This window comes from Pseudomonas sp. AC252 (assembly GCF_979258105.1).
This window is the reverse complement of record NZ_OZ409837.1, coordinates 4,794,651-4,852,321: the sequence shown is the minus strand read 5'-3', so window position 1 is coordinate 4,852,321 and position 57,671 is coordinate 4,794,651. Positions and strand designations below refer to the sequence as shown.

Genomic DNA, 57,671 nt, shown 5'->3' with positions numbered 1-57,671 from the left:
CTGCCGGAGCGCTCAACGGGCTGGCGCAAACCTTGCTGCGCATGACCGTGCCGGGAGTGCCGGATCTGTATCAGGGCAATGAGTACTGGGATTTCAGTCTGGTCGATCCGGACAACCGCCGGCCGGTGGATTACGCCGCCCGCGAGCAAGCGTTGCAGGCGTCCGTGCCAAGTGCCGAACTACTCAGGGACTGGCGCGACGGGCGCATCAAACAGGCGCTGATCAGCGCGGTATTGAACCTGCGCAAGGAGCACAGCGAGCTGTTCCGCCGTGGCGATTACCAGCCACTGGAAGTGCTGGGCAGTCAGGCCCACAACGTACTGGCATTCGCCCGCGAACACGAGGGTGTGCGGGCCATTGTCGTGGTGCCGGTGCGCTGTGCAACGTTGCTGGAAAACAGTGCCATCCCCCAGGTCGATGCGCTGCGCTGGGGCGATACGCGGGTGGTTTTACCGTCCGCCGCTTCGGATACAAACCTGAAGGGACTTTTTGCCAGCAGCGTAGTCACACAAAACAGGGAGCTGAATGTCAGCGAAGCGCTGGGGGATGTCCCGGTCAATCTCTTTATCCAACACTCGACACAAGCATGAGTTCAGTTCAGGAGCATTGCGATGAGCACCGACGATAAACGCATTCGCGAATTCGCCTATCAGATCTGGGAGTCGGAAGGGAAGCCTGAAGGCCACGAAGAACGTCATTGGGAGATGGCGCGCAAACTCGCCGAGGCCGAAGCGCTGGCGCCGAAGAAGCCACCGAAGGCGGCTGGCAGCAAGGTGGCTGGCAAGACTACAGCGGCGAAGAGCACCGAAACCAAAGCGCTCGATGCCAAGACACCGGCTGCTGCCAAAGCCAAACCCGCGACGAAAGCAAAACCTGCGGCCACGCCAAAAGTAGTTCCGCCGGGCGAAAAGGCAGCCGAGAAAAAGCCGCGAGCAGCGAAGAAGCCCCCGGCGAACTGACCCGATCCATATTTGAACTGAATGATTGTGTGGCGAGCGTGCTCGCCACATGGGGTTTTTGCGCCCCGAAGAAAGCCCCTCCCCAATGCGGGAGAAAAATCCAATCCCCTGTGGGAGCGAGCTTGCTCGCGAATGCGGTGGGTCAGTTCGCCAAGATGTCGGATGTGCCGACGCTTTCGCGAGCAAGCTCGCTCCCACAAGGAAATCTCATTGCCTGAACTGTCCCGTTTTTTTGCAGGAGCAATCATGACCCGTCCAAAGAAAGCCGAACCCGCTGCGCACGCCGAGCCGTCGAGAATTCGTGAAGGTCTGCCCTTCCCGCTCGGTGCTACCTGGGATGGTCTGGGGGTTAACTTTGCTCTGTTTTCCGCCAACGCCACCAAAGTCGAGCTGTGCATTTTCGACGACAGCGGCGAAGTCGAACTCGAGCGCATCGAACTGCCCGAATACACCGATGAGATCTACCACGGCTACTTGCCCGATGCGCATCCGGGCCTGATCTACGGCTACCGCGTGTACGGTCCTTACGACCCGGCCAACGGCCATCGCTTCAACCACAACAAGCTGCTGATCGACCCGTACGCCAAGCAACTGGTCGGCGAGCTGAAATGGTCGGAAGCGCTGTTCGGCTACACCATCGGCCATCCTGACGCCGACCTCAGTTTCGACGAACGCGACAGCGCGCCATTCGTGCCCAAGTGCAAGGTCATCGACCCGGCGCACACCTGGGGCAATGATCATCGCGTCAGCGTGCCGTGGGACAAGACCATCATTTACGAAACCCACGTGCGCGGCATCAGCATGCGTCACCCGTCGGTGCCGGAAAACCTGCGCGGCACGTTCGGCGGTTTGATGGTCGACGATGTGCTCGAACACATCCGCAAGCTCGGCGTGTCTTCCGTTGAATTGCTGCCGATTCATGCCTTCGTCAACGATCAGCATCTGCTGCAAAAAGGCATGACCAACTACTGGGGCTACAACAGCATTGCGTTCTTCGCCCCGGACCCGCGTTATCTGGCCAGTGGCAAGATTGCCGAATTCAAGGAAATGGTCGCGCATCTGCACGATGCCAACCTCGAAGTCATTCTCGACGTGGTCTACAACCACACCGCCGAAGGCAACGAGCAAGGCCCGACGCTGTCGATGCGCGGTATCGACAACGCCTCCTACTACCGCTTGATGCCGGACGACAAGCGCTACTACATCAACGATTCCGGCACCGGCAACACGCTGGACCTGAGTCACCCGTGCGTCCTGCAGATGGTCACCGACTCCCTGCGCTACTGGGCCAGCGAGATGCACGTCGACGGTTTCCGCTTCGACCTAGCGACCATTCTTGGCCGCTACCACGATGGTTTTGACGAGCGCCACAGCTTCCTCGTCGCCTGCCGTCAGGACCCGGTGCTGCGTCAGGTGAAAATGATCGCCGAACCCTGGGACTGCGGCCCCGGCGGTTATCAGGTCGGCAACTTTCCGCCGGGCTGGGTTGAGTGGAACGACAAATTCCGCGACACCGTGCGCGCGTTCTGGAAAGGCGACGACGCTCAGCTTGCCGATTTCGCCAGCCGCATGACTGCTTCCGGTGAGATGTTCAACCAGCGTGGGCGACGGCCGTATTCGTCGGTGAACTTCATCACCGCCCACGACGGTTTCACCCTCAACGATCTGGTCTCGTATAACGACAAGCACAACGAAGCCAACGACGAGAACAACCAGGACGGCAGCAACAACAACCTGTCGTGGAACCACGGCGTCGAAGGTCCGACCGACGATCCGGAAATCAACGCGCTGCGCCACCGGCAGATGCGCAATTTCTTTGCCACTCTGCTGCTGGCCCAAGGTACGCCGATGATCGTTGCCGGTGATGAATTCGCCCGCACCCAGGACGGCAACAACAACGCCTATTGCCAGGACAGCGAAATCGGTTGGGTCAATTGGGATCTGAGCGAGGACGGCAAGGCGCTGCTGAAATTCGTCAAGCGCCTGATCAAGCTGCGTCTGACTTATCCGATCCTGCGTCGTGGGCGCTTCCTGGTCGGCGAGTACAACGAAGACATCGGCGTCAAAGACGTAACCTGGCTGGCCCCGGACGCCACCGAAATGACCACCGAGCACTGGCACGACGCGCACAACCGCTGCCTGGGCATGCTGCTCGATGGTCGCGCGCAGGAAACCGGCATCCGTCGCAAAGGTGCCGATGCGACCCTGCTGCTGGTGGTCAATGCGCACCACGACATCGTCAACTTCACCCTGCCGGAAGTGCCGGATGGTGGCTTCTGGACCTGCATGATCGACACCAATCAGCCGGCGATTCGCGGCCAGGAACGCTTCGACTTCGGCCATGAATATTCGGTGACTGGACGTTCGTTGCTGTTGTTCGAACTGCAACGCGACGAAGAAGAATGATATGGACTTTCAACATTATCTGGCCCGCCGTCCGCCAGATTACGCCGACACCAACGCCCTCGGCCGTTGCCTGCGGGCAATGGTCGAGGCCGGACTCGACCGTTTGCCGTTGCCCGGCAGCGGTCACACGCTGGAGCGCTTTCAGCGTCTTGCGGAAGTCGGCGGGCACGATTTAGGCCTGTGCAAACTCTACGAAGGCCATACGGACGCGCTGGCGATCATTGAGCAATTGGGCGGCACGCCAACGCCGGGCAGCACGTGGGGCATGTGGGCGGCCGAACCGCCACAGGCGCGGGTGAAAGTCACGCCGTCGGGGCACATGGTGACGCTGAACGGGCGCAAGGCCTGGTGCTCTGGTGCGGCGGTGCTCAGCCACGCCTTGCTCACGGCGTGGGATGCGGACGGTCAGCAGCAACTGGTGGCAGTCGCGCTTGATCAGCCTGGCGTGACCATCACCGATCAAGGCTGGCAGGCCGTGGGCATGGCGGCGACTGGCAGCGTTGAGGTGCTGTTCGACAACGCTGAAGCGCAGGCCATCGGCAACCCCGGCGATTACCTGCACCGGCCGGGCTTCTGGCAAGGCGGGATCGGTATCGCGGCTTGCTGGTATGGCGCTTCGCGGCAGATCGCCGAAGGGCTGCGGCAGCATTGCGCGCAACGCGATGAACCGCATGCCCTCGCCCACCTCGGTGCGACTGACACCGCACTGCAAGCGGCGGCCGATGTGCTGCGCTTCAGCGCATTGCAAATCGACGCGCAGCCCGAGGCCGACGCTGAACTGCTCGCCCGACGCGCCCGCGCCGTGGTCGAACAGTCTGCCGAACAGGTCATGCGTGAAGTCGGTCGCGCACTGGGTGCCGGGCCGTTTTGTCAGGATCGGCATTTCGCGCGATTGAGTGCCGACTTGCCGGTGTTCCTGCGCCAGAGTCACGCCGAACGCGACCTTGCTGCACTGGGCCAGCAGATTGCTGGTCAGTCTTGCGAGGTCTGGGCGCTATGAAGGACAACCCGATCGTCGGCCAGGGCACTTCGCTGCAGCAGTGGCAGGCTTCGCGGCGTCTGGCCGAGCTGCCCGCCATCGATATTCTTGAACTGGTACCGCTGGGCTCGCGAGCGGTGATCGTCGCGCCGCACCCGGATGACGAAGTGCTCGGTTGTGGCGGCATCATGCAATTGCTGGCAGCGGCCGGACGGCCGTTGCAGTTGATCTCGGTCACCGATGGCAGCGCCAGTCACCCCGGTTCGCAACGCTGGACAGTCGAGCGTTTGAGCGTGGTGCGACCGCAAGAATCCGCCGAAGCCCTGCGTCGTCTAGGTCTGCCGATGCACAGCCTGAAATGGCTGCGCGGTGGTTTTTCCGACACCCAAGTCGCAGCTCAGGAACCGGAGTTGAGCGAATTCATCGCCGGCTATCTGCATGCCAGCGACGTAGTCTTCACGACCTGGCGCCAGGACGGCCACAGCGATCATGAGGCTGTCGGCCGTGCCAGTGTCGAAGCGGCGCGACGCGTCGGTGCGACCTGCCATGAGCTCCCGGTCTGGACCTGGCACTGGGCAACCCCGGAAGACGCTTCGGTGCCATGGGAGCGGGCGCGCAAGATTCTCCTTTCACCGACGCACATCGCACGTAAACGCCACGCCGCGCACGCGTTCGCCAGCCAGTTGGAAGGCGACCGCGACGTCGGCCTCGGGCCAGTGCTCGCGCCCTATGTGCTCGATCGATTGCTGCAACCTTTTGAAGTGGTGTTCCTTTGAGCGTCGATGACCGCTATTTCGACGGCCTGTTCGCGGGCAATGACGACCCATGGGCGTTCCGCCAGCGCTGGTACGAGCAGCGCAAACGCGCGATCACCCTCGCTGCCCTGCCCCGTCCCCGCTACCGGTCCGTCTTTGAGCCAGGTTGCGCCAACGGCGAACTGAGTGCAGAACTGGCTCCGCGTTGCGGCCGCCTGCTGTGTTGCGATACCGCAAGCGCGGCGGTGCAGCTCGCACGTACTCGCTTGAGCGTATTCGAGCATGCCGAAGTCCGCCAGGGACGCCTGCCGGCTGACTGGCCGGAGGAAAAATTCGACCTGATCGTCTTCAGCGAAATCGGCTACTACCTCGACGAGCAGGATCTGACAGAAGTGATCCGCCGGATCAGCGAATCGCTGACCGCCGACGGCCAATTGCTGGCCTGTCACTGGCGCCCGCCGATTGAAGGCTGTCCGTTGAATGCACGTCAAGTTCACGATCAGATCCACGATCAACTGGCGTTGCCGCGTCTGGTGCTGCATCAGGAAGCGGATTTCATTCTCGAATTGTGGAGCCGTGAGCCACGCTCGGTGGCTGCCCTGGAGGGCTTGCGTTGATCGGTATCGTGATTCCGGCGCATAACGAAGAGGCGCTGCTTGATGAATGTCTGCGGGCCGCCTTGCGTGCCAGCCAGCATGGACAATTGGCCGGCGAGCCAGTGGAAATTCTCGTGGTGCTCGACAGCTGCAGCGATGGCTCGGCACAGATCGTCAGCGCTTATCCGGTGCTGAGCCTGCAGATCGATGCGCGCAACGTTGGCGAAGCCCGCGCCGCCGGTGCGCGCCTGCTGCTCGAGCGCGGTGCACGCTGGATCGCCTGCACCGATGCCGACAGCCGCGTCGCCGATGACTGGCTGGCGGCGCAACTGGGCCTGGAAGCAGATGCCGTGTGCGGTACGGTCACCGTCGAGCACTGGCATGAATCCATCGATGAAGCGGCGCAAATTCGCTATCACCGTCATTACCAGGCCCGCGATGGCCATCGCCATATTCACGGTGCCAACCTCGGCGTCAGTGCCGAGGCCTATCGCCTGGCCGGCGGCTTCAAACCGCTGACCTGTGATGAGGACGTGCAACTGGTTCGTGCGCTGGAACGCAGCGGCGCCAATATTGCCTGGAGTCACCGTCCGCAGGTGCACACCAGCGCCCGTCTCGACAGTCGGGCCAAGGGCGGATTCGGTGACTTCCTGCGCAATCTGGCACAGCTGGAATAAAAAAATACGTATCAGATTGATCTGTGACGCGACGAATGCCGAGTCTTGAGCAATACTCTGCCTCGCAGTAATCCAAGGGTTGGAGCACTGCACCGTTGCTATTCATTTGCCTTCACGGGCCGCGACAGCCTCGGCTGCTCACGACTGAGGGCGAGACACCACAAGGACGTCGCACTCATGAAACCGTCATTGCTCAACGAACACGGCCTGCCAGCCCAGATCTGGAACAGCGCGCCGCAACTAGACAATATTCCCGTCATCAACACCCACAGTCTGGTTCCCGCCGGCGCCCGCGCCGTGGTGATCGCCCCGCATCCGGGCGATGAAGTCGTCACCTGCGGCGGCTTGCTGCAGCTGCTATCCAGCCTCGGTCATCCTCTGCAATTGCTCTCGATTACTGACGGCAGCGCCAGCCACCCCGGCTCGCGGCAATGGTCGGAGCAACGCCTGAGCGTATTCCGCCCGCAGGAAAGCGTCGAAGCCCTGCGCCGTCTCGGCCTGCCCATGCACAGCCTGAAATGGGTGCGCGGCGGTTTTACCGACAACGCGCTGAGCGATCAGCAAAGCCAACTGACCGAATTCATCGGGCGTTACCTGCGCCCGGGCGACGTAGTGTTCAGCACTTGGCGCAAGGATGGTCCAGCGGACCATGAAGTGGTCGGCCGGGCCAGTTTCGATGCGGCGCAGAAGGCCGGCGCGACCTATCACGATGTGCCAGTGTGGGCCTGGCACTGGCCGGAGCGCGAGCAGCAAATGATTCCCTGGGAGCGTGCGCGCAAGCTGCGTCTCGACACCTGGACAGTCGCGCGCAAGAGCCATGCCACCCACGCTTACGCCAGCCAGCTCAAAGGCGAACCGGCCATCGGCATCGCCCCGCTGCTGCCACCGGTGCTGCTGGAACGGATGCGCCTGCCGTATGAAATCGTCTTCTTCTGAACGCCAAAGACCTCTGACACCGTGAAACCCTGTGGGAGCTGGCTTGCCAGCGATAGCGGTGTATCAGGCAACAGAGATACTGCTGATTTGGCCCCATCGCTGGCAAGCCAGCTCCCACAGAGTCCTGTGTACGATCAAACATTTCTGTAAGGAACTGCCACCCCCTCAAACCAGTCGCATGAACAGGCATGGCCCAATTCAGAGGAGTGAACGTGTCCAGCGATCCCAAGCGTCAAGCGGTCGACGCGCCAGTCATTCATCGCCTGCGGGTACTCACGGTCAACACCCACAAGGGCTTCACCGCACTGAATCGGCGCTTCGTCCTCCCGGAGCTGCGCGAAGCGATGCGCAGTACCTCGGCCGATCTGGTGTTTCTGCAGGAAGTGGTGGGTGAACACGAACGCCATTCGAGTCGCTACAACGACTGGCCGCAGACCTCGCAATACGAATTTCTTGCCGACAGTATGTGGAGCGATTTTGCCTACGGGCGCAATGCCGTTTATCCCGACGGTCATCATGGCAACGCGCTGCTGTCGAAATACCCGATTCGCGAATACCGCAACCTCGACGTCTCGATCACTGGCCCAGAACGGCGCGGGCTGTTGCACTGCATACTCGATGTGCCTGGACATGACGAGGTGCATGCGATCTGTGTGCATTTGAGTCTGCTGGAAAGCCATCGGCAATTGCAGTTGCAACTGCTCTGCCAGTTGCTCGAATCCCTGCCGGACGATGCGCCGGTGATCATCGCTGGCGATTTCAATGACTGGCAGTTGCAGGGCAACGCCGCCCTCGCCCGTCGCGATTATTTGCACGAGGCTTTCGAGCGCCATCATGGGCGCCCAGCGAAAACTTATCCGGCGCGGTTTCCCTTGTTGAGACTTGACCGGATCTATCTGCGCAATGCCAGCAGCCATGATCCAAAAATTCTCGGCAACAAACCGTGGACGCATCTTTCGGATCACTTGCCGTTAGCAGTTGAGGTGCACCTGTAGCTGCGTTTTTGACAGCAACTACATGGCATGTCCTTCCGGTAACTACCGGTAGGAATGACCTTTCGTCGGCGGCAAAAAACCGTCATATGAATACTTCGCAAGCGTTTTTCCATGCAAACAACCACTTAGTTATGTTCAGAAAAACAAACGCTTGCGAAGACTGATTTAAGCCCGCCATTCATCGCGCATTTTCTTGACGCGCAGGCGTCGCTCTTCTTATCTCTACCTTACTACCCCCGGAAACACTTACTGGGGCTGACCTTCCGGCACTCGCGAAATCGAGCAGCCGCGGTTCGCCCCGCTCTATTCGGTCGCCCCTCGTTCGGGGTAGGAGAGACGCCAGACCCGAGATGACGCATGCGCTTGCAAGGTAGACCTCCATGAAAACTTCACTGACCCCACACGAACTGAAAATCACCCTTTGCACAGTGTCAGGTTCGCTGTTGCTGTGCTCGTCCATGGAGGCGCATGCGGAGTCTGCGGCGGATGAATCCACGTGGTATCGCGCCGATGTGCCGGTGATGACCTTGCCGGTGACCGTGATAACGCCCGGGCCGCTGCCGCTGAGTCACCAGAGTTCGCGCCTGATCACTGAAGATCTTGCGCCCTCCGCATGGGATGAGCTGTACGGCAGGAGCGCCCGGCGCGCGCAGACTGATGCGCTGTCCTCCGGTTATGCGATGCCCGGCGGCGAGTACAAAGGCCCGGCGGTGGTTACGCTGAAAAGCGGTAATGGCGCTACCCAGACCGTTGGCCTGATCGGCGGCGACAATCAGATTCAGATGAGTGCCGATGGCGTACTGACCCGACGCACCCTCTCCGCCCTAAACACTGGCCGCTTGAATTTGCAAGGCCAGAACCTGGGCGCCTATTACAGCCTGATCGGCGCGCAGGGCTGGCACGTAGACGTCTCGGCCAGCGGCGGTCGGGTCAGCGGTTTCAGTCGCACTGCGCAAGGTAATCGTCAGGCCACCGAAGGCAGTGCAATGACATTTTCGGTCGAGGGCGGTTATCCGATCGGCCTGAGCGAGAACTGGGTGGTTGAACCGCAGGCGCAACTGATCAACCAGCGGATCAGCCTTGATGCGCCTTATGCCGGCTCGGGCAACGCCGCTTCGTCCGACCTGACCGCGTGGAGCGGCCGCGTCGGTGCGCGGTTGAAGGGCAGTTATGACTTGAATGGCTTACCGGTGGAACCCTACGTGCGCACCAACCTTTGGCACACCGTCTACAGCGGCAGCACGTTGACGCTGGATCAGGTCGACAAGATCAGCAGCAGCCGCAAGTCTTCAACAGTGGAATTGGGACTGGGACTGGTGGCGCGGGTCACGCCGGCAGTGAGCCTGTACATGAGCGCCGATTACAGCAGCGATGTGGATGACAATGATCTGAACGGCATCATTGGCAGCCTCGGCGTGCGGATGCGCTGGTGATCTCCAGACTACCGAAAATCCTGTGGGAGCTGGCTTGCCAGCGATGGCGGCGTGTCAGTCAACAAAAATGCTGAATATGGCGGCCTCTTCGCGGGCAAGCCCGCTCCCACAGTTTTACTGTTCCTGGATCAGCCCTGCGGCTTGAGAATCAACACCGCCAACGGCGGCAGATTCAGCTCCAGCGACAACGATTGACCATGACTCGGTACCTCATCGGTCAATGCCCCGCCGCCATTGCCATAGTTTGAGCCGGCATAAATGTCCGCGTCGCTGTTGAACAGTTCGGTCCAGCGCCCGGCGAACGGCACACCGACGCGATACGACTGGCGCGGTACCGGCGTGAAGTTGGCGACCACCAATACTGGCGAGCCGTCCTTGCTCCAGCGCAGCCACGCATAAACGCTGTTGATCGCATCATCGCCAATCAACCATTGGAAGCCCTGCGGCGCATCATCCTGATCGTGCAACGCCGGCTCTTCGCGATACAGGCGGTTGAGATCGCCAACCAGTTTCTGCACGCCTTTGTGCTCGGAATACTGCAACAGGTACCAGTCCAGTTGCTGATCGTGGTTCCACTCGCGCCACTGGCCAAATTCGCAGCCCATGAACAACAGCTTCTTGCCCGGATGAGTCCACATGAAGCTCAGATAGGCGCGCAGGTTGGCGAACTTCTGCCAGCGATCGCCGGGCATCTTGTCGATCAGCGAGTGCTTGCCGTGCACCACTTCGTCGTGGGAGATCGGCAGGATGAAACGCTCCGACCAAGCGTAAACCAGACCAAAACTCAGCTCATTGTGGTGATGGGCGCGGTACACCGGATCCTGCTGGATGTAGTGCAGCGAGTCGTGCATCCAGCCCATGTTCCATTTGTAGGAGAACCCGAGGCCGCCCTGCTGGGTGCTTTGGCTAACGCCCGGCCACGCAGTGGATTCTTCGGCGATCACCAGCGCACCCGGCGCTTCCAGTTCAACCACGTCGTTCAAATGACGCAGAAAGTCGATAGCCTCGAGGTTCTCCCGACCGCCGTGGCGGTTCGGCACCCATTCGCCAGCCTTGCGCGAATAGTCGCGATACAGCATCGACGCCACGGCATCGACACGCAGGCCATCGATATGGAAGTGTTTCAGCCAGTGCAGCGCCGAGGCCAGCATGTAACCGTGCACTTCGGTGCGACCAAGGTTGTAGATCAGCGTGTCCCAATCCTGATGGAAGCCTTCCAGCGGATTGCCGTACTCGTACAGCGCGGTGCCGTCGAACTGGGCCAGGCCGTGGGTATCGGTGGGGAAATGCGCCGGCACCCAGTCGAGGATCACGCCGATGTCGGCCTGGTGACAGGCGTTGACGAACGCGGCGAACTGATCCGGCGTGCCGTAACGCGCGCTCGGCGCGAACTGCGAGAGCAATTGATAGCCCCAGGAACCACCGAACGGGTGCTCCATGATCGGCATCAGTTCGATGTGGGTGAAGCCCAGCTCTTTGACATAAGGAATCAGCCGCTCGGCCAGTTCCGGCCAGGTGTACTGGCGCGCAACCTCGCCGAGATCATCCAGCTCGCACTGCCACGAGCCGGCGTGCAACTCGTAGATCGACAGAGGCTTGGAGCGCTGCTGGCGATTCTGACGGGAATTCATCCACTCGTGATCCTGCCAGTCGATTTGCAACGGCGAGGCGACTTTCGAGGCGGTGTCCGGTGGCAGGCTGGTGGCCAGCGCCATCGGGTCGGCCTTGAGCGGCAGAATCCCGTGAGCGCCGAGGATTTCGTACTTGTACAACTCCCCCGCTTGCAGGCGAGGAATGAACAACTCCCACACGCCCGAAGGATGGCGCAGCCGCATTGGGTGACGACGACCGTCCCAGACGTTGAAATCGCCGACCACCGAGACACGGCGGGCATTCGGCGCCCACACGGCAAAGCGCACGCCGTCAACGCCATCAACGGTTTTCAGCTGTGCACCGAGGCAAGCGCTGAGGTCACGGTGATTGCCTTCGGCGAACAGATACAAATCCATTTCGCCCAGCAGCTGGCCAAAGCTGTACGGATCTTCGGCAACCTGCTCGCCGCCGGCCCAGCGCGTGCGCAACAGGTACAGTCGGGCCTGATCGAAATGGCCGACAAACAGCCCCGGCGTCTCGGTCATCTCCAGCGGGCCAAGCTCTTCGCCGCTGTCCTTGTCCAGCACCGCGACGCTCAGCGCACCGGGCAGATAAGCGCGGATGAACTGCCCACCAGCGCCATCGCCGTGCGGGCCGAGAATGGAAAACGGGTCCTGATGTTCAGCGCGCACCAAAGCATCGATGTCGCGCGCCGAGGGTAACAATGCTTCCTTTACCACACCCTGTTCCTTGTTCGAGAAACTCATGACTACTCTCCACCAAGATCGGAAAAGGGTTTAAGCCCAGTCAATAATCCATACAAGCCGTGCAATGGCACGGGCAGCCACGTTGGGCGGTTTTCCGCCTCGTAGGCCACTTCATAAGCGGCTTTTTCCAGGCCGAACAACGCCAGCGCGGCGTCCGCACCCTGAGGATCCTGCCAGGCATGCTCAAGACTAGCTGCTGCCTCGCGGTATGCCTGGACAAATGCCTCGCGTGCTTCGCGCAGATAACGCTCGGCGACACGTTTACGCGCCGCTTCAGCTTCGACGCTGTTGTCGACGTTGTGCACATTGATGGTCATCGCCGCTGCGTAATCGAACGAACGCAGTACACCGCTGACATCCTTGTACGGGCTGTGCTTGCCGCGACGCTCACTCAACGGCCGTGCCGGTTCGCCCTCGAAGTCAATCAAGTAGGCATCGCCCTTGATCACCAGCACCTGACCCAAATGCAAGTCGCCATGCACCCGGATGCGCAAGCCGCCAGTGGCTTTCTTCGCCAGATCCTGCACATGGGCAAGAATGGTTTTCTTCTCGTCGAGCAGACGCTTGACCAGTTTCTGGTCCGCCGCGTTCAACTCGCCTTGATGCTGCTTGAGCAGTTTCAAGGCATGTTCGACCTGGGCGGTGACATCCTTGGCCGTCGCGGCCATGTCCTTGCTCGACGACACTTGCGGCGCGAAGTCGGCGTTGTCGGTTGGCGCAGCGAGCACCTGATGCATCTCGCCCAGACGCTGGCCGAGCATGCCGGCGAAGTCCTTCAGCTCGCCGAGCGCGTTGTAATGCTGCTCCTGTTCGGACATGGCGTCGGCCAGTTCATCGCGCAGCGCCCGTTCCAGGTTGTTCTGCGTCCATTCCCATGCGTCGCCCTGATTGCTCAGGTAACCCTGGGCGATCATCAGGAGGTTGTCTTCACCCTGCGCGTCGCGGCGAATCACCGAACCGAGCAGTGGTGAGATATTGGCAAACCCGGCCTCGGTCAGGTAAGCGCTCATCTCCAGTTCCGGGTGTACGCCAGAAGCGACTTTGCGTATCAGCTTAAGCACCAGGCTGTTGCCGACAACCACGGAGCTGTTCGATTGCTCGGCCGACAGGTAGCGCACATCCGACTCGGCGCCGAGGCCGAGTTTTTCCAGATGATCTGTCTGTTCGAAGCGGATTTCGCCTTCGATCGATTCCAGTACGGTGTTGTTCTGCATGCCTTGCAGAACGGCGCGGACGAAAGTCTCCAGGCTGAACGCATCGGTAATCAGACCGACCTGACGCACACGGCGTACACGCGATAGCGCCAATTGCTGCGGCAACGGCGGGCCGACATGGTCTTCGGCAATGAAGCCGAACGGCAGTTGATAACGGTTGGTCTGGCCACCGCTGGTGACTTCGATTTCGCTGAGCAGCACTGGATGCTGGACGTCGCCGAAGCGCACGCCGTAAGCCAGATTGACCTTTTCGATCGCCGCGTCCTTGCCGGCGAACCAGCGACGGTTCTGCAGCCAGCTCGGCAGGATGCTTTGCTCCAGCGTCGTACGCGACGGTGCTTCGAGCAGCTCTTCCATGCGTTTTTTCAGTACCAGCGTGGTGAAGTCCGGCAGGCTCTGCGCCGGCTCGACGTGCCAGCTCGGCATCTGGTTTTCCGCCGCCAGTGCGAACCAATAGAAGCCATAGGGCGCCAGGGTCAGAAGGAAATTCAACTGACCGATCGGCGGGAACGCGTTACCGCCGAGCATTTCCACCGGCACCATGCCGACGTACGCCGACAGATCCAGCTCCACTGCTTGCGCACTTCGCGAGACGTTGGCCACGCACAGGATGATTTCGTGCTTGCCATCGACATCGGTGTATTCGCGGGTATAAGCCAGCACGCGACGGTTGGCCGGCGAGAGCATTTTCAACGTGCCACGGCCGAACGCTTTCGATTGCTTGCGCACGGCCAGCAGGCGCCGCGTCCAGTTCAACAGCGAATGCGGATCGCCGGACTGGGTTTCGACGTTGACCGACTGATAGCCATACTGCGGGTCCATGATCGGCGGCAGTACCAGACTGGCCGGATCGGCGCGGGAGAAACCGCCGTTGCGGTCGATCGACCACTGCATCGGCGTACGCACGCCGTCGCGGTCGCCGAGGTAGATATTGTCGCCCATGCCGATTTCGTCACCGTAATACAGGGTCGGCGTGCCAGGCATCGATAGCAGCAGGCTGTTGAGCAGTTCGATGCGGCGACGATCGCGTTCCATCAACGGTGCGAGACGGCGGCGAATACCGAGGTTGATCCGCGCGCGACGGTCAGCCGCGTAGTAGTTCCACAGGTAATCGCGCTCGCGGTCGGTGACCATTTCCAGGGTCAGCTCATCGTGGTTGCGCAGAAAAATTGCCCACTGGCAATTCGCCGGAATTTCCGGGGTCTGACGGAGAATGTCGGTAATCGGGAAGCGATCTTCCTGAGCCAACGCCATGTACATGCGCGGCATCAGCGGGAAGTGGAACGCCATGTGGCATTCGTCGCCATTCACCCCGGCAGCATCGGTGTCGCCGAAGTACAGCTGAGTGTCTTCCGGCCACTGATTGGCCTCGGCCAGCAGCATGCGGTCGGGATAGTTGGCGTCGATCTCGGCACGGATCTGCTTGAGGACGTCGTGAGTCTCCGGCAGGTTTTCGTTGTTGGTGCCGTCGCGCTCGATCAGGTACGGAATCGCGTCGAGGCGCAGGCCGTCGATGCCCATGTCCAGCCAGTAACGCATCACCGACAACACGGCTTTCATCACTTGCGGGTTGTCAAAGTTCAGATCCGGCTGGTGCGAGTAGAAGCGGTGCCAGAAGTACTGACCGGCGACCGGATCCCAAGTCCAGTTGGATTTTTCGGTGTCGAGGAAGATGATCCGCGTGCCGTCGTATTTCTGGTCGTCATCGGACCAGACGTAGAAATCCCGCGCCGCCGAACCCGGCTTGGCCTTGCGCGCACGCTGGAACCATGGGTGCTGGTCAGACGTGTGGTTGATGACCAGCTCGGTGATCACCCGCAGCCCGCGCTTGTGCGCCTCGGCAATGAAGCGTTTGGCGTCGGCCATGGTTCCGTAGTCGCTGTGCACGCCACGGTATTCGGCGATGTCGTAACCGTCGTCGCGACGTGGCGAGGGATAGAACGGCAGCAGCCAGATGGTGTTGACGCCGAGGTCGGCAATGTAATCGAGTTTGGCGATAAGCCCGGGAAAGTCGCCGATCCCGTCATTGTTGGAGTCGAAAAACGATTTGACGTGAACCTGATAGATCACCGCGTCCTTGTACCAGAGCGGGTCTTTGATGAAGGCGGCTGCCTTGGGTTTCTTCGCCATGTGGAACTCCTGAAAAATTCTCTGATACACCGAGGGACTCGCAGTGGTGAGCCCCTGTGGCAAGGGGATTTACCCCGTTCGGCTGCGCAGCAGTCGCAAATTGATAACGCGGTGCAGCTTGAAAAAGGGGCCGCTGCGCGCCCCAACGGGGATAAATCCCCTCGCCACGGAGGCGGTGCAAATGTTACGAAGCTGAAATCCGCCAAATCCCGAACGGCTGATACGGAGGTTCGATGCGCATGAACTGATATTTGCCGTGCCAGTCCCAGCGGTGGCCGTTCATCAAATCTTCGCCATGGGTAGTCGCGTCGTCCGGTAGGCCCATTTCCCACAGCGGCAGTTCGAAATTCGCTTCCTGCACGTTATGCGGATCGAGGCTGACCGCGACCAGAATGAAATTGCTGCCATCGGCGCTGCGCTTGCCGAAGTACAGAATGTTGTCGTTCCAGGCGTTGTAGATTTTTAGCCCCAGATGCGTGTGCAGCGCCGGATTCTGCCGGCGGATGCGGTTGAGCTGGGCGATCTCGGCGATGATGTTGCCGGGCGCGGTGAAATCGCGGACGCGGATTTCGTACTTCTCCGAATCCAGGTATTCCTCTTTGCCCGGCACCGGCGCCGATTCGCACAATTCGAAGCCGGAATACATGCCCCACAGACCCGAGCCCATCGTTGCCAATGCAGCACGGATGAGGAAACCGGGACGCCCCGACTCATGCAAAAACGCCGGGTTGATGTCCGGGGTATTGACGAAGAAATTCGGCCGGTAGCATTCGCGCCACGGCGACTGATTCAGCTCGGTGAAATATTCCGCCAGCTCGGCCTTGGTGTTGCGCCAGGTGAAATAGGTGTAGCTCTGCGAATACCCGACCTTGCCCAGACGCGCCATCATCGCCGGCGTGGTGAAGGCCTCAGCGAGGAAAATCACTTCCGGATACAGCGTGCGCACGTCGGCGATCAGCCATTGCCAGAACGGCAGCGGCTTGGTGTGCGGGTTGTCGACGCGAAAGATTTTCACGCCTTCCTTGACCCAGCCGACGACGATGTCACGCAACTCGACCCACAGGCTCGGAATCGCATCCGGCGCGTAAAAATCGACATTGACGATGTCCTGGTATTTCTTCGGCGGGTTCTCGGCGTATTTGATCGTGCCGTCCGGGCGCCAGTTGAACCAGCCCGGATGCTCCTTGAGCCACGGATGGTCCTGGGAGCACTGAATGGCGAAATCGAGAGCGATTTCCAGGCCATGATCGGCTGCCGCAGCCACCAGGCGGCGGAAATCTTCACGGGTGCCGAGCTGCGAGTGAATCGCCTCGTGACCACCCTCCTCGCTGCCGATCGCGTACGGACTGCCGGGATCATCCGGGCCGGCCGTCAGGGAATTGTTGCGGCCCTTGCGGTGGGCGCGGCCGATGGGGTGAATCGGCGTGAAATACAGCACGTCGAAACCCATGTCCTGAATCATCGGCAGACGCGAGTGCACGTCGTTAAAGGTGCCGTGACGCTGGGGATCGTCGGTGATCGAGCGCGGAAACAGCTCATACCAACTGGCGAACTCGGCGAGTTCGCGCTCGACGTCCATGGGGAATTCGGCGCTGATGCTGAGGTAGGCGCGATGATCGGCCTGGGCCATCAGCTCGGCACTGCGCGAGTGCAGAAACAACGCGACCTGTTCGGTTTCGAGCAGGCCGGACAGTTCGTGGTGCAGCGCGGCGAGCTGCTCGCTGAGCTGACCTTCGCTGCGTTCGGCGGCCTGTTGCACCATCGTCCGGCCTTCCTGCAGTTCCAGAGAAACCGGCACCGCCGCGCTGTGCTTCTTTTCCAGTTCGTACTGGAAGCTGGCGAAATGATCAATCCACGCTTCAATGCAATACAGGTAGCGGCCCTGCTCTTCTGGGCGGAACCGGCCTTGCCAGGTGTTGTTACCCTGATCGGACATGACTTCGGTCTGCCAGGTTTCCTGGCCTTCCTCGCGCCAGCGAATGCGCACGGCGAGCTTGTCATGGCCGTCCGCAAAGACTTTGCTGGTCACTACCACCTCGCGCCCGGCAATCGATTTGACGGCAAACTGCCCGCCATCCAGGGTCGGCATGGTATTTTCGATGACGATACGTGGCAGCAGCAATGCCTGCGACAGCGGCATGTGCGGGTTGTAACTCAGCTCTGAAGGTCTTTCAGCAGTCATTGAGCATCTCTCCTTAACGCCCCAAGGACGCTCTTGTGCCAGAACAGTATTCGCGACAAAGCGCCGGCCCTGTCATGAACTCACCTAGGTTCCGAGCAACCGGCGCGGGGAAAAGTTCAGATGAAATTAACAAGACAAACCTGCGGATCGAATTTGTCGTCGCCGGGTCAACTCACTTAAGCACGTCCCACGCCATGTGCCATACGGAGGTCACCTGATGAGCATCCCGATCCCGGCGGAAACGCCCGATCCGAACATCGACAAACCCACCCTGCCGGAGACCGAGCCGCCGGCAGTTCCGGAGCAAGAGCCGCCCGGCACCACGCCACCACCGAAAGAAGAGCCACCGAGCACGATGCCGCCGGTCATAGTCTGAGCCCTGATCGTTCCCATGCTCCGCGTGGGAATGCAGCCCGGGACGCTCTGCGTCCCATCCAGAGCCGAACGCGCAGCGTCCGTTGAGGCATTCCCACGCGGAGCGTGGGAACGATCATCAGTTGGCGCTGAGTCAGAGGTGGTCGTTCTTGTCGACGTCCTTTTCGAACACTCTCACCACGTACGGCATCACACTGAAAATCGCCAACGCCAGAATGGTACTGAGCAACGCCGTCGCTTCCTTGCCCAGCCCCGCTGCCACACCGATCGCCGCCGTCATCCATAACCCTGCCGCCGTGGTCAGGCCTTTGACGTGAGCTTCGTCGCCCTGCTGATTTTTCAGAATGGTCCCGGCGCCGAGAAAGCCGATCCCGGCAATCACACCCTGCAGCACGCGACTCATCGCATCGGATTCCGCCCCCGAGGTCTGTGGCACCAATACAAACAACGCCGCGCCCAGCGCCACCAGCATGTGCGTGCGCACGCCCGCTGCCTTGCCTTTATGTTCGCGCTCGAAACCAAGAATCCCACCGAGAATCGCCGCCATCACCAGACGTACGGTGATCCGGGTCATTTGCGAAGCGTCGCCGATGTCGGCAAATTCGGCTTGCATCGTGGCCCACACTTCATCCCACCAGTCTTCCATCGTGCCTCCCTTGTTATTGGCTTGATAAGCGATGGACAACAGCGACCATTAATCGGTTGCGCAGAACGAACGGCGCTCTGCGCTTCCTAATATGCAGACCCAACCGGAAAAAGGACTGCCGCCATGCCCGTTCGAATCGATGAATCCAACCCCGAGCAGAAAGTGTGTTTTTTCACAGTCGAACATGGCGAGGAAATCCGCATCTGCGACACCCTGGAAGTCATGACCGATAGCGACAAAGCCATGTCGTACGTGGACATCGAAGGCAAACGCACCTACATCACCGAAGCAGAAGCGGATGCCTTGACCGTGGCCGGGGCCAAGGACGGGCGCAAACATCTGAAGGCCGATGACAGTGATTCGGTGGTTTGATTGATCTCGATCAACACCCGACGCAGACGCCTGCAATAGGCGTCTGCGCCTTGCCTGGCAGGTTGCTTCAAGTTGTCGCAGGCATTTCGCCAAACCTCATCTGATCCGCTTTTTATTGCCAAACCTGAGTCTGTTCTGCAAACAGATGGGCGCTCATAGTGCATCGGGCCTGATGGAGGCTGATGAGCGAACGACCATGAGCGAGCAAATCCCCGTCCGAACCGTAGAAACATCGCCAACGATAAAAAGCGTACCCGCGCGCCCACTGAAAGCGACCAGCGGATCCACTGACAAGCAGATTCACACCCGCAGCTTTACCGGCCTGTTCCGCAACTTGCGCATGAGCGGCACCGGCGTTCTGTTCGTGCTGTTCTTCGGCACCGTGTGGCTTAACTGGGGCGGTCGGCAGGCGGTACTGTGGGATCTGGCGGAAAGCAAATTCCACATCTTTGGCGCGACGTTCTGGCCGCAGGATTTCATTCTGCTCTCGGCGCTGCTGATCATCGCCGCGTTCGGACTCTTTGCCATTACTGTGTTCGCGGGTCGCGTCTGGTGCGGTTACACCTGTCCGCAGAGTTCGTGGACGTGGATCTTCATGTGGTGCGAAAAGGTCACCGAAGGCGAGCGCAACCAGCGCATCAAACTGCAAGCCGCCCCCTGGAGCCTGAACAAACTGGCACGCCGTGCCGCCAAGCACACCTTATGGCTGGCAATCAGCGTGATCACCGGCCTGACCTTCGTCGGCTACTTCACGCCGATCCGGCCGCTCTCTGAAGAGCTGCTGACCCTGCAGATAGGTGGGGTCAGTTTGTTCTGGGTGCTGTTCTTCGCTGCCGCCACCTACATCAACGCCGGTTGGCTGCGTGAGGCGGTGTGCATGCACATGTGCCCGTATGCGCGGTTCCAGAGTGTGATGTTCGACAAGGACACGCTGACCATTGCCTACGACGCCGGCCGCGGCGAAAACCGGGGTCCGCGCAAGCGTGACGTGCGCCCGGTCGAAGCCGGCCTGGGCGATTGCATCGACTGCCAATTGTGCGTGCAGGTCTGCCCGACTGGCATCGATATCCGCGATGGTTTGCAAATGGAATGCATCGGCTGCGCAGCCTGCATCGATGCTTGTGATTCGATCATGGACAAAATGCATTACCCGCGCGGCCTGATCCGCTACAGTTCCGAGCGCGAATTACAAAGTGGCAAAACGCATCTGCTGCGCCCGCGTTTGATTGACTATACGGCGGTGTTGTTGGTGATGATCGGCGCGTTGGCACTGGCATTGATCGAGCGGCCGATGGTGTCGCTGGACGTGACCAAGGATCGCGGGCTGTTTCGTGAGAACGCCCAGGGGCAGATCGAGAATATTTATTCGCTCAAAGTGATCAACAAGACTCAGCAACGGCAGGATTACCGGTTGAGTCTGGTGGATGGCGACGGGTTTGAGTTGCAGGGCAAAACGGCACTGAGCCTGGCGCCCGGGGAGATTGTCGATGTGCCGGTGTCGGTGGCGATGACCACCGAGCGCCCTACGAGCAGTTCGCAGACGTTGAGTTTCAGGGTTGAAGACAGTGACGAGCCGCAGGTATACAGCGTGGCGAAGAGCCGGTTTGTCGCGCCGATGAATCGCTGATTGCCCTTAAACTGCGGTGCTTTCATTCGCGAGCAGGCTCGCTCCCACAGGAAATCGCGGTCGTTGTGGGAGCGAGCCTGCTCGCGAATGGAGGCGACGCGATTCCTTATAGACCCCATTCGGATCCACCATGAAACGCTACGAAAAATTCGCCGACGACATCGCTGAACTGATCCGCTCCGGCGTTCTCGGCCCCGGCCAGCGGGTGCCGTCGGTGCGCTATGCCAGCCAGACTTACGGGGTCAGTCCGTCGACAGTATTCCAGGCCTATTACCTGCTCGAACGTCGCGGTCTGATCCGCGCCCGGCCGCGCTCCGGTTACTTCGTCAACGCCCACACGCCGAGCGCATTCTCCGAGCCGGTGATCAGCAGCCAAGTCAACGAATCCACCGAGGTTGACGTCAGCGAACTGGTGTTCTCGGTCCTCGATTCGATCAAAGACCCTAACACCGTGCCGTTCGGCTCGGCCTTCCCCAGCCCGACGCTGTTCCCCCTGCAACGTCTGTCGCGTTCCTTGGCCAGCGCCGCGCGGGAGATGGATCCGCGCATGGTCGTCACCGACATGTCGCCGGGCAACCCCCAACTGCGTCGGCAGATTGCCCTGCGCTACATGGTCGGCGGGCTGATGCTGCCGATGGAAGAGCTACTGATCACCAACGGCGCCCTCGAAGCGCTGAACCTGTGCCTGCAAGCGGTGACCGAGCCCGGTGATCTGGTGGCCATCGAGGCTCCGGCGTTTTATGCCTGCCTGCAAGTGCTCGAGCGGCTGAAGCTCAAAGCCGTGGAAATCCCCGTGCATCCGCGTGACGGCATCGACCTCGGCGTGCTCGCGCAAACTCTGGAACGTCATCCGATCAAGGCCTGCTGGTGCATGACCAGTTTCCAGAATCCGATGGGCGCGACCGTGCCCGAGGCGAAGAAACAGGAACTGGTCGAACTGCTGCGTCAGCATCAGGTGCCGTTGATCGAGGACGACGTCTACGCCGAACTCTACTACGGCCAGCACGCGCCAAAACCGGCCAAGGCCTTCGACACCGAAGGCCTGGTCATGCATTGCGGCTCGTTCGCCAAAAGTCTCGCGCCCGGTTATCGCATCGGCTGGGTGGCGGCCGGGCGTTTCGCGCAGAAGATCGAGCGACTGAAGCTGATGACCTCGCTGTGCGCTTCGATGCCGGCGCAAGCGGCGATTGCCGATTATCTGCAACACGGCGGCTACGATCGGCATCTGCGCAAACTGCGTTATGCCCTGGAAGAACAACAGAGCGCGATGCTCGCGGCGATTGCTCGGTATTTTCCGGCGCAGACCCGCGTCAGCCAGCCGGCGGGCGGCTATTTTCTATGGCTGGAATTGCCGGAGCAGATGGACTCGCTGAAATTGTTTCAAATGGCATTGGCACAAGGCATCAGCATCGCGCCGGGGCCGATATTCTCGCCGACCCAGCGTTTCAGAAATTGCATTCGCTTGAATTACGGTAGCCCGTGGACCGAGGAATCGGAAAAGGCCATGGAGACTTTGGGGCGGATTGTGCGGTCGTTCTGATAAACAGAGGTTGCCTGCACTGGCCCCTTCGCGAGCAGGCTCGCTCCCACATGGGGTCTGTATTCACAAATCAACTGTGGGAGCGAGCTTGCTCGCGAAGAGGCCGGTATTAACGACAAAAAGCTCAAAGCCCTACCGCCCACCCCCCAAATCAACAAACGTCCCGGTCGCATACGAAGCCTTGTCCGACAGCAACCAGACAATCGCCTCCGCTACTTCATCCGGCCGCCCGCCGCGGGCCATGGGTATCGCCGACTCGAGCTTGCTGACCCGATCCGGGTCGCCGCTCAGGGCATGGAAGTCGGTATAGATGTAGCCCGGACGCACGGCATTCACGCGAATGCCCTCGCCCGCGACTTCTTTCGACAGGCCGATGGTGAACGTATCGAGCGCCCCTTTGGACGCGGCGTAATCAACGTACTCGTTCGGCGAACCGAGGCGAGCCGCGACCGAGGATACGTTGACGATGCTGCCGCCCTGCCCGCCGTGTTTGGGCGACATGCGCAGGATCGCGTGCTTGGCACAGAGGATCGGCGCCAGCACGTTGGTTTTCATGATTTTGAGGATGCGGAACTCGGACATTTCATCGACCCGCGACTTTTGCCCCACGGTGCCGGCATTGTTGACCAGCGCGGTAACCCGGCCCAGTTCATTGTCGACGCGCTGAAACATCGCGATCACTTCGTCTTCGATACTGACATCGGCGCGAACCGCGATGGCCTGAGCGCCCAAGGCGCGAACCTGCTCGAGTACGCTGTGTGCGGCTTGCTCATCCGACTGGTAGTTGATGCAGATCCGGTAGCCCTGTTCGGCTGCCAGCAATGCCGTAGCCGCGCCGATTCCGCGCCCGCCACCGGTGATGACAATGACTTTATCCATGCTGGCCTTCCCCCACGTGCACACGTAACAGTCGGGGGAAGAATAACTGCGATTGGCGGGTTTTGCATGTGGCGCCTATCCGGGCGCCTTCGCGAGCAAGCTCGCTCCCACAGGGTCTCTCAGACCACCGCCAGCCGTTGCCCGCGCACGATGTCCTGCATGAAGCGCTCCGCCGGCATCGGGTGGCCAAGCAGATAGCCCTGCAGCGAATCACAGCCCAGTTTGGTCAGGAAATCCTGTTGCGCGCCGGTCTCGACACCCTCGGCGACAATCCGCAAGTCCAGGGCCTGCCCCAGCGCGACAATCGCCGAGACGATCGCCGCATCATCGCTGTCATGTTCCAGATCACGGACGAAACCGCGATCGATCTTCAGCTCATTGGCCGGCAAGCGCTTGAGGTACATCAGGCTGGAATAACCGGTGCCGAAGTCGTCGATCGACAGGTCGACGCCCATGTCCGACAGCTCTTGCAGCACGGTCATGCTCGCATCGGCGTCGCTCATCGCCGTGGTTTCGGTGATTTCGAGCGTCAGGCTGTTGGCCGGCAGATGATGAGTCGCCAAGGCCTTGGCCACGCTTTGCACCAGCCCGGCATGGCAGAACTGCAAGGCCGAGAGGTTCACGGCGATGCGCCAGTCGGTGTAACCGAGCACGTACCATTCGCGCATCTGCCGGCAGGCTTCGTTGAGCACCCATTCGCCCATCGGAATGATCAGCCCGGTTTTCTCCGCCAGATCAATGAACTTGTCCGGCATCAACATGCCGTGCAGCGGATGCTTCCAGCGCAACAGCGCTTCGGCACCGACCGGACGGCCATTGGCGGCGTCGAATTTGGGCTGGTAATGCAGGCAGAACTGGTTGTGCTCAATGGCCGCGCGCAGGTCCTGCAACAGTTGCAGTTGTTTGCGCGCGTTGGTGTTCATCGACGCATCGAAGAAGCTGTAGCCGTTCTTGCCGCCGCCCTTGGCGTGGTACATCGCGGCGTCGGCGTTCATCAGCAGCTCTTGGGCGTTGTCGCCGTTGCCCGGATACAGCGCGATGCCGACGCTGGCGGAAATCTGCAGGTCATGTTCGGCGACGCGGAAGGTGCGGCCGATCAGACCAACCTGACGCGCGGCCAGGCTCAAGGCGTCATTGGGCTCGCTCAAACGCACCAGCAGAACGAATTCATCGCCGCCGATCCGTGCGAGTGTGTCCTGGCTGCGCAAGTCTTCACGCAGACGAATACCGACCTCGCGCAGCAATTGGTCGCCCATGTGATGGCCGAACGCATCGTTGACCGGTTTGAAGCCGTCGAGGTCGATGAACATCAAGGCGAAGCAGCCGCCCTGCTCCTCAACCTTTTTGATCGCCTGATTGATGCGGTCGTCGAGCAACATGCGATTAGGCAGACTGGTCAGCGGATCGTGCAAGGCCAGTTGGGTGAGTTCGCGATTGGCCACGGTCAACGAGTGCGCCAGATCGGCGGTGCGCGCTTCGAGGCGAGCGTCGAGAATCGAGGTCAACAAGGCGATCGACAGCACCGCCAGCGTGGTCACTACTACCAGACTATCGAGGCCGTTGCCCTTCAAGCCATTGAGCGTCGCGCCGCAGAAACTGCCGTCAGGAAACTGCGCAGCGGCCATGCCGGTGTAGTGCATGCCGACAATCGCCATGCCCATGATCACCGCCGCGCCAGCGCGAATCAGCCGCACATAGGGCGATTGCTGGCGCAGGCGAAAGGCAATCCACAACGCTGCTGCCGAAGCTCCGACTGCGATCAGCAGGGAGGCGCTGAACAGCGTAGGGTCGTAATCGATGCCGGGAGTCATGCGCAGCGCGGCCATGCCGGTGTAATGCATGGCGCTGATGCCTGACCCCATGATCAGTGCACCGAAGGCCAGTTGCGCCAGGGGCAGTTTCGGCTGGCTGACAAGCCATAAAGCAAAGCCGCAGGACAGCACCGCGATCAGCAGCGACAACGCGGTCAGGGCGAAGTCGTAACCCAGGTCGATCGGCAATTTGAAGGCGAGCATGCCGATGAAGTGCATTGACCAGACGCCAACGCCCATCGCAAACGCCCCGCCCGCCGTCCAGAAATGCACGGCCCGGCCTTTCGCCGTGGCGATGCGCCCGGTCAGGTCGAGCGCCGTGTAGGAAGCGAGGATCGCCACGCACAACGATATGAAAACCAGGGTGAAGGAGTAGCTGCCGATGAGCATGGAGGTTCTCGTGACAAGCCGAAACCGTACTGCTTCCATTCTCGGTCGGGCAAATGCGGCGATTGTACTGATTGCGCGGAAGAACGCACTGACAAAGTAACCAAATTGCCATCAAGCCGATGAAACGCTTGTTCGATCGTCCTACAAGGCTCTGCGGTGGGCTTTAAGCCACCTTCGGCAAGCGATCTCAAGCCGCCCACAAATCCCCTGTGGGAGCGTTCAGCCACCCATCATTCTCCGAACGCGAATCCCTTGTGGGAGCGGGCTTGCTCGCGAAAGCGTCGGCACATTCAACATCTCCCTCGACTGATCCACCGCTTTCGCGGGCAGGCTCGCTCCCTCAATTTTCAGCGTCCAGCCACCCATCATCATTCGAACGCGAATCCCTTGTGGGAGCGGGCTTGCTCGCGAAGGCGTCGGCACATTCAACATCTCGCTCGACTGATCCACCGCTTTCGCGAGCAAGCTCGCTCCCACAATGGATCGGGGGCAAATCAACGATCTCCAGTGCAACGCGAATCCCTGTGGGAGCGGGCTTGCTCGCGAAAGCGTCGGCACAAGCACCATCGAAGTTGCCTGGTCAACCGCTTTCGCAAGCAGGCGCGCTCCCTCAGGTTCAGCGGTTGTCGCTGACGTCGAGTTGGCCGTCCCAACCGCCGCCCAGTGCGGCGATCAGCTGCACACTGGCAATCAACCGGTTCTGCAGAATATTCAGCACGCTGCGCTCATTGCTCAGCGCCGTGGCCTGCACCACTACCACATCGATATAAGCGATCAGCCCGGCCTTGTACTGGTTTTCCGTCAGACGCAGGGAATCGCGGGCGGCGTCCAGCGCTTCCTGGCGCACCGCAGCTTCGTCTTCATACACCTTGAGCTGGACCAGGTAGTTTTCCACTTCGCGGAATCCATCGAGCACGGTCTGGCGGTAGCGGGCGACGGTTTCGTCATAGGCCGCTTCGCTGCGATCGACCTCGGCCGAACGAATGCCGCCGTCGAACAGCGGCAACGACAGCTGAGGGCCGACCGACCAGAAACGGTTCGGCAGACTGATCAAATTCTTTGACGTGCTACTGCTGTAGCCGCCGCTCAGACTGAGGGTCAGGTCCGGGTAATACGCGGCTTTCGCCACGCCGACATTGGCATTGGCGGCGATCACCGAGCGCTCGGCCGAAGCGATGTCGGGACGGCGCTCCAGCAATTGCGAAGGCAAGCTCAGCGGCACTTGCGGCAGCTTCGGGATGCTCTCGCTTTCGGCGATGCTGAAGTTCGCCGGTGCTTCGCCAGTGAGCACGGCGATGGCGTTTTCAAACTGGGCGCGCTGCCAGATCAGGTCGACCAGATCGGCCTGGGTGCTTTTCAACTGGGTTTGCGCCTGCGCCACCGCATCGCGCCCGGAAACCCCGGCGCGGTACTGGTTCTGGGTCATTTTCAGCGAACGCTCATAAGCAGCGACGGTGGCCTCAAGCAAACGCTTCTGCTGATCAATAACCCGCAGTTGCAGATAGTTCTGCACCAGCTCCGATTGCTGACTCAGACGCATCGCCGCCAGATCGGCAAAACTCGCCTGCGCGTTGGCCTCATCAGCCTCCAGCCCACGGCGCAGTTTGCCCCACACGTCCGCTTCCCAACTGACGCCCAGTTGCGCGGTGTAGGTATCACGAATACCGCTTGAGGAACTGCTCAGGCTCGAGCTGCTGCTGCCGGTGCCCTGACTGGAGCGGTTCTTGCCCAGACTCAGGTCGACACTGGGGTAAAACGCCCCGCGCGCACTGCGCACCAGCGCCTGCGCCTGGCGGAACTGCGCTTCGGACTGGGCAACGGTCTGGTTGGCGCTGTTGAGTTTCTCGATCAAGGCGTTTAGCTGTTGGTCGCCGTACAACTCCCACCAGGCGCCACGGGCCAGCGAGTCGCTGGGATTGGCCTGACGCCAGCCCTCGGCTTCCTTGAACTGAACGATTTCGGCAGTTTGCGGGCGCTGATAGTCCGGACCGACAGCGCAAGCGCTGAGCAGCGCTACGCACAGTGACAGGCTCAACAGGCGCGAGCCGCGCGCGGTGGCCAATTGGATAAGCGAACGGTCAGTCATAGCGGAGTTTCCAGAGCGGCATCAGTGCGCACGCCGCGCCATTTATTGAAACGATGGCGCAGCTTGTCGAGATAAAGGTAAACCACCGGGGTGGTGTAAAGGGTCAGGACCTGGCTGAACACCAGGCCGCCAATGATGGTCAGGCCCAGCGGCTGGCGCATTTCCGCACCCTCGGCGCGGCCGAGCAGCAGCGGCAAGGCGCCGAGGATCGCCGCCAGCGTGGTCATCAGAATCGGTCGCAGGCGTTGCAGGCAGGCGCTGCGGATAGACTCCAGCGGCGACAGGCCCTCATGCCGCTCCAGTTGCAGCGCCAGATCGATCATCAGGATGGCGTTTTTCTTCACCACGCCGATCAGCAGGAATATCCCCAGCAGGGAAATCAGGCTGAACTCGCCGCCCAGTGCATAAATCGACAGCAACGCGCCAACCCCGGCCGAGGGCAAGGTCGAAAGAATGGTCAGCGGGTGAATGTAGCTTTCATACAGCACGCCGAGCACCAGATACACGGCGAGCAGCGCACCGAGGATCATGAACGGCTGGCTCTTCTGCGTCGCGGCGAAGGCGTCAGCGGTGCCGGCCATTTTCGCAATCACGTCCTCCGGCAGGCCGACCTTGGCGATCGCCCGTTCGATGGCGGCACTGCCCTGCTCCACGGTCACGCCTTCGGCCATATCAAAGGAAATGCTTTCGGACGCAAACTGGCCTTCATGACTGACCCGGTCGTTTTCCAGGCTGTTTTCGTAATGGGCAAACGTCGACAGCGGCACTCGCGCGCCGTCAGCGGTAATCACCTCGACCTGCTTGAGCGTCACCGGATCCTGGGCGTATTTCGGATTGACCTCCATCACCACCTGATACTGGTTGAGGCTGTCGTAGATCGTCGAAATCTGCCGCTGGCTGTAAGCGTTGTTGAGCACGGCGGTGACCATGTTCATGTCGACCCCCAGGCGTTTGGCCTGATCGCGGTCGACAATCAGTGTCACCTGCTGCGCCCCGGCACCTTCGCGGGCATCGATGGCGGTCAGCTCGGGCAAGGCACGCAACGCGCTGACCACTTTCGGAAACCACTTGCGCAGCTCGGCGAGGTCACCGCTTTGCAGGATGTAGGTGTACTGCGAACTGGTCTGTTCGCGGCCGCCGCCAAATTGCAGGTCCTGGTCGGCCATCAGCATCAACTGTGCACCGGGGACCTTGGGCATTTCCTTGCGCAAGCGCTCGATGACTTTCTGTGCCGACAGTTGGCGTTCCTTGATCGGCTTCAGCCGCACGATCATGAAGGCGTTGTTGGTGCCGTTGTTGCCGCCGATGAACCCGGCCACGCTTTCCACCGCTTCGTCCTTGAGCACGGCGCGGCGGAAGGTTTCCATTTTCGGCTGCATGACGTTGAACGACAGACCGTCATCGCCACGCACGAAACCGATCAACTGGCCGGTGTCCTGCTGCGGCAGGAAGGTTTTCGGCACCACCACGTAGAGCGCAACGTTGACGCCAACGGTGAGCAGCAGGCTGAACAAGGTCAGCCGCCGATGACGCAACACCCAGTCGAGGCTGGTGGCGTATTTGCCGACCATCCAATCGTTGGTTTTGTGGCTCCAGCGTTGCAGGCGGTTTTCCTGGCCCGGCGTGTGTGGTTTGAGCCAGCGCGCGCAGAGCATTGGCGTCAGTGTCAGGGAAACCACCAGCGACACCACGATCGCCGCCGCCAGGGTGATGGAAAACTCGCGGAATAGACTCTCGACCAGCCCGCCCATGAACAGAATCGAGAGGAACACCGCCACCAGCGAGACGTTCATCGACAGCAGGGTAAAGCCGACTTCCTTGGCCCCGAGGTACGCCGCCTGCATCGGTTTAACGCCTTCGTCGATATGCCGGGAAATGTTTTCCAGCACCACGATGGCGTCATCCACCACCAGACCGGTGGCCAGGATCAGCGCCATCAGCGACAGGTTGTTCAGCGAGAACCCGTACAGGTACATCACCGCAAAGGTGCCGACCAGCGACACTGGCACCGCCAGGGTCGGGATCAGCGAGGCGCGGAAGTTACCGAGAAACAGGTAGACCACCAGTACCACCAGGGCGACGGCGATCAGCAAGGTCATCTCGGCTTCATGCAGCGTGGCCTTGATTACCGGCGATCGGTCCATGGCCAGATTGAGTTTGACGCTGGCCGGCAGCACCGCTTGCAGCGCCGGCAACTGCGCCTTGATCTCGTTGACCGTCTCGATGATGTTGGCGCCCGCCTGACGGTTGATCACCAGCAATACCGCCGCGTCGTCGTTGAAGAAACCGCTGTTGTAACGGTCTTCAACGCCATCGCTGACTTTCGCCACATCCTTGAGACGCAATGCGGCGCCGTCGGCGTAGTGAATGATCAGCGACTCGTAATCCTTGGCTTTCTCGAGCTGGTCGTTGGCCTGGATCTGCCACAGACGCTGGCCATCCTCGACCGAGCCCTTGGGTCGGCGCACGTTGGCGTCGGCAATGGTCTTGCGCACATCGTCGAGAGCCACGCCGTACTGGTTCAGGGCCTGCGGTTCGAGCTCGATGCGCACCGCCGGCAGCGAACTGCCACCGATCTGCACTTCACCGACGCCCTGCACCTGCGACAGGCTTTGCGAGAGGATGGTCGAGGCCAGATCGTAGAGTTGACCTTTTTCCAGCACGTCCGAGGTCAGCGACAGCACCATGATCGGCGCCTGCGACGGGTTGACCTTTTTATAGGTCGGCATGCTGCGCATCCCGCTTGGCAGCAGATTGCGCGAAGCATTGATCGCCGCCTGCACTTCCCGCGCCGCGCCGTTGATGTCGCGGTCGAGATCAAACTGCAGAATGACCCGCGTCGAACCCTGACTGGAGCGGCTGCTCATGGTGTTGACGCCGGCAATCGCACCGAACGAACGCTCCAGCGGCGTCGCCACCGTCGAAGCCATCACCTCCGGACTGGCGCCCGGCAGACTGGCCTGGACGACAATCACCGGGAAATCCATCTGCGGCAGCGGCGATACAGGCAACAGACCGAAGCTGACACCGCCGAGCAACATGATGGCCAGGGACAGCAGCATGGTCGCCACGGGGCGTTTGATGAAGGGACCTGAAAGATTCATGCGCTCCAGTCCCTACCGCTGAATCCTGTGGGAGCGGGCTTGCTCGCGAAGAGGCCGGCACATCCAACATGTGTAGCGGCTGACACAGCGCTTTCGCGAGCAAGCCCGCTCCCACAGGAGTTGAGCGTTCCGCCAGTCATACCGCGACCTCTTCACCGTCGGCTTTGGATTTGCCAAAGCGCCTTCCGAGGCGGTCGAAGTACAGGTAGATCACCGGCGTGGTGAACAGCGTCAACACCTGACTGACGAGCAACCCCCCAACCATCACCAGACCCAGCGGCTGACGCAATTCAGCCCCTGAACCTGTCGCCAGCATCAGCGGCACCGCGCCGAACAACGCTGCCAGTGTGGTCATCAGAATTGGCCGGAAGCGCAGCAGCGCCGCTTGATAGATTGCCTCTGCCGGGGCCATGCCCTGGGTGCGTTCGGCGTCGAGAGCGAAGTCGATCATCATGATCGCGTTCTTCTTGACGATACCGATCAGCAGGATGATGCCGATGATCGCGATCATCCCCAGGTCGTTGCCGCTGAGCAGCAACGCCAGCAAGGCACCGACGGCGGCGGACGGCAAGGTCGAAAGAATGGTGATCGGGTGGATGTAGCTCTCGTAGAGCACGCCGAGCACGATGTACATGGTCACCACCGCCGCCAGAATCAGCAGCAAGGTGCTCGACAGCGAAGCCTGAAACGCCTGCGCCGCGCCACTGGAATTGAGTCTGCACGCCGACCGGCATGCCGATGTCCTGCTGCACCTGCTCGATGATGTCTACGGCATGCCCCAACGCCACGCCCGGCGCGAGGTTGAACGACATCATCACCGCCGGGAACTGGCCGATGTGAGTGATCGCCAACTGCGCCTGGCGCTCTTCGACATGCGCCAGACTGGACAGGCGCACCTGCGCGCCGTCGGTGGTCTTGACGTGGATCTGGTCCAGCGCCTGCGGGCCGATCTTCTCCCCGGCCTGGGCTTGCAGCACCACGCGGTACTGGCTGGCCTGAGTGTAAATGGTCGAAATCTGCCGCTGGCCGAACGCGTCATACAGTGCATCAGTGATGTTTGCCACCGACACGCCGAGGCGTGAGGCTGCATCACGGTCGATCACCAGATAGACCTGCAAGCCTTTGTCCTGAAGGTCACTGGCCACGTCGGTCAATTCCGGACGCTGCGCCAGAGCCTCGACCAGACGCCCGCTCCACTGACTGAGCAATTCGGAATCCGGCGACGACATGCTGAACTGGTACTGCGTGCGGCTGACCCGATCCTCGATGGTCAGGTCCTGCACCGGCTGCATGAACAGGCGAATGCCAACCAGTTTGTCCAGTTTCGGTTGCAGGCGTGCGATCACTTCGCTCGCCGTCAGATCACGCTCGCCGTGGGGCTTGAGGTTGATCAGCAAGCGCCCGCTATTGAGCGTGGCGTTGTCGCCGTCGACGCCAATGTACGACGACAGGCTCTGCACCGCCGGATCTTCGAGGATGATCTTCGCCAGTTCCTGCTGCCGCTCGCCCATCGCCGCGAAGGAAATCGATTGCGGCGCTTCGGAAATGCCCTGAATCACCCCGGTGTCCTGCACAGGAAAGAAGCCCTTCGGCACGATCACATACAGAAACACGGTCAACGCCAGTGTGCCGATCGCTACCAGCAAGGTCAGCGGCTGATGCTTGAGCACCCAGCGCAGCATCCGCCCGTATTCCTTGATCATCCAGTCGATGAACCCACCGCTGGCGCGATAGAACCGGCCTTGCTCATGTTCTTGCGGTTCACGCTTGAGCAGGCGCGCGCACATCATCGGCGTCAGGGTCAGCGACACGACCAGGGAAATCAGGATCGCCACGGCCAGGGTGATGGCGAATTCACGGAACAGGCGCCCCACCACATCGGCCATGAACAACAGCGGAATTAATACGGCGATCAGCGACAGGGTCAGGGAAATCAGAGTGAAGCCGATCTGTTTCGCGCCCTTGAGCGCGGCTTGCATCGGACTGTCGCCTTCCTCGATGAAGCGCGAAATGTTCTCAAGCATGACGATGGCATCGTCGACCACGAAACCGGTGGCAATGGTCAGCGCCATCAAGGTCAGGTTGTTCACCGAGAAACCGGCGAGGTACATCACGCCAAAGGTGCCGATCAACGACAGCGGCACGGCTACCGAGGGAATGATCGTCGCACTGGCGCGGCGCAGAAACAGGAACGTGACCATGACCACCAGCGCGATGGCGATCAGCAGCTCGTGTTGCACGTCGGTGACCGAGGCGCGGATGGTCTGCGTGCGATCCGTCAGCACAGTGACGTCGAGGCCGGCCGGCAGGTTATCGGTGATGCTCGGCAGCAAGGCCTTGATGCGGTCAACCACTTCGATGACGTTGGCGCCAGGCTGCCGCTGGATGTTCAGCAGGACTGCCTGATTCTGATTGGCCCACGCGGCCAGACGCTCGTTCTCGGCGCCATCTACGATTTCGGCGACGTCCTTGAGCCGCAGCGGTGCGCCGTTCTTGTAGGTCAGGATCAGGTTGGCGTAGTCCTCGGGCGAGGTCAGTTGGTCGTTGGCATCGAGCATCGACACCCGGGTCGGGCCATCGAAGTTGCCTTTCGGCTGGTTGACGTTGGAAGCGCCGATCAGCGTGCGCACATCCGACAGGTTGAGGCTGTTGGCCGCGAGCGCTTCGGGGTTGACCTTGATCCGCACGGCCTGACGCTGACCGCCGGCAATGCTGACCATGCCGACGCCGCTGATCTGGGCGATTTTCTGCGCCATGCGCGTATCGACCAGATCATTGAGCTTGGGCAGCAGCATGGTTTTCGAGGTGATGGCCAGAGTCAGCACCGGGGTGTCCGCCGGGTTGACCTTGTTGTACACCGGCGGCGCCGGCAAGTCGGTCGGCAGCAGGTTGGTCGCGGCGTTGATCGCGGCCTGCACCTGCTGTTCGGCGACGTCCATATTGATGTCGAGGCTGAAACGCAGGGTCAGCACCGAAGCGCCGCCGGAGCTGGTCGAAGCCATTTGCGTCAGGCCCGGCATCTGCCCGAACTGGCGTTCAAGCGGTGCGGTGACGGCGCTGGTCATTACGTCCGGACTGGCGCCGGGGTACAGGGTCATGACGCGGATGGTCGGGTAATCGACCTGCGGCAAGGCCGAAACCGGCAGCAGGCGATAAGCGATCAGGCCGGCCAGGACAATGGCCAGCATGCTCAGGGTGGTGGCTACCGGACGGAGGATGAACAGCCGCGATATGTTCATGCGCCCTTCTTGGCCTTTTCAGCGGTGGTCGCATCGGGATTGGCGGCGGATTTGCCTTGCAGGTGTTCGGTCGGCGAGGTCGGCACTTCGCTGCTGTCATTGACCACTTCGACTTCGCTGCCCTCCTTCAGGCGATCGGTGCCTTCAAGCACAACGCGATCGCCCGCGGCGAGGCCTTCGGTGACCACGGTGTTGTCACCGTCGCTGGCACCGATTTTCAGTTGGCGAATGGTGACTTTCTTGTCGCCGTCCAGCGCATAGACGAAGGTGCCGTTGGTACCGAACTGGATCGCTGCCGACGGCGCCAGCACTACACCTTTCAGCGTGTCTGCCAGTAAATGGACGTTGACGAACTGATTGGGAAACAGCGACTGGTCGCGATTGTCGTAGCGAGCCTTGAATTTCAAAGTGCCGGTAGCGACGTCGATCTGGTTGTCGAGGCTTTGCAGCACGCCAGTGGCTTGCAGCTTGGTGTCGCCGCGATCCCAGGCTTCGGCAGGCAACTTGGCGCCGCTGCGGTAACGGGCCAGCACGGTGTCGAGGCTGTTTTCCGGCAAGGTGAAGGCCACGCTGATCGGTTGCGTTTGGGTGATCACTGCGAGGAACGTGGTGTCGTTGGCGGCGACGAGGTTGCCGACGTCGACCTGACGCAGACCGACGCGGCCGGCAATCGGCGCGCGGATCTTGGTGAATTCGAGATTGAGCTTGGCGTCGTTGACCGCTGCCTGATTGGTCTTGACCGTGCCCAAGTATTGGCCGACCAGCGCTTCGGCGGTGTCGAGGGTCTGTTTGGCGATGCTGTCTTCTTTATACAGCCCACGATAACGCTCGACGTCGACCTGGGCGTTTTTCAGTTGCGCCTGATTCTGCAGCAACGTGCCTTCGGCCTGGAGCAGAGCATTCTGGTAAGGACGCGGATCGATCTCGGCCAGCAGGTCGCCCGCCTTGACCATCTGCCCTTCTTCGAAATGAATCTTGACCAGTTCGCCGCCCACCCGGCTGCGCACGTTGATGGTATTCAGCGCGGTGACCGTGCCCAGCGCCTTGTAATACAGCGGGAAGTCGCCCTTCACCGCCGGCGCCACACGCACCGGAATCGGCCCGGTACCGCCGCCGAAGCCCGGCCGCATCATGCCCGAGCGCCCGGTATGCCCGGCGGCCGCTTTGTCGCCACCCGCCTTGTCCGCAGAGCCGGCGGGCCAGAATTTCCAGCACAGGACGGCGATGACCAACAGGACAAGCAGGCTGATCAGCCAGCGACGGGATTTGCGGGGGGACGATTGCATGGAGTTATTGACCATTGGGCGCGTGGGCTTCTATTACGGGAGGCTGAACGATAAGCACTGAGTGGATTTAAGCAAAGCAGCTTTACCGGCAATTTACCTTCCACTTACGTTTCAAGGTGTGAGGCAAAACCCTGATACACAAATGAAAACGGCCTGGACAGGGCCAGGCCGTTGACAATTGTAAAAGCCTTACTTGAGAACGGACAGTGCCGCTTCGTAGTTAGGCTCCTCAGCGATTTCCTTGACCAGTTCGCTGTGCAGGACGTTGTCGTTTTCGTCCAGCACCACAACGGCGCGAGCGGTCAGGCCTTTGAGCGGACCGTCGGCAATGGCCACGCCGTAGTTTTCGATGAACTCGCTGCCGCGCAGGGTCGACAGGTTCTGTACGTTTTCCAGACCTTCAGCACCGCAGAAGCGCGCCTGGGCAAACGGCAGGTCAGCGGAGATGCACAGCACCACGGTGTTGGCGAGTTCGTTGGCCTGGGCGTTGAACTTGCGCACGGAGGTGGCGCAGGTCGGGGTGTCGACGCTTGGAAAAATGTTCAGGACTTTGCGCTTGCCGGCGAAGTCTTTCAGGGTGACGTCGGACAGATTGCCGGCTACCAGGGAAAAGGCTGGCGCCTTGGAACCGGCTTGTGGCAACTGGCCGTTGACTTGAACCGGATTGCCTTTGAGGGTGACTTGAGCCATGACTTGAGTCCTTCTGTTTTTTGATTGGAAAGCATGCAAGAGGCGGAAGTTAACCACGAAATCGGCTGACGACCTATGCCCTGTTGGAAATTGTTGGGTGCTCGGCGGTGAGATTGTATACAAGTCCCGTGGAAGCGAGCCTGCTCGCGAAATCAGGTGTCGATATCAGAAACGTGTGTCAACTGGACTACCGCTTTCGCGAGCAGGCTCGCTCCCACAAAAGTTTGCAGCGCCGCCCCAACCACCTTCGATTCAGCTTGGCTCCGACCATTAGAAGCGTGATGTGCGCACCCCGCCGCCCGCACCAACGAATTAATTCCTTCGACTGGCTAACCCCCGATTAGCTGCTAGTTTCAGAAGGACGAGTCCTACAGGCTTGATAAGCAAACGGACAACGCAGTAGCGGCGCAACAGTGCTCTGTTGTCCGGAAAAAACACCATGGAATCGGGAAATGACCTGCAGTCGAGCCGGGAATAGAGGATTTCTGCCGGGACCGGGTGGCGCGGCGTTCGCCATGCTCAAGCCACGGAGCGGGCGTCTCCTCCTCTCTCTGTGCCTGGGCGTCAGCCCACCGCTGTTCGCTGCGGAAGGTGGCGTCGGGCGGCCGATCACGGGTCAGCAAGTGTTCGCCAATGCTGGCGTCGTGCCGCCGGAGCCGGGCTGGGTAATGTCGTTGACCAGCATCTGGTACGACGGCTCGCTCAAGGGCAGCGACGGCGCACCGATTTCCGGCGCGATCAGTGGCGGGATCGACATGAAAGTCTCCTACACCATGGCCAACTTCACCCATGTCTGGAACACCGGCAAGGGCCGCTGGAATTTCGCTTCGGCAATGGGCCTGCCGGTGCAATACACCGACATCAAGGCGAGCATCACCGGCCCGCGCGGGCGCACGTTGGGTGACAGCGATTCCGGCACGCAGTTTGCCGATGCGCTGATCACCCCGATCGCCGCCGGTTATCACTTCGACGAACGCAATCATCTCTCGCTGTCACTGCCGATCTACGTGCCGACCGGTGCCTATAACAAGGATCGCCTGGCCAACCCCGGACAGAACAACTACACATTCATGCCGACCGTGGCTTTTACCCACCTCGACGGCAAGGGCGGCGAGTTCACTGTGTCCAGCGGGCTGGAGTTCTACACCGAGAACGACGCTACCGACTATCGCAACGGCAACATCTTCACCCTCGACGCCCTCTGGACTCACGGCTTGGGCAATGGCTGGAGCGCCGGACTTGCCGCCGGCTACGTGCAGCAACTGACCGACGACAAAGGCCAGACCGCCGATGTCTTCAATGGCTATCGCGGCCGTTCGGTAGGCGCCGGCCCGGTGATTGGCTGGGCCGGAACATTCGCCGACGCCCAGGCCAACATCAGCGCGCGCTGGGTGCCCGAGTTCGACACCAAGAACCGCCCCGAAGGCAACGGCTTCAGCGTCAATCTGACCCTGGCGTTTTTCTAGACCCGGACACAAAGGACTGCCCATGACTGCGCTCACCGACCTCAACGCCCTGCAAGCCAGCATCGCCGAAGCGGTGCTCGGTCAGGATCAAGTCATCCGGCAGATTCTGCTCGGGCTTTTGGCCAATGGTCATTTGCTCCTGGAAAGTCTGCCCGGGCTGGCCAAGACGCGCACGGTCAAGGCACTGGCCAAACACCTTGATGCGAAGATGAGCCGCATCCAGTTCACACCCGACCTGTTGCCCTCGGACATCACTGGCGCCGAGGTGCTGCACCAGGTCGAGGGCAAAAATGAAATCCGTTTCCAGCCCGGCCCGCTGTTCGGCAATCTGATCCTTGCCGACGAAATCAACCGCGCCCCGGCCAAGGTTCAGGCGGCGCTGCTCGAAGCCATGGAGGAACGCCAGATCACCGTGGCCGGCAACAGCCATGCCCTGCCCGAGCTATTCATCGTGGTGGCGACGCAGAACCCGATCGAGCAGGAAGGTACTTATCCGCTGCCGGAAGCGCAGATGGACCGTTTTCTGATGAAGGTGCTGCTCGATTACCCCAGTGCCGAAAACGAAAGCCAGGTGTTGCGCCTGCTGCGGAACGAAGAGTTTGCCCAGGGTGCCAGCACCACGCCGGTGAAGAATTTCACTTTGCCGCAGGAGGTGATTTTTGCTGCGCGCAAGGAAGTCAGCGCGGTGCACGTTTCACCGGCGATCGACACTTATCTGATCGACCTGATCAACGCCACCCGCCACCCCGCCGACTACGACGAAGACCTCGCACGCTGGATCGCCATTGGTGCCAGTCCCCGTGGCGGCATTGGCCTGGACCGCTGCGCCCGCGCCGATGCGTGGTTGCAGGGACAGGATTTCGTCTCGCCGGACAACGTCCGCGCCGTGGTCCATCCGGTGTTGCGCCATCGTTTGCAGCTGAGCTACGACGCCGTTGCCGATGGCGTCAGCGCCGATCAGGTGCTCGACCGGATTCTCGACAAAGTGGCGATTCCCGCATGAACGACGAAGGCTTGGTCTACGTCTCTCTCGCGCAATTGATGGCGCTGGAGTTCGAGGCCCGAGACCTGAGTTTTCTTGCCCGGCAGCCGCAGGGCAGCATCCTCGCCGGCAACCACGCCTCGCGGCTTCGCGGTCGCGGGCTGAATTTCGACGAGTTACGCCGCTATCAACCGGGCGATGACCTGCGCCACCTCGACTGGCGCGCTTCGTTGCGTACCGGCAAACCGGTGGTGCGCACCTTCACCGAAGAACGCGACCGCCCGGCCCTGATCGTGGTCGACCAGCGCATGTCGATGTTCTTCGGCTCGCAGCGCAGCTTCAAATCGGCGGTCGCCGCCGAACTCGCCGCGCTGGCGGCGTGGATGGTTTTTCATACCGGGGATCGGGTTGGCGGTCTGGTTTTCAACGATCAGCGCATCGACAGCATCGCGCCGTTACGCAGTCGCAAACGTGTCGAAGCGCTGCTCAGCCGTGTGGTGCAGCACAATCGCGCGCTGAACGCCGGCAATCCCGACGCCGAAGATGAGGACCAACTGGACAAAGCCTTGCAGCGCTGCCTCGGTGTGGCCGGGCACGACCATTTGATCTGCATCGTCAGCGACTTTGCCGGCGCCGGAGAGCGCACCTTGCAACTGATGCGGCAGCTGTCGGCGCACAACGATGTGATTGCCTTGCAGGTCTATGATCCGCTGGCGCTGAAACTGCCGAACAATGGTCGGTTGCTGGTGACCCAGGGCGAGTTGCAGGTCGAACTGGCGATCGAAAAACGTAACGTGCAGCAGCCGCTGGAGGATTTTCTCAGCGGCCGGCTCAAGGACGTCGCCAGCCTGCTGCGCCGCAGTCAGGTACCGCTGATGATGATCAGCACCGCCGAGGACGCCCATGGGCAACTGCGCGCCGAACTGGGCAAAAGTGCCGGACGCCCGCGATGACCCCGAACATCCCTGGTATCGATCAGCTCAAGGAGCTGGCCCTGCCCGCGCCCGTCAGCTATGCGCCACAAACGTGGGGCTGGTGGTTATTGCTGGCGACGCTGATATTCGCCGCGCTGTTGATCGGCCTGCGCAGATACTGGCAATGGCGCCGCGACCGCTATCGCCGTGAAGCACTTGCCCGACTGGCACAGTTGCGCGACCGCAGCGACGACCTCAATGCCCTGCGCGAATTGCCTGAGTTGCTCAAACGCACGGCCCTCTCCATGCCCACTGGATCGCGGCGCTGGAATGCATTCCCTGTGGGAGCGAGCCTGCTCGCGAAGACGTCAGCGCATGCAATACCTCGATCCACTGACACAGCGCCATCGCGAGCAGGCCCGCTCCCACAAGGCCCGGCGGCGCTTGGCAGAGATGAATGGCAGGAATTTCTGCAACGACATTGCAAAAACAGAATGCCCGCCGACTTCAGCAATCAACTGGCCCAACTCGCCTACGCGCCGGACCCCGTATTGCGCGCCCTTCCCGCAGCGCAACGGCAAATGCTCTTCGACAGCTGCCAATACTGGGTGGAGCATCACCATGTGGCAGCTTGATTACCCCTGGCTGTTGCTTCTGCTGCCGCTGCCTTGGCTGGCTTACCGCTTTTTGCCCGCCTATAACGAAGCCCGCAGTGCCGTGCGCGTACCGTTTTTCGGCGCGATGAGCCGCGCGGTCGGCGAAGCGCCGGGCAACGCGGGCAGTCGGCGCAATCGCTGGCAACTGCTGCTGAATGTGCTGGTGTGGGCGCTGATCCTGCTGGCCGTGTCGCGTCCGGTGTACGTCGAAAAGCCGATCGAACGCCAGCAACCGGTGCGCGACCTGATGCTCGCCATCGACCTTTCGCAGTCGATGGAGACCGAGGATTTCGCCAATGCTCAGGGCGAAAAAATCAATCGTCTGGCGGCGGTCAAAGACGTGGTGCAAGGCTTCATCGACAAACGCAAGGACGACCGCATCGGCCTGATCGTATTTGGCAGCGGTGCCTATCCACAGGCTCCGCTGACCCTCGATCACGCCAGCCTGTCGTTGTTGCTGGCCGATACCGGGATCGGCATGGCCGGCCCCAACACGGCGATCGGTGACGCGATCGGGCTCAGCCTGAAATTGCTCGACAAGGCCCATGAGCAGGAAAAAGTCCTGATTCTGTTGACCGATGGCAACGACACCAGCAGCGCCATTACGCCGGATCACGCCGCTGAAATGGCGGCCAACAAAGGCGTGGTCATTCATACCATCGGCATTGGCGACCCCGACGCTTCCGGCGAAGCGAAGGTCAATCTGCAAGGCCTCGAACAGATCGCCAATACCACCGGCGGCCGCTTCTTCCGCGCCGAAGATCGCGCGGCACTGGATCAGGTCTACAACACCCTCGACCAGCTCACCCCGCATCAGGTGAAAACCCTTAGCCATCAGCCGCAGCGGGAATTGTTCTACTGGCCGCTGGGCGCAGCTCTGCTGTTGTTGGCGTTGTATCAGCTCGGCGCCCTTTTACGGCCGAACCTGACGGTTGCGCGGCAGCAGCAGGAGGCCTGATATGGAGATCAATCTGAGCGATTTCCACTTCCTGCGCCCGCTCTGGCTGTTGCTTGCGCTGTTCGGCGTAATGCTGCCTCTGATCTGGCGCCGCAGCCGCGACCTGCAAAAACGTCTGCGCGGTAATATCGCGGAACACTTGCTGCCGCACCTGTTAATCACGCCGCAGGATCACCAACGTCTGCGCCCGGTGCATTTGCTCTGCGCACTGCTGGTTCTCGGCGCCCTCGCCGCGGCCGGGCCGACATGGGAACAGGATCGCCCGGACTTTCTCGAGAACCGTGCGCCGTTGATCGTTGCCGTCGACCTTTCGCCGTCGATGGACGCCAACGATGTGCAGCCGACGCGGCTGGAGGCGGTCAAGCACAAGCTGCATGATCTGCTTCAACGTCGCGCCGCTGCACGAACCGCACTGATTGCCTATGCCGGCAGCGCGCATCTGGTGTTGCCACCGACCGACGATCCGGCGTTGCTCGACAGTTTCATCCAGGCCTTGGGCACGGGCTTGATCGACAAACCCGGCAAGAACGTCGCCGCCGTGATCGATCACGCGAAACGTTTGCTCAGCGCCGAGAACACCCCGGGCAGTTTGCTGTTGATGACTGACGGTGCCGACACCACGCAACTCGATGATTTGCAAAAACACCTCGACGGCAGCGCCTTGCAAGTTCTGGTTCTGGCGGTGGGCAGCGAAGACGCGGGCGTCATCACTACCGCCAGCGGCCAGCCGAAAATCGACAGCAGCGGGCGTCCGGTGCTCGGCAGCTTCGATCAAGCGGGCCTCAAGCAATTGGCCTCGGCCGTCGACGCGCCGCTCGGCAGCCTGACCCTCGACAACGATGACCTGGAGTGGATCGAGTTGCACGCCCGGCAACACTTCCAGAGCGCCAGCGCCGATCAGCGCGAGTTGCACTGGAAGGACGCCGGTTACTGGCTCTGCTGGCCGTTGTTGTTACTGGCGCTGTTCAGCGTGCGCAAAGGCTGGAGCGTCAACTGGATGCCAGCGCTGGTTTTGGCCGTAGGGCTGGGCTGGCCTGCGGCGCCGGCGCAGGCCAACGCCCTCACCGATGCCTTTTTCACCCGCGACCAACAAGGCCGCTGGGCGTTTGAACATGATCGTTTGCCCGAGGCGGCGGCGCTGTTCGTCGACCCCTACTGGAAAGGCGTCGCGGCCTATCACGCCGCTGATTACGACTTGGCAATGGCGACCTTTGCCCGCCTGGACACGCCGCAGGCGTATTTCTATCTGGGCAACATTTACGTGCGCCGCTTCAAGTTCGAGCAGGCGATTGCCGCCTACAGCCAGGCGTTGAAACTGCAGCCGCAATTTCCTCAAGCGACCGCCAATCTGGCCTTGGCTCAGGCACTGCTCAAGGACACCGAAAGCGCCGAGAAAAACGCTCCACAAACCAAACCCGACGAAGTCAAATTCGACAAGACGCCCGGGAAAGGTCAGAGCAAAAAGATCGAGACCCAGCAGGCCGCGTCCGACGCGCTGTGGCTGGAGAACCTGACCACCTCGCCGGCGAAGTTTCTCAAGCAGAAGTTCAGCTTGCAGGATCAGCAGGGAGACCGGCCATGAACCTCCGACACCTGAGCGCCGCCATCGCTGGTAAGCCAGCTCCCACAGGGAATTTCTGTGTAGTTGCAAACTTTGTGAAGATTGCTGTGATTTGTGGGAGCTGGCTTGCCAGCGATGGCGGCAGAACAATCACCGCAAAACTCAGCGCACTGCTGCTGACCAGCCTGCTGTCTCTGAATGTTTTTGCCGCCCCAGCGCAACTGAAGGTCCAGGCTCACCTCAACCCCAGCGAAGGCGCGATGGTCGGCGGTCTGGTCGAACTGCAACTCGACGTCCTCACCGATACCTGGTTCACCAGCGCCGCCGCCCTGCCCGATCTGCAACTCGACGGTGCGCTGGTGATGCCGCCGAACGGCCAGGCGCAGCATCTGAACCAGACCATCGATGGCCAATCGTTCAATGGCTTGCGCTATAGCTATCTGATCACGCCCAACGTCGCGCGCAGTTTCGATATCCCGGCGCTGACCGTACGCGCCAGACTGGGCCAGGCCACTGAAGAAATCAGCGCACAAAGCCAGCCGCTGAGTTTCAGCGCCGCCCAGCCGCCCGGTTTCGCGCCCGGGGAGACGCCTTTGGTCGCGAGCGGGTTGCGCTTGAAACAGGTCGTTACACATTCGGCGATGCCGCCGAAAGTCGGCGACAGCATCACCCGTGAGCTCACGTTACAGGCTGATGGCGCGCTGGCGATGGCGCTGCCCATTCCGACCTTCAGTGATGTCGCCGGCTTGAGTCGCTACGCGAAGACGCCACAAGTCAAAGCGCTGGATGACGGTCGCGGCAATATCCTCGGCGGTCAACGCGTCGACAGCGCCAGTTATCGCATCGACAGCGCCGGTACTTACACCTTGCCGGCGATCCGCGTGAAATGGTGGGACTCCGCTGCGCGGCAGATCCGTAGCGCTGAGGTGCCGTCCGTGAGCTTCGAGGCCGCGGCCAACAATGCCTATAAACCGGTGTTTGCGCTGGCCGAAGACCTCAGGCAACTGCAACAGAATCACTTGCAGTTCTCCAGCCGCTGGCTGCTCTGGCTGGCGCTGGCGGTCGGCCTCGCCGTCAGTGTGTACTTGCTGTGGCCCGTCGCCGTTCGCACCCATCGACGCTGGCTCGCCCATAAACGGGCGAAGCAATTGGCCTGGCAGCATTCGGCCGCTTTCGCCTGGCAACAGATCGACCCGCAACTGCAAGCCAGACCCGCGCAACTGACCGCGCTGTACCTGTGGCTGCGGCGCAGTCGTCTGGGCTTGAAACTCACGGGCGCCGGTCCGCGTTTGCAGGGTCTGTTACGCGGGCTTTACGGCCGTCAGTCTGCCGTCGATCAAACACTTGTTCAGCTGCACCAATCGTTGTCTACGCTTCAAAGTCAGGTCGCCCGGCAACAGGCGAAAGACGCACCGGCCCTGCGCCCGCTCAACCCTGTGCATGAGAAGGATTTCCCATGATCAATCCGTTGCTGCTGCGCCAACGTTTCGGTCTTGCCCTGCTGCTGACACTGGCCTTGCCCCTGTTGGTACAGGCGAATGAACCGCTGCCGTCATGGAACGACGGCCCCGCGAAGAAGAGCATCATCGAGTTCGTACAGGCCGTGACTGACCAGAGCAGCAAGGACTTCGTCAAACCGGCCGAGCGCATCGCTGTGTTCGACAACGACGGCACGTTGTGGAGCGAACAACCGGCGTACTTCGAATTGCTGTTTGCCTTCGACGAGGTCAAGCGCACCGCGGCACAACACCCGGAATGGAAAACCACCCAGCCGTTCAAAGCGGTGCTGGAAAATGATCACCAAGCCCTCGCCGCATCGGGCATGGAGGGTTTGCTGAAGATCGTCGGCGCCACTCACGGCGGCATGACCACCGAAGCCTTCGACGACTACGCGAAAACCTGGTTCAGCCAGGCCCGCCACCCGAAAACCGGCAAGCCCTACACCGAAATGATCTTCCAGCCGATGCTGGAAATGCTCGACTACCTGCGCAGCCAGAACTTCAAGACCTACATCGTTTCCGGTGGCGACACCGGCTTCATGCGCGCCTTCGCCGAGAAGGTCTACGGCATCCCGCCGGAACAGGTGATCGGCACCACCTTCGTCACCTCTTACCAGTTCAAGGACGGCACAGCCTCCATCGTGCGCACACCGAAAGTCGCGCACAACGACGACGGCCCGGGCAAGCCCGTGAGCATCGACGCCGTGATCGGTCGGCGGCCAATTCTGGCCTTCGGTAATTCCGACGGTGATTTGCAGATGCTGCAGTGGACCGCCGCCGGGCCCGGCAGGCGCTTCATGGGGCTGGTGCACCACACCGATGCCAAGCGCGAGTGGGCATATGACCGGCAATCGAATATCGGCCGACTCGACAAGGCCCTCGACGAAGCGAAATCCCGTGGCTGGACGGTGGTGGACATGGCGTCGGAATGGCGCCGGATCTATCCGTTCGATCCACCGGCAACCGAGCAGGTGCAATAAGAAAGCGTGATGCAGGAGAGCAATAAAGGTTTGTCGCAAAAAACGACCCCCGCGCAAAGGAGCAAGTCACATGACTCGCATACGCAAGTGGCTACCGAAGCTCGCCCTGGTGGCGACCTCGGTGATGGCGCTGTCGGCAACCGCCACAGCGGCTGAAAAACCCAACATTCTCGTGATCTTCGGCGATGACATCGGCCAGACCAACATCAGTGCCTATTCCATGGGCGTGGTCGGATACAAGACGCCGAATATCGACCGTATCGCCAAAGAAGGCATGATCTTCACCGATTACTATGCCGAAAACAGTTGCACGGCCGGACGCTCGTCGTTCATTACCGGGCAGACGCCGCTGCGGACCGGCTTGTCCAAGGTCGGCATGCCGGGGGTTCCGGTGGGCTTGCAGGCGCGCGATGTGACCATTGCCCAAGCGCTGAAAGCCCAGGGCTATGCCACCGGTCAATTCGGCAAGAACCACTTGGGCGACAAGGATGAATACCTGCCGACCAACCATGGTTTCGACGAGTTTTTCGGCAACCTCTATCACCTCAACGCCGAAGAGGAACCTGAACGCCCGTACTGGCCCAAGGATGATGCCGAGTTCGTCAAAGCCGCGTCGCCCCGTGGCGTGATCCACAGTTTTGCCGACGGCAAGATTGAAGATACCGGCGCGCTGACCAAGAAACGCATGGAAACCATCGACGACGAAACCACAGCGGCCGCGCAAGCGTTCATCGAGAAACAAGCCAAAGCGGACAAGCCGTTCTTTGTCTGGATGAACACCACACGCATGCATGCCTTCACTCACGTGCGTGAATCCATGCAAGGGCAAAGCGGCATGGTCGGTAACGAATATGCCGATGGCATGCTCGAGCATGACGGCGACGTCGGCAAGCTGCTCAAGACACTGGATGACTTGAAGCTGACCGAGAACACCATCGTCGTCTACACCACCGACAATGGCCCGAACCAATGGTCGTGGCCCGACGCTGCAACGACGCCGTTCCGCAACGAGAAAAACTCGAACTGGGAAGGCGCGTACCGAGTACCGGCGATGATTCGCTGGCCGGGCAAAGTCAAGGCAGGCGAAGTCTCCACGCAAATGTTCTCCGGTCTGGACTGGTTCCCGACGCTGTTGGCCGCCGTGGGCGACACCGACATCAAGGATCGCTTGCTCAAGGGCGCCGACGTCGGTGGCAAGAACTTCAAAGTGCACCTGGACGGCTATAACCAGCTGGACTACCTGACCGGTAAAACCGACAAGAGCGCGCGCAACGAGTTCTACTACTTCAACGATGACGGTGCGTTGGTCAGCATGCGTTTCAACGATTGGAAACTGGTGTTCTGTGAGCAGCGCGCACCCGGCGGACTGCAGGTGTGGAGCGAACCGTTCACCTGCCTGCGTGTGCCGAAAATGTTCAACCTGCGCATGGACCCGTACGAACGCGCCGATGTCGTGTCTGACCAGTACTATGACTGGCTGACGAAAAACGACTATCTGATTTTCGACGGTACCCGCCGCGCGGCGAAGTTCCTGCAGACCTTCGTCGACTATCCACCCAGCCAGCGTCCGGCGAGCTTCAGCATCGACCAGATCCGCGAGGATGTGGACCGCCGTATCGAAGAAAAAATGAAGAAAGCCCAGTAATACCGCTGTACCGCCGCCCGCCTGCATCGGCGGGCGGCCCTGTTTTCAACAAGAGACCGGGTCGGATTCGTTCGCGAGCAGGCTCGCTCCCACAAGGTTTTCTGCGATCGTTCCCACGCTCTGCGTGGTAACGCAGCCCGGGACGCTCTGCGTCCCATGCCGAAGCGGACGCGGAGCGTCCAGTGAGGCATTCCCACGCAGAGTGTGGGAACGATCAACAACAGCCAATCCAGAACAAGGCCCACCGCATGTCCTCACGTATCGCCAGCAAGCCGTCGGCCATACCCGTTCCGCAAGCCGCGTCCACCACCTCGTTGATCCCTGCCCTGCTGCTGTGCGTCTCCGGCGCGGCGGCGTTGGTTTATCAGGTGTTGTGGATCAAACAGCTCTCGCTGGTGGTCGGCGTCGAGGTCTATGCGATCACCACCGGCATCAGCGCGTTTTTCGCCGGGCTTGCTCTCGGCGGCTGGTTGTTCGGGCGCTGGGCCGATCGCTTGCAACAGCCGGTTCTGCTGTATGCCGGGCTGGAAGTACTGGTGGCCATGCTCGGCGTTGGCGCGACAGTGGCCATGGGTCTGGCGGCCAGTGCGTTTGCCTGGTTGCAGGGTCATGTCGGCGTGCTCGCGTGGTTGCTGCCGTTTGCGCTGGTGGGCGTTCCGGCGGTGTTGATGGGCGGGACGCTGCCGGTGCTGGTGCGCGCACTGGCGGCTGAGCCGGGCAAGGCCGGCGGTCAGTTGTATGCGGCGAATACGCTGGGCGCGATCGTTGGCACTTTGCTCGCCGCGTTCGTACTGATCGCCAGCCTCGGCGTGCGCGGCAGTGCGCTGTTCGCCGCGATGCTCAACCTGCTTGCCGCAGCCGGTGCGCTGTGGTGGCAGCGCCAGCAGCCAGTGGCGCTGGCTACGCCGGCCAAACATGCCAACGCAAAAGCACCCGACCGCACTGCGCTGTGGCTCTACGCGATCGCCGGAGGTGTGGCGTTGGGCTACGAGGTGGTGTGGTCGCAGTCGATCGTGCAGTTCATGAGTACGCGCACCTATGCGTTTGCCGTGGTACTGGCGACCTACCTGACCGGGCTGTTTATCGGCAGCGCCGTGCTCGCCCGTCGCGTCGAACGCATTCGCGACCCATGGGGCGCATTCGGTTTGCTGATTGCCGGTGCAGGCCTGATTGCGCTGCTGGAGATCGCCATACTCGGGCGCTGGCTGGTGCTCGCGCAGAGCCATGCGGAAAACTGGCTGCTGAGTCTGGGCGTCAGTGAGCTGGCCGGCATGAGCGCGCGCTTTGCCGTAGCAGCGCTGAGCATCGTGTTCGTGCCGACCCTGCTGCTCGGCGCGGCATTTCCTCTGGCGTTGCGCCTGAGTGTCGGCAGCGAACGTGTGGGCCGCGATGTCGGGGCCGTGGTGGCGTTCAACACCCTGGGCGGGATCATCGGTGTGATGCTTTGCGGCTTCGTATTGATTCCCTTGCTGGGACTGGTGCGCACCCTCGGTCTACTGGCGCTTGTCGCAGCGACAATCGGTTATCTGGCGGTGCGCAAGGGCCATGGTGTGGCGAAAGGTCGGCGCCAGGCCGTGGTCGCGCTAGGTCTGGTGTGCGTAGCGGTGGCGGTGCTGACCCCAGCTGACAAACTCGCCAGCCTGTTGCCCGGCGCACGCAACGGCACGCTGGCCTTCTACGAGGAAGGACGCGGCGGCACTGTCGCGGTGGTCACTCAGGGACGTGGCGAAAACACCTTCCACCGTTTGTACATACAAGGTGTGTCGAACACCGGCGATGCCATTCCGTCGCTGCGCTACATGCGCATTCAGGCACTGCTGCCACTGCTGATCCACAACGGTGAACCGCGCTCGACCCTGGTGATCGGCTTCGGCACCGGCATCACCGCAGGCGCCATGCTGCGCTATCCGGGTCTGGAACATCGCGTGGTCGCCGAGTTGCTGCCATCGGTGGTGAAAGCAGCGCCGTTGTTCAAGGGCAACTTCAATGCGGCCAACGATCCCGGCGTCGACATACGCCTGCGCGACGGTCGCCAGGAACTGCTGCGCAGTGCACAGACCTACGACGTGATCACCCTGGAACCGCCACCGCCCTCCGCGGCCGGCGTGGTCAATCTGTATTCGCGGGATTTCTACGAGCTGGCCGCCAGTCGCTTGCAAGACAAGGGCATCGTTGCCCAGTGGCTGCCGCTACCGACGCAGAATATCGACGACTCGCGATCACTGGTGCGCAGCTTCCTCGACGTGTTCCCGCATGCCTCGCTGTGGACCAGCGAGTTCCACGAAATGCTGCTGGTTGGCTCAATGAAACCGATGCAACTGGACGCCGAGAAAATCACCGCGCGCTTCCAGCAGGAAAGCGTACGCAACGCCCTGCAGGACGTCGGCATCGGCTCGGCGGCGGCGCTGCTGGCCACCTGGGTCACCGATCGCGCCGGTCTGGAGCGCTTCGCCGCCGATGCACCGGCAGTGACCGATGATCAGCCGCGCATCGAATACGCGCCGTGGGTGCGGAGCAAGGAAATAACCCGCGTGCTACCGGCGCTGCTGGACTTGTATCAGCCACCGACACTGGTTAATGCCGAAGCCGGATTCAGTGAACGCATGGAAACGCATCGGCAGCGCTTGATGCAGTTTTATCGGGCAAGCCTGCACGCCTACGACGGCGATCGGGACGCCTGGGGACGGGATATTCGGGAAGTGATGCAAGGGGATCGGGCAAACCCATATTTTCGCTGGTTTGTCGGGCAGTAAGGCGGGGGCTTACAGAACGCCTTCGCGAGCAGGCTCGCTCCCACAGTCGGATTGCGTATCATCTCAAAAACAGGTCGCCCGTCAGGCCGCCTTCGCGAGCAAGCTCGCTCCCACAAAAGCAAAAGCAAAAGCAAAGCAGCGCAGCTGCCCGCGGCGAAGCCGCCCCACTCAACAATGAGCGTTAGCTCGAGTGCTCTTGATCTTGATCCACCGGCGACGTCGGAAGGCTGAGTGGAGGGATTGATCCGGGGGAGCGCAGCGACCGTCTGGCGCAGCCAGACACAGCGGAAGGAGGTGCAGCGAAGCAAACCGTAGCCGCTGCGCCCGGATCGATCCCGCAGCGAAGGAACCCGAGCCTGCGAGGGCCGAACGTAGGAGCAAGCCTTTTCGGTTACCTTTTTGGCGTTTGAAAAAGGTGACCCGCCGTAAGGGCGGAACCCTAAGCCGCCGTTACCGCTGCAACGGATATGTACCCCAAAACCCCGAGCAGACAAGCCCCCAAACCAAACTGCAATCCATGGGAGCGAGTCTGCTCGCAAAGAGGCCCTAAACCTCAAGACATCACTTGGCCTCGGACTTCAGCTTCAGATACGTCTGATGCATGTCACTCGCCCAACCATCGATCACCGCTTTGAAATCATTGGATTTCAACACCTGCGATGAATTTTCCAGCGGCTGCCCGGTGCCCTTGCGCACCACTTGAGCCACCACCGTGTTACTGCTGCCATCGAGGAATACCGCCTCGGTGGCCAACGTGGTTTCCTGATCGCGAATACCGCTGGCAGTGCTCACCGCAGCAGCGACCAGCGCAATCGGGATCACCTCATACACATGCAGGCCTTCAGTCTTGCTGCTCACCGCCGTGATCGCCGGCCGTACCACGATGACGCCTGGTCCGGGCCCTGCGGCCAAAGGCAACGATTTGCTCAGTTCGCGCTTGAGCGCCTGATCGTAATAGCTGGTGATGCCATTGAGCGTCTGTTGCGGAATTTTCTCGGTGGCTTGCGGCTTCGGATACAGCTGGCTTGGCTCGACATAGAAGCTGGTGAACTTATTGATGTCGAGTTTCGGGTCCATCCAGCGCATCACCTCGGCGCCCGACGGTGATTTGGTCTCCTTCAGTTGACTGTAATCCTTGAGAAAACCGGAATACTGGTCTGGCTCGACGGTTTTACTGGAACAACCCACCACACCGAGGGTGGCGATGCACAGCGTGCCCATCATCACGGCTAGCTTCATGCTGTAACTCCTGTCAGAAGGCCAAATCGTTTGCATAGGGGGAGTTACAGGTATAGCTAAAACCGCAGCAATTGCGATTGCAAAGGACAAAATTCACACGGCCCTGCGCGGCGAGTCACAGCGCTTATTTGACAGACGCGCTGCATGCGACAAAGCTGCATCCAGATGTATGCACGCCAGAAGGCCAACGCACCCGGACTACGGAAGTCGCAATGCCCAAGCATAAAAACAAAGCGGTGCAACCTGAGCCTGACGCGTCACCCTCCTCTTTTACACGTTTCGTCTTCCCGGTCATTATCGGCGCGCTGCTCGCGGCCGTGGCCGGTATTGGCTGGTTCCTGTTCAGCCCGGCGCCCACTCCCGTCAAACCCGCAGCCATCAGCACGCCTATTCCACCACCCGCCAAGCCGCAACCAGTGGTGGCGAGCAAGCCGGCAAAAATGGTCGATGAACAGCAATGCCAAGGCTGCCACAGCGAACAGGTCAAGGACTGGCAAGGCTCGCATCACCAATTGGCCATGCAGCCGGCGACCGCCGAAACCACTCTGGGCGACTTCAACAACGTGACCTTCAAGGCCGAAAACGAGACCACACGGTTCACCCGCAAGGGCGATGAATTCTGGGTCAATGCGCCCGGCATCGACGGCAAGAACGCCGACTTCAAAGTGGCCTACACCTTCGGCATCGCCCCGCTCCAGCAATATCTGATCGAGGTCGGTCAGGGGCGTCTGCAAGCCCTCGGCGTGGCGTGGGATACCGAGAAAAATCGCTGGTTTCATCTGTACGCCGGCCAAGGGGTGAACTTCAAGAATCCGCTGCACTGGAGCAAACCGAGCCAGAACGCCAACTTCATGTGCGTCGAATGCCATACCACCGGTTTCAAGCGCAATTTCGATGCAGCGAGCAACAGCTTCAACAGTCAGTGGAACAGCCTCGGTGTCGGCTGTCAGGCCTGTCATGGCCCGGCGTCGAATCACCTGGAGTGGGCGCAGAAAAAAGACGATTTGATCCATAAGGGCTTCGACGTCGATCTCAAGGACAAGAACGCCACGCTGGAAATCGAAACCTGCGCGCGCTGCCATTCCCGCCGCGCGCCGCTGGGCGATGGCTTCACCGTCGGCAAGCGGCTGATGGACGATTACCTGCCCAGCGCCCTGACCCGCGAACTCTATGCGCTGGACGGCAAGATCAAGGACGAAGTGTTCGAACACGGCTCGTTCTCGCAAAGCAAAATGTTCGACAAGGGCGTGCGCTGCAGCAATTGCCATGACCCGCACAGCAACGAACTGAAGGCACCGGGCAACGCCGTGTGCCTGCAATGCCACAACACGGCGGGCAAGACCTCGGTCGCCAGCGTCGACGGCAAGGGTCTGCAAGCGAAGAATTACGACTCCATCGAACACACCCGCCACGCCATGGGCCAGCCCGGCTCGCAGTGCGTCGATTGCCACATGCCTGGCAAGTTCTACATGGGCAATGACTTTCGGCACGACCACAGTTTCAGCATCCCCAACCCGGAGCGTGCGCAAAAACTCGGCACCCCAGACGCCTGCCTGACCTGTCACCAGGGCAAGGCCGGCGACAAGGTCACCGCGCAGTTCAAATCGTGGAACGCCTCCGCCTCCCCGGCTCAGCGGGCGCCACGCTATGACGAAAGCCTGTGGCTGATCCGCAATGGCCAGCCCGGCGCCGCCGACGCGCTGTACCAGCAATTGCAGCGCAGCAACCTGCCGGCGATCCAGCGCGCAACGTTGCTGGCGGAATTGCCGCTGTACCCGAGCGAACAGGCGCTAAAACTGGCCACTCAGGATCTCAAACATCCAGCGCCACAGGTGCGCGACAGCGCGGTGCGGGCAATCAGCGCATTCCTGCCACCGCCGGAGCGTGCGCCATTATTGGCGCCGTTGCTCAATGATCCAGTGAAAGCCGTGCGCATCGTCGCCGCGCGGGATCTGCTCGGTGCCTCGCGCAACAATGGTCTGGGGGCGGCGCAAGCCAGCTGGAACGCGGCGATCGCCGAATATGAAGCCGTGCAGAAAAGCCTGCTCGAACGTGCAGAAGCCAATCTCAATCTGGCGATGCTGTACCAGGCCAGCGGGCGCAGTGCCGAGGTCGAACCGTTGCTGCGCAGCGCCCTGCAACGTGACCCGGACTTCTACCCGGCGCTGGTCACGCTGGCACAGTGGCTGGAAGCGAATGGTCGCGCCGCCGAAGCGCAGAAGCTGTTGGATGACAGCCTCAAGCAGCATCCGGATGCGGCGCTGTTGCAGCACACGCGCGGGTTGTCGCTGATCCGTGCCGGCCAGTCCGCCGACGCCATGTCCTACCTGCGCAAAGCAGCGCAACTGGAACCGGAGAATGCGCAATACGGCTATGTACTGGCGGTGGCGCTGCATGAGAGCGGCAAGGTTGATGAGGCGTGCGCGATTCTGGAAAGTTTGCTCAAGGTACAACCGGCCAACCGCAATGCGCGGCTGTCGCTGATCCAGTACTACCTCGATAGCGGCCAGGAGCCGAAGGCGCAGGTGCTGTTGCAGGGCTGGAAGAAAATGAATATGGGGGATCCGGCGCTCAAGTGATCGATGGGATGCCCCCCGATCACCTGTGGGAGCGAGCCTGCTCGCGAATGCAATCTGTCAGCGACATCGTAGTCGGCTGACGTAGCGTTTTCGCGAGCAGGCTCGCTCCCACAGGGCTACCACCGAGCTTCAGCGTTTGCTTCACCAAGACGATGTTTCGCCACTGCGCAACGCCATCTCCCGCCGGCTATTGGCACGCATCGCCTTGATCAGCGACACCGTTCCCACCAGCAAAATCGCCGCACCAAACAGAAAGTCGATGTTGTACAGCTGGAAATCTTCCACCGGCCCGATCAGCAATGTCCGCACCACCGCAATCCCTACCAGCGTGGCGAGAAAGTCGATCCCCGGTTCATCGCGGTAGAACACCAGCATCAGCGGCAGGCACAGCACCAGCAGAAGCAGCAACACCACCACCTTGAACGAGCCTTTGCGCTCGACGCTGAACGCGCACTCATGCGCCCCGTAAGGCTTGTAGTCCTCGTCGCGGATCATCGAGTTCTTCTCGTTGATGTAGTCGGCGCGGTTGTACTTCTGGATCGGCGTGAAGGTGTTGGACATCTCCATCAGCGTGGTGATGTTCTTGAAGCGCAGGTCGACGCGCTCGCTGCCCTTTAGGTAATACAGCACCGGTTTGTAGCCATAGCGATAGCTGTCGAACGGGAACGCGGCGGTCTGGGCGTGCACGCCAATCGGCCGTGGCTCGAGTTCGGCGAAGGCGCTTTTGTTGGTCGACGACAGATTGCGGCTCAGCGGCTGCACCTTAACCTGCTCGAGGAAGATCGGCGTCACGCCGAACGACCACTGCAGCGGTTCCAGACGCAGGCGCAGCTCGTTGCGGCCCAGGTCGTAGCGGTTGAAAGTGCGTTCGGAAACCACCAGCGAACCGCCGACCATGAACTCGCCGCGCAGATTGTTGGTGACGCGCAAGGTCAGTTGATCCTTGCCCAGCAACGCCGCTTCCGTGGTCGGTGGCGTGCCGCACCATGCGGTGCTTTCGCCGACGCCGCCGAGCTGGCCGTCGCGGTTTTCCTTGAATACATAAAAGTAACTGGCCCACAGCGTCAGCAGCAAAAGCGACGCCGTGAGACCGAGGATTTTTTGCCCGGACTCACTGATCAGACTCCCTTCTTCGGTTCCATCGTCCAGCCGAAAACCCGCTGGCGACGGCGACTCTACCAAAAGGCCATCAGTGACCCAAGGGAAAATGCCGGATCGGCACCGAACCTAAGGGTTTCCCCGGTATGCGCCTCAACCCCTGTAGGAGTGAACCTGCTCGCGATAGCGGTGGGTCAGTCACCTGATTTGAATCTGACAAAACGCTATCGCGAGCAGGCTCACTTCTACAGACGTCGCGTGCAGTCAGGTGCGATCGCGAGGAATCAGGCTCTGCAGTTGCTGGGCAAGAAAATTGGCGTCGAAGGCAAACGTATCCGGATCCTTCAACCCATTGGTCTTGCGCCACTGCCACGCGCCATCCGCCAGCCCGACCAGCGAAATGCTCCCATACCGCGCCGCCGTCAGCCCCATCACCGCCAGAGAAATCTGCCCGCCGCTGCCCATCACATCAGGGACGAATTCCACCGGTTTACCGGCTATCACGATGCTCAGTTTTTCGGTCATGAAGGTCGACGTCTCTACTGGCACGCTCGGCCCGGACGCGACGTAAATCTCCCGACTCACTTCCAGCAGGTTCGGAGCCTTGACCGGTGCGAGCCATTGCTCGATCTCATCGAACAACGCGCCAATCCGTGTGGCCCACGCGGCCGATTGCGTAGTGAACAGTTGCTTCTTGTGCGCTTCGCTCTCGGCATAGTGACGAAGCATTTCGCCCAGTTGCTGTACGTCGTTCATGAGCAAGTTCCTTGATTGGCCAGCGAGAACGGATAGTGGCAGATCAAGGCGCCTGTGTACGTTTAACCGCCCATGCCAGGTGCCTTTACCGACGCCTTCAATCGACAGACGGTTAAAAAAGTGAATTTACCTGTCAGATCTGACAGTGCGCTGCGCTATGAAAGCAATGTTTAATTTCAGTGCGAGTTAATCGCTGCAGTGAAGACGGCGTCAGGACGCAGGGAACAGCGAAGTGAAAAAAATCATTCTTTCAGTTTCGATTGCAACACTCATTGGCTGCGTCCAAACGGCCCCTCAGACACCGTTCGAGCAAAGCGGCAGTAACAATTCGCATGTCGCCATGACCGGCCCGCAAGTGGTCGAGTGGTTGAATACCTTGTACAACTCGAAGTCCCAGAACTGCCATGAATCAGCCAACCAGCCCGCATTCCTCTGTTCGGGGGTCATTTTTCGAGTCACCGACAAAAAGCCAGGCGAGACTCATCACGTCTGGAACCCCAGCCCGACGTCCGTCAAAAATGGTGGCGTGTCATTTTCCTATCTGAGGACCGACTCCAAATACGGTCGGTTGGCGTGGGGCCATGGGAACGGGTTCATGTTGTACCCGATTTTCGGCGCCCCACAAGACAAGGTCGACCTCGATGTGTTGTGTTCATATCCAATCGATGGATGGACCTGGAACCGCACCACGCCTTGCGGTCATCACGCCTCGTATCCGGCATCCAGCCAGCGTTGCCAAAGTGCAGGGGTAACCACTGCCGAGCAATGGAAAAGCGTGTGGGACAACTCACCCAATAGCCATCACATTCGCCAGTGCGGCTTCGATGTTTCAGAGGCAACCGGCAAGCCGGCCGCGGTACCGTTCTATCAGTCGGTCAGAGCGCGCGGGATGTTGAGTCAGAACCCAACGCATTTCACTGAACAAAATGAAGTCGTGGTCAAGACCTGGCCACAGAATCTGCAAGACACCTTACCGCTCATGGCGTTCTTCTTTATCGCCGGTGGCGGCAATGCCGGTCTCCCCGAGGCTCAGGGCAATCAGCAGGACTTTTACAACTCCACCACCCGACGAATATGGGTGCCGGTCATCCGTTTATTTCCGCCTTCGACCCCCACCAGCGAGGCCACGTTCCAGTACGTCGAGTCCGACCAACTGATCAAGCCTTGAACGTTTCTGCTTGTGCCAATTACTCAAAGTTACCCAGCGTTTTGATGTTCCTTTACGGCCCACATGGAGGCAGGCGAGATGAACAAGACATACGCATTATTGCTGGTGCTATTGCTGTCCTTTGCAGGGTGCCGCAGCAATGAGCAAATAGCGTCAATACCACCGGAACAGGCGCCGGGCTCCGTAAGCAGCATATCGAGCGTTACACAAACCGGTGCGGAAGTTGCGACCAGCCTTACCGCCCGTTACAACGATGTCAGAACGAACTGCGGTTCAGCCTCCATGCCGGCGTTTCTGTGTCGCGGCATCGTTTTACGCTCCACGGTTCCGTCCACAGCATACAAAGCCTGGAACCCAAGCCCGCACTCGCAGAAAAGCGGTGGCGTATCTTTTTCGTATCTGAGCAAGGACGCCAAATTCACCGGGCTCGTGTTTGGTCAGAAGAACGGCTACATCTTCTACCCCGTGCTGTCACGGCCTATCGGAACGCGCCAGATTGAAGTGCTCTGCTCTTATCCCCTCGACGGCGCCACACAGCTTAGAGACGCCCCCGGTTGCGGCGCCCACCCCTATTCGCCCGACCGCAGCCGGCGTTGCCAGACCATCGGTATCACCACTGCCGAAGGCTGGATAGCGAATCGCCGCAGCAACAGCTGGAATCTCTGCAGCTTCGATGTACGCGACTCCATGAACAATCAAGGCGCGGATTCTTTCTATCAGACTATTCGCGCCCATCAGTTGGAAGGGTTCTTTGCCGGCGCATATGACTACATCGAGCTGATTCTGGCGACCTGGCCGCAGAACATTCCTAAAGAATTGCCTATCGAGGCGTTTTTCTATCTGGAAGGTGGTTTGGCAGGCGCTCAGTTCGACCAGAAGGATTTTTTGATTCAACGGGCGGCAAAGTGGTGCCGATTGTCAAAATCGTTTTGCCCGCCAGCGAGAGTGCCGACGCGCAATTCGTTTACAGCGCAGCTGACCAGGTCAAATAAACCGGGAGAGAACCATGTCGGTAAATATCGATTCTCAAGCGCAGCCCCTCGATATAGCCCCCGTGCTGATTCCCGGATGGGTAACCGCGATACAGCATCCTGACGATCCGCACGGCGGCGTGCCGTTGTCGCTGGCCGTAAACGACAAAATCCAGTTGCTGGTCGACCCATGGCGAAATCAGAGTCCTTTCGACACAGCCGGTATATTGCTCGAAGATTCGCAGGTACCAGTGATTACCGAAACCATCCAGCCTGGCGAAGAAAACAAGCGCTTCACCATGGAGTTGCCTGACGGGGTGCTCAGGAACGGCATCAACCGCATCCGCCTGCAAGTCACGCGGGTTACCCAGGCACCCGTGGAATCGCCGACGTTGAAAGTGCTCTACAACCGCCCCCGCCCAGCGGGTGAGATTGCGCAAAGCGGGGACAATCCGAACCTGGTCATGACATTACCGGACGATGTGCTCAAAGGTATCGACGCCGCGCGCGCGGCGGCCGGCGTTGATGTCACGCTGCGTTACATCCATATGCGCGAGCGAGACGTTATTACGCTCGATTGTGACAGTCAGACCAAATCCCACACCGTCACTGCTGCACAAGCAGCCGCAGGCGCTGTGGTAATGAAACTGTTCACCAACGACTTCTGGCAAGACAATCCGAGGTTCGCATTGCGCTTCAGGGCTATAGACCAGCTCGGCAACTCATCGGGGCCACAGGCAATCTGGTCCGCTGCCACGCTGGTGGACGTTCATATCCGC

Annotated in this window: 41 protein-coding genes and 1 pseudogene (2 of these 42 cut by a window edge); 28 read left to right on the top strand and 14 right to left on the bottom strand. The window is 60.8% G+C overall.

All coding sequences use genetic code 11. The features are described 5' to 3' along the window. The 10 genes from ACZZZ4_RS22245 to ACZZZ4_RS22200 all read left to right on the top strand — a co-directional run. A protein-coding gene (locus ACZZZ4_RS22245) for a malto-oligosyltrehalose synthase (protein WP_463548787.1) crosses the window boundary here: on the top strand, positions 1-590 show its 3' portion. Its footprint begins 2,185 nt before the window's first position; only the last 590 of its 2,775 coding nucleotides appear in the window; the start codon falls outside the window, past its left edge; the stop codon is at positions 588-590. A 21-nt stretch (positions 591-611) separates the two neighbouring features. After that, entirely contained in the window at positions 612-959 is a 348-nt protein-coding gene (locus ACZZZ4_RS22240; protein ID WP_039760484.1) for a DUF2934 domain-containing protein, read from the top strand. 246 nt (positions 960-1,205) lie between these two features. Further along, on the top strand, positions 1,206-3,365 hold the full coding sequence (gene glgX / locus ACZZZ4_RS22235; protein ID WP_129998677.1) for a glycogen debranching protein GlgX: 2,160 nt from the start codon (positions 1,206-1,208) through the stop codon (positions 3,363-3,365). A gap of 1 nt (position 3,366) precedes the next feature. Further along, positions 3,367-4,365 (top strand): acyl-CoA dehydrogenase family protein, encoded by a 999-nt coding sequence (locus ACZZZ4_RS22230; RefSeq protein ID WP_463548786.1) that lies wholly within the window; start codon positions 3,367-3,369, stop codon positions 4,363-4,365. Beyond that, positions 4,362-5,120 carry a PIG-L deacetylase family protein gene (locus tag ACZZZ4_RS22225; RefSeq protein ID WP_463548785.1) on the top strand — a complete coding sequence of 253 codons (759 nt, stop codon included), beginning with the start codon at positions 4,362-4,364 and terminating at the stop codon, positions 5,118-5,120. Before ACZZZ4_RS22230 ends, ACZZZ4_RS22225 begins: the two co-directional genes overlap by 4 nt. Continuing rightward, entirely contained in the window at positions 5,117-5,716 is a 600-nt protein-coding gene (locus ACZZZ4_RS22220) for a class I SAM-dependent DNA methyltransferase (protein ID WP_129998675.1), read from the top strand. Before ACZZZ4_RS22225 ends, ACZZZ4_RS22220 begins: the two co-directional genes overlap by 4 nt. Continuing rightward, positions 5,713-6,372: a glycosyltransferase family 2 protein gene (locus tag ACZZZ4_RS22215; protein ID WP_039760474.1), complete on the top strand. Its 660-nt coding sequence runs from the start codon at positions 5,713-5,715 to the stop codon at positions 6,370-6,372. The genes ACZZZ4_RS22220 and ACZZZ4_RS22215 overlap by 4 nt, the downstream gene beginning before the upstream one ends. A gap of 177 nt (positions 6,373-6,549) precedes the next feature. Continuing rightward, positions 6,550-7,308 carry a PIG-L deacetylase family protein gene (locus ACZZZ4_RS22210; RefSeq protein ID WP_039760473.1) on the top strand — a complete coding sequence of 253 codons (759 nt, stop codon included), beginning with the start codon at positions 6,550-6,552 and terminating at the stop codon, positions 7,306-7,308. Between the two features lie 212 nt (positions 7,309-7,520). Then, positions 7,521-8,303, top strand: coding sequence for an endonuclease/exonuclease/phosphatase family protein (locus tag ACZZZ4_RS22205; RefSeq protein ID WP_463548784.1), 783 nt, complete (start codon positions 7,521-7,523; stop codon positions 8,301-8,303). A gap of 380 nt (positions 8,304-8,683) precedes the next feature. Next, a complete protein-coding gene (locus tag ACZZZ4_RS22200; protein ID WP_463548783.1) occupies positions 8,684-9,736 on the top strand; it encodes an autotransporter domain-containing protein in 1,053 nt (350 codons plus the stop codon). 128 nt (positions 9,737-9,864) lie between these two features. Here ACZZZ4_RS22200 and glgB read toward each other — a convergent pair whose 3' ends face one another. The 3 genes from glgB to ACZZZ4_RS22185 all read right to left on the bottom strand — a co-directional run bounded on the left by glgB (position 9,865) and on the right by ACZZZ4_RS22185 (position 17,622). After that, complete coding sequence (gene glgB / locus ACZZZ4_RS22195) at positions 9,865-12,096, bottom strand: 1,4-alpha-glucan branching protein GlgB (protein ID WP_463548782.1); 2,232 nt, start codon at positions 12,094-12,096, stop codon at positions 9,865-9,867. A gap of 2 nt (positions 12,097-12,098) precedes the next feature. Then, complete coding sequence (treS, locus tag ACZZZ4_RS22190) at positions 12,099-15,440, bottom strand: maltose alpha-D-glucosyltransferase (protein WP_039760468.1); 3,342 nt, start codon at positions 15,438-15,440, stop codon at positions 12,099-12,101. Between the two features lie 184 nt (positions 15,441-15,624). After that, positions 15,625-17,622, bottom strand: a complete 1,998-nt coding sequence (locus ACZZZ4_RS22185; RefSeq protein ID WP_463548781.1) for an alpha-1,4-glucan--maltose-1-phosphate maltosyltransferase — start codon at positions 17,620-17,622, stop codon at positions 15,625-15,627. Positions 17,623-17,839: 217 nt separating this feature from the next. Here ACZZZ4_RS22185 and ACZZZ4_RS22180 point away from each other — a divergent pair, with 217 nt between their 5' ends. Then, positions 17,840-17,998, top strand: a complete 159-nt coding sequence (locus ACZZZ4_RS22180) for a hypothetical protein (protein WP_165368403.1) — start codon at positions 17,840-17,842, stop codon at positions 17,996-17,998. 132 nt (positions 17,999-18,130) lie between these two features. Here the strand turns inward: ACZZZ4_RS22180 and ACZZZ4_RS22175 are convergent, their stop codons facing one another. Beyond that, positions 18,131-18,643: an MgtC/SapB family protein gene (locus ACZZZ4_RS22175; protein WP_016774631.1), complete on the bottom strand. Its 513-nt coding sequence runs from the start codon at positions 18,641-18,643 to the stop codon at positions 18,131-18,133. 123 nt (positions 18,644-18,766) lie between these two features. Between ACZZZ4_RS22175 and ACZZZ4_RS22170 the strand changes: the two genes are divergently transcribed. The 3 genes from ACZZZ4_RS22170 (at position 18,767) to mapR (ending at position 22,182) form a co-directional block, all read left to right on the top strand. After that, positions 18,767-19,015, top strand: coding sequence for a DUF3203 family protein (locus ACZZZ4_RS22170; protein ID WP_129998671.1), 249 nt, complete (start codon positions 18,767-18,769; stop codon positions 19,013-19,015). A 196-nt stretch (positions 19,016-19,211) separates the two neighbouring features. Beyond that, on the top strand, positions 19,212-20,642 hold the full coding sequence (gene ccoG, locus ACZZZ4_RS22165; protein ID WP_463548780.1) for a cytochrome c oxidase accessory protein CcoG: 1,431 nt from the start codon (positions 19,212-19,214) through the stop codon (positions 20,640-20,642). A 130-nt stretch (positions 20,643-20,772) separates the two neighbouring features. Beyond that, positions 20,773-22,182, top strand: a complete 1,410-nt coding sequence (gene mapR / locus ACZZZ4_RS22160; RefSeq protein ID WP_463548779.1) for a GntR family transcriptional regulator MpaR — start codon at positions 20,773-20,775, stop codon at positions 22,180-22,182. Positions 22,183-22,314: 132 nt separating this feature from the next. Here the strand turns inward: mapR and ACZZZ4_RS22155 are convergent, their stop codons facing one another. From ACZZZ4_RS22155 to tpx, 7 genes and pseudogenes are all read right to left on the bottom strand, one after another. Next, positions 22,315-23,061 carry an SDR family oxidoreductase gene (locus ACZZZ4_RS22155; RefSeq protein ID WP_130887336.1) on the bottom strand — a complete coding sequence of 249 codons (747 nt, stop codon included), beginning with the start codon at positions 23,059-23,061 and terminating at the stop codon, positions 22,315-22,317. A 119-nt stretch (positions 23,062-23,180) separates the two neighbouring features. Continuing rightward, positions 23,181-25,262 (bottom strand): putative bifunctional diguanylate cyclase/phosphodiesterase, encoded by a 2,082-nt coding sequence (locus ACZZZ4_RS22150; protein ID WP_415762552.1) that lies wholly within the window; start codon positions 25,260-25,262, stop codon positions 23,181-23,183. A gap of 616 nt (positions 25,263-25,878) precedes the next feature. Continuing rightward, positions 25,879-27,348 (bottom strand): efflux transporter outer membrane subunit, encoded by a 1,470-nt coding sequence (locus ACZZZ4_RS22145; RefSeq protein WP_415762553.1) that lies wholly within the window; start codon positions 27,346-27,348, stop codon positions 25,879-25,881. Further along, positions 27,345-30,452, bottom strand: coding sequence for an efflux RND transporter permease subunit (locus tag ACZZZ4_RS22140; RefSeq protein ID WP_415762554.1), 3,108 nt, complete (start codon positions 30,450-30,452; stop codon positions 27,345-27,347). Before ACZZZ4_RS22140 ends, ACZZZ4_RS22145 begins: the two co-directional genes overlap by 4 nt. 136 nt (positions 30,453-30,588) lie before the next feature. After that, positions 30,589-33,691 (bottom strand): annotated as a pseudogene (locus ACZZZ4_RS22135) (MdtB/MuxB family multidrug efflux RND transporter permease subunit). Continuing rightward, positions 33,688-34,992, bottom strand: a complete 1,305-nt coding sequence (locus tag ACZZZ4_RS22130) for an MdtA/MuxA family multidrug efflux RND transporter periplasmic adaptor subunit (protein ID WP_129998667.1) — start codon at positions 34,990-34,992, stop codon at positions 33,688-33,690. Before ACZZZ4_RS22130 ends, ACZZZ4_RS22135 begins: the two are co-directional and overlap by 4 nt. 174 nt (positions 34,993-35,166) lie before the next feature. Beyond that, positions 35,167-35,667, bottom strand: coding sequence for a thiol peroxidase (tpx, locus tag ACZZZ4_RS22125; protein WP_463548778.1), 501 nt, complete (start codon positions 35,665-35,667; stop codon positions 35,167-35,169). 515 nt (positions 35,668-36,182) lie between these two features. Here tpx and ACZZZ4_RS22120 point away from each other — a divergent pair. The 10 genes from ACZZZ4_RS22120 (at position 36,183) to ACZZZ4_RS22075 (ending at position 49,081) form a co-directional block, all read left to right on the top strand. Beyond that, entirely contained in the window at positions 36,183-37,133 is a 951-nt protein-coding gene (locus ACZZZ4_RS22120; protein WP_463549305.1) for a SphA family protein, read from the top strand. A 22-nt stretch (positions 37,134-37,155) separates the two neighbouring features. Next, on the top strand, positions 37,156-38,136 hold the full coding sequence (locus ACZZZ4_RS22115) for an AAA family ATPase (RefSeq protein WP_016774619.1): 981 nt from the start codon (positions 37,156-37,158) through the stop codon (positions 38,134-38,136). Further along, complete coding sequence (locus tag ACZZZ4_RS22110) at positions 38,133-39,068, top strand: DUF58 domain-containing protein (protein ID WP_463548777.1); 936 nt, start codon at positions 38,133-38,135, stop codon at positions 39,066-39,068. The genes ACZZZ4_RS22115 and ACZZZ4_RS22110 overlap by 4 nt, the downstream gene beginning before the upstream one ends. Continuing rightward, complete coding sequence (locus ACZZZ4_RS22105; RefSeq protein WP_463548776.1) at positions 39,065-39,664, top strand: DUF4381 domain-containing protein; 600 nt, start codon at positions 39,065-39,067, stop codon at positions 39,662-39,664. Before ACZZZ4_RS22110 ends, ACZZZ4_RS22105 begins: the two co-directional genes overlap by 4 nt. After that, the gene (locus ACZZZ4_RS22100) at positions 39,651-40,643 is read left to right on the top strand and encodes a vWA domain-containing protein (protein WP_463548775.1); all 993 of its coding nucleotides are present in this window, start codon (positions 39,651-39,653) and stop codon (positions 40,641-40,643) included. Before ACZZZ4_RS22105 ends, ACZZZ4_RS22100 begins: the two co-directional genes overlap by 14 nt. A 1-nt stretch (position 40,644) precedes the next feature. Then, positions 40,645-42,225, top strand: a complete 1,581-nt coding sequence (locus tag ACZZZ4_RS22095) for a VWA domain-containing protein (protein ID WP_463548774.1) — start codon at positions 40,645-40,647, stop codon at positions 42,223-42,225. Further along, complete coding sequence (locus tag ACZZZ4_RS22090; RefSeq protein WP_463548773.1) at positions 42,222-43,664, top strand: BatD family protein; 1,443 nt, start codon at positions 42,222-42,224, stop codon at positions 43,662-43,664. The genes ACZZZ4_RS22095 and ACZZZ4_RS22090 overlap by 4 nt, the downstream gene beginning before the upstream one ends. Then, the gene (locus ACZZZ4_RS22085; RefSeq protein ID WP_463548772.1) at positions 43,661-44,683 is read left to right on the top strand and encodes an HAD family hydrolase; all 1,023 of its coding nucleotides are present in this window, start codon (positions 43,661-43,663) and stop codon (positions 44,681-44,683) included. Before ACZZZ4_RS22090 ends, ACZZZ4_RS22085 begins: the two co-directional genes overlap by 4 nt. 70 nt (positions 44,684-44,753) lie before the next feature. Then, positions 44,754-46,328 carry an arylsulfatase gene (locus ACZZZ4_RS22080; RefSeq protein WP_415762563.1) on the top strand — a complete coding sequence of 525 codons (1,575 nt, stop codon included), beginning with the start codon at positions 44,754-44,756 and terminating at the stop codon, positions 46,326-46,328. Positions 46,329-46,576: 248 nt separating this feature from the next. After that, complete coding sequence (locus ACZZZ4_RS22075; RefSeq protein ID WP_463548771.1) at positions 46,577-49,081, top strand: spermidine synthase; 2,505 nt, start codon at positions 46,577-46,579, stop codon at positions 49,079-49,081. A 561-nt stretch (positions 49,082-49,642) separates the two neighbouring features. On the opposite strand, the gene ACZZZ4_RS22070 is transcribed toward ACZZZ4_RS22075, so the two are convergent. Beyond that, on the bottom strand, positions 49,643-50,320 hold the full coding sequence (locus tag ACZZZ4_RS22070) for a DUF3313 domain-containing protein (RefSeq protein WP_463548770.1): 678 nt from the start codon (positions 50,318-50,320) through the stop codon (positions 49,643-49,645). A 212-nt stretch (positions 50,321-50,532) separates the two neighbouring features. Here ACZZZ4_RS22070 and ACZZZ4_RS22065 point away from each other — a divergent pair, with 212 nt between their 5' ends. Beyond that, entirely contained in the window at positions 50,533-52,899 is a 2,367-nt protein-coding gene (locus ACZZZ4_RS22065) for a tetratricopeptide repeat protein (RefSeq protein ID WP_463548769.1), read from the top strand. Between the two features lie 141 nt (positions 52,900-53,040). Here the strand turns inward: ACZZZ4_RS22065 and ACZZZ4_RS22060 are convergent, their stop codons facing one another. Then, a complete protein-coding gene (locus tag ACZZZ4_RS22060; RefSeq protein ID WP_463549304.1) occupies positions 53,041-54,018 on the bottom strand; it encodes a hypothetical protein in 978 nt (325 codons plus the stop codon). A 243-nt stretch (positions 54,019-54,261) separates the two neighbouring features. Continuing rightward, positions 54,262-54,753 (bottom strand): hypothetical protein, encoded by a 492-nt coding sequence (locus tag ACZZZ4_RS22055; RefSeq protein WP_039760437.1) that lies wholly within the window; start codon positions 54,751-54,753, stop codon positions 54,262-54,264. A 232-nt stretch (positions 54,754-54,985) separates the two neighbouring features. On the opposite strand from ACZZZ4_RS22055, the gene ACZZZ4_RS22050 reads away from it, so the two are divergent. The 3 genes from ACZZZ4_RS22050 to ACZZZ4_RS22040 form a co-directional block, all read left to right on the top strand. After that, positions 54,986-55,921 carry a halovibrin HvnC gene (locus ACZZZ4_RS22050; protein WP_463548768.1) on the top strand — a complete coding sequence of 312 codons (936 nt, stop codon included), beginning with the start codon at positions 54,986-54,988 and terminating at the stop codon, positions 55,919-55,921. A gap of 78 nt (positions 55,922-55,999) precedes the next feature. Then, a complete protein-coding gene (locus ACZZZ4_RS22045) occupies positions 56,000-57,016 on the top strand; it encodes a halovibrin HvnA (RefSeq protein WP_463548767.1) in 1,017 nt (338 codons plus the stop codon). Next, positions 56,928-57,671: the 5' portion of a hypothetical protein gene (locus ACZZZ4_RS22040; protein WP_463548766.1), read on the top strand. 648 nt of this gene lie beyond the right edge of the window; the window shows 744 of its 1,392 coding nt (coding positions 1-744); its start codon is at positions 56,928-56,930; its stop codon lies beyond the right edge, outside the window. Before ACZZZ4_RS22045 ends, ACZZZ4_RS22040 begins: the two co-directional genes overlap by 89 nt.

Bases quoted from the DNA above. Each gene is read 5' to 3' on its own strand.
- ACZZZ4_RS22240 (WP_039760484.1), top strand. From the start codon at position 612: ATGAGCACCGACGATAAACGCATTCGCGAATTCGCCTATCAGATCTGG.
- glgX (WP_129998677.1), top strand. From the start codon at position 1,206: ATGACCCGTCCAAAGAAAGCCGAACCCGCTGCGCACGCCGAGCCGTCG.
- ACZZZ4_RS22230 (WP_463548786.1), top strand. From the start codon at position 3,367: ATGGACTTTCAACATTATCTGGCCCGCCGTCCGCCAGATTACGCCGAC.
- ACZZZ4_RS22225 (WP_463548785.1), top strand. From the start codon at position 4,362: ATGAAGGACAACCCGATCGTCGGCCAGGGCACTTCGCTGCAGCAGTGG.
- ACZZZ4_RS22210 (WP_039760473.1), top strand. From the start codon at position 6,550: ATGAAACCGTCATTGCTCAACGAACACGGCCTGCCAGCCCAGATCTGG.
- ACZZZ4_RS22200 (WP_463548783.1), top strand. From the start codon at position 8,684: ATGAAAACTTCACTGACCCCACACGAACTGAAAATCACCCTTTGCACA.
- glgB (WP_463548782.1), bottom strand. From the start codon at position 12,096: ATGAGTTTCTCGAACAAGGAACAGGGTGTGGTAAAGGAAGCATTGTTA.
- treS (WP_039760468.1), bottom strand. From the start codon at position 15,440: ATGGCGAAGAAACCCAAGGCAGCCGCCTTCATCAAAGACCCGCTCTGG.
- ACZZZ4_RS22185 (WP_463548781.1), bottom strand. From the start codon at position 17,622: ATGACTGCTGAAAGACCTTCAGAGCTGAGTTACAACCCGCACATGCCG.
- ACZZZ4_RS22180 (WP_165368403.1), top strand. From the start codon at position 17,840: ATGAGCATCCCGATCCCGGCGGAAACGCCCGATCCGAACATCGACAAA.
- ACZZZ4_RS22175 (WP_016774631.1), bottom strand. From the start codon at position 18,643: ATGGAAGACTGGTGGGATGAAGTGTGGGCCACGATGCAAGCCGAATTT.
- ACZZZ4_RS22170 (WP_129998671.1), top strand. From the start codon at position 18,767: ATGCCCGTTCGAATCGATGAATCCAACCCCGAGCAGAAAGTGTGTTTT.
- ccoG (WP_463548780.1), top strand. From the start codon at position 19,212: ATGAGCGAGCAAATCCCCGTCCGAACCGTAGAAACATCGCCAACGATA.
- mapR (WP_463548779.1), top strand. From the start codon at position 20,773: ATGAAACGCTACGAAAAATTCGCCGACGACATCGCTGAACTGATCCGC.
- ACZZZ4_RS22155 (WP_130887336.1), bottom strand. From the start codon at position 23,061: ATGGATAAAGTCATTGTCATCACCGGTGGCGGGCGCGGAATCGGCGCG.
- ACZZZ4_RS22150 (WP_415762552.1), bottom strand. From the start codon at position 25,262: ATGCTCATCGGCAGCTACTCCTTCACCCTGGTTTTCATATCGTTGTGC.
- ACZZZ4_RS22145 (WP_415762553.1), bottom strand. From the start codon at position 27,348: ATGACTGACCGTTCGCTTATCCAATTGGCCACCGCGCGCGGCTCGCGC.
- ACZZZ4_RS22140 (WP_415762554.1), bottom strand. From the start codon at position 30,452: ATGAATCTTTCAGGTCCCTTCATCAAACGCCCCGTGGCGACCATGCTG.
- ACZZZ4_RS22130 (WP_129998667.1), bottom strand. From the start codon at position 34,992: ATGGTCAATAACTCCATGCAATCGTCCCCCCGCAAATCCCGTCGCTGG.
- tpx (WP_463548778.1), bottom strand. From the start codon at position 35,667: ATGGCTCAAGTCACCCTCAAAGGCAATCCGGTTCAAGTCAACGGCCAG.
- ACZZZ4_RS22120 (WP_463549305.1), top strand. From the start codon at position 36,183: ATGCTCAAGCCACGGAGCGGGCGTCTCCTCCTCTCTCTGTGCCTGGGC.
- ACZZZ4_RS22115 (WP_016774619.1), top strand. From the start codon at position 37,156: ATGACTGCGCTCACCGACCTCAACGCCCTGCAAGCCAGCATCGCCGAA.
- ACZZZ4_RS22110 (WP_463548777.1), top strand. From the start codon at position 38,133: ATGAACGACGAAGGCTTGGTCTACGTCTCTCTCGCGCAATTGATGGCG.
- ACZZZ4_RS22105 (WP_463548776.1), top strand. From the start codon at position 39,065: ATGACCCCGAACATCCCTGGTATCGATCAGCTCAAGGAGCTGGCCCTG.
- ACZZZ4_RS22100 (WP_463548775.1), top strand. From the start codon at position 39,651: ATGTGGCAGCTTGATTACCCCTGGCTGTTGCTTCTGCTGCCGCTGCCT.
- ACZZZ4_RS22095 (WP_463548774.1), top strand. From the start codon at position 40,645: ATGGAGATCAATCTGAGCGATTTCCACTTCCTGCGCCCGCTCTGGCTG.
- ACZZZ4_RS22090 (WP_463548773.1), top strand. From the start codon at position 42,222: ATGAACCTCCGACACCTGAGCGCCGCCATCGCTGGTAAGCCAGCTCCC.
- ACZZZ4_RS22085 (WP_463548772.1), top strand. From the start codon at position 43,661: ATGATCAATCCGTTGCTGCTGCGCCAACGTTTCGGTCTTGCCCTGCTG.
- ACZZZ4_RS22080 (WP_415762563.1), top strand. From the start codon at position 44,754: ATGACTCGCATACGCAAGTGGCTACCGAAGCTCGCCCTGGTGGCGACC.
- ACZZZ4_RS22075 (WP_463548771.1), top strand. From the start codon at position 46,577: ATGTCCTCACGTATCGCCAGCAAGCCGTCGGCCATACCCGTTCCGCAA.
- ACZZZ4_RS22070 (WP_463548770.1), bottom strand. From the start codon at position 50,320: ATGAAGCTAGCCGTGATGATGGGCACGCTGTGCATCGCCACCCTCGGT.
- ACZZZ4_RS22065 (WP_463548769.1), top strand. From the start codon at position 50,533: ATGCCCAAGCATAAAAACAAAGCGGTGCAACCTGAGCCTGACGCGTCA.
- ACZZZ4_RS22055 (WP_039760437.1), bottom strand. From the start codon at position 54,753: ATGAACGACGTACAGCAACTGGGCGAAATGCTTCGTCACTATGCCGAG.
- ACZZZ4_RS22045 (WP_463548767.1), top strand. From the start codon at position 56,000: ATGAACAAGACATACGCATTATTGCTGGTGCTATTGCTGTCCTTTGCA.